Consider the following 57,671-nt stretch of genomic DNA (forward strand, 5'->3'; position numbering starts at 1 on the left):
GAAAGACGACCGCGCGCGCGGCGATCCGGCTCGCGCACCTCGGCCGGCCGGTCAAGCTGATGATCGGCGGCGTGACGGGCTGGCGCGACGAAGGTTTCGCGCTGAGCAACGAAATGCAGCCGGCGGACACCGAAGCCGGCTGATCATCATTAAAACCGCAACAATCAATTGTCTGAGCGCGGCCTGCACGCGAACGGAAAAAGCGCGACAATCGGCTCCATTGCAGTTCGGATGGAGCAGCAACATGCAGAACGCAGTCCTGATTCAAGTGGCCGGTTCGGTGGCCGCGATCGCGATCTATTTTCTGCCGGCGGTCATTGCCGACCGGCGTGGCCGGCACGACAAGCTGACGGTCGCGATGTTCAACGCGCTGTTCGGGTGGACCGGCATCGGCTGGCTGATGACGCTGTACTGGGCCTGCCAGCCGAACCCCCGCACCGATGTCGCGCAGACGATCCTCGCCAAGCGTCGCGGCATCAGCATGCGGACCTTTTCAACCGGTCTCGTCGAACGCGTGCAGCGCCGTGTCGCCGCCCAGGAGCAATGGGCGGAAAAGCAAGGCTGCCGTTAAGTCCCTCTTTCCCGATCACCCTGCCGCGTCGAACTTCGGCATCCTGACGTTGGTCGACGCGCGGTAATGCCACGCCAGCCCGTCGTGCCGCGGCCCGCCGCCCGCACGCAGCCACGCCCCGAACGCCCCCGCTGTCACCGCCCGTGCGATCCGCTCGCCCGGGCAGCCGTGCGGCCCCGTGCCGAAGCCGAAATTCGGCCCGGCCGCGCGGCCGGGCATCAACCGGTGCGGATCGCGATGCACGGCCGGGTCGCGATTCGCCGCGGCGAGCACGACGAGGATCGCGTCGCCGGCTTCGACGGTCACGCCTTCGATCGTCGTGCGCGATGCGACGAAGCGGCGCGTGTTCTGCACCGGTGAATCGAAGCGCCCGACTTCGGCAACGAACGCGTCGAGCGCGGCATCGTCCGGCACGACGCACGCGGCGCTCGCGCCCGCTTCTAAGCCCGCTTCCAAGCCCGCTTCCAAGCCCGATTCCGCGCCCCCGTTCCACGCCACCAGCGCATTGCCGAGCCAGGCGGCGGTCGCCTCGCACGTCTGCGACAGCAGCCCGACGAGGTTCGCGACCAGCGCGCCGCTTGCCTGCCAGCCCGCCGCACGGGCCGCCTGCTGCACGGCGGCGACGAGCGTGCCGTCGTGCGCATGCGTCTGCGCGACGCGCACCGTCATCCGGTCGAGCAACTGTCGCGCGGCGTCGCTCGCGCAGGCCAGCGCCTCGGCATCGGACAGCGGCGACAACGCCGCGACGAAGTCGACCACCTGCGCCGCGATCGCGTCGAGCTGCGTCTCGTCGAAGCCCAGCAGATCCGCGACCGCGCAGACAGGCACCGTCATGCACCACGTGTTCAGCGCGCCGGCATCGCCCGGCGGCGGCAGGCGCCGCGCGGCGAGCTGCATGGCACGGTCGCGCAACGCAGCCGTGTCGATCGGCGCGAACGCCGCGCGCAGCGCCTGCTTCGGCACGTCGTGCCGCAACGCGCCGTCGTTCATGCGCACCAGCTCGCCGAACAGCGCGCCGGCCGTCGTGCCGCGCAACGCGGGCGGCACGGGCGCGTCCAGCGGGCGTACGCGGCAGGCCGGATGGCCGAGCACGGCCGTCACGGCGGCCGCGCGGCTCGCGACCCACATGCCGAGCGTGGCGTCGAACGCGAGCGGCGGCCCGTCGACGAGCGCCGCGTAATAGGGATAGGGATCGCGGTGCGTAACCGCTGCGATGGGATCGGTCGGGTTCATGCAGACAGTATCGACGCAGTGCACCGCCGCATGTTTCGGGCCGGCGTGAAATGTCGCGGCGCGGGCGCCGCGTGCGGCCGCCTCGCGATGTCAGGTGAATGTCAGGCAGCCGAGCGGTAGCGATGCGACTGCATGCGCATGCGGACACGCCCGGCCGAAATCGCGCGCGGCTCCGGCACCACGGTGTCGTGAGGGAACATTTCCTGCCGGAATTCGCCGTGTTCGTCGAACCACTGGCAGATCAGCCAGTCACCGTCGTCGAATACGACCGGCCCGGCATAGGTCACGGTCATGCGCGGCCCGCCCGTCTTCAGCGTCACGACATCGCCGACGCGAAACCTTACGCGTTGATTTTCTCGGATCGTCATCGCTCTCTCAGCATTTTTATATATCGACATTCCCGGCAGCCCACCAACTGCTCATTCGAACGTGCCGCAGATTATCAATCAAAAAACCGGCCGGCAACTCCCCTTTTCAAAAATGTCATGATCGGGAAAATGCAACAATGCGCGCCATCGACGCGCCCGGCGGATGCCCGGCCGCCCGATCCGGCGCGGCTTGCGCGCCGGACCCGGTCGAACGGGCGAAATGCGGAGAATAGACGATGTATTTTTCGTCGTCACCGACGTTTAATTCTGACGTGAAATCGATTGATTATTATCAATCAACTTTTCGATTGGTAACGATCCCACGATTTATTTACACTCATTCACCGAACAAAACCGGTGAATTATCCGGCGACGCAAACCAGCGGTTGATATCGCGCCCGGGAACGGCCGCTTGCGTGAACGTAAACGTGCCGTCCTGCGCCATCTCCTTCGCGGCGCGCAGGAACGCGCCGAGCGCGGCCCGCGCCAGTGCGCCGCCGACACTCACGCGCTTCACGCCGAGCGCCGCCAGTGCGTCGACGCTCAGCAATCCGCCCTGCAGCCCCATCACGACGTTCACGGGTGCGCCGACCGCCCGCGTCACCGCCGCGATGTCGTCCGCATCGGTGATGCCCGGCGCATACAGCACGTCGGCGCCCGCGTCGCGATAGGCGACGAGCCGCGCGATCGTGTCGGCGAGGTCGTGGCGGCCGTGCAGGTAGTTTTCGCAGCGCGCGGTCAGCGTGAACGGAAACGGCAGCGCACGCGCCGCGTCGACGGCCGCCGCGATGCGCTCGACCGCCGCTTCGTGCGCATAGATCGGCGCGTCGGCGCGGCCCGTCGCATCCTCGATCGACCCGCCGACCGCGCCGGCCTCGGCCGCGAGCCGGATCGTCTCGGCCACCGTGGCGGGCGCATCGCCGAAGCCGTTCTCGAGGTCGGCGCTCACGGGCAGGCCGCCCGCGGCGGCGATCTCGGCGATGTGATCGAGCATCTCGTCGCGGTCGATCGCATAGTCGGGCCGGCCTTTCGAAAAGGCGTAGCCGGCGCTCGTGGTCGCGAGCGCCTCGAAGCCGGCCATCGCGAGCAGGCGCGCGGTACCGGCGTCCCACGGGTTCGGGATGATGAAGGCGCCGGCACGTGCATGCAGGGCGCGGAAGGCTTCGGCTTGGCGGGCTTGAAGATCGGAACGGGTCATCGCGGGCTCCAGGAGAAAGTTGACGGCCGAGCTTACGCCGATCGTGCACGCGACGTTTCAGCGTTCACCGAAATGTCGTCGCGCGACAGGAAAAACCGATGCGCCGACTGCGCGCCGGAAGCCCGAAGCCCGAAGCCGGAAGCCGGAAGCCGGGAGCCGGGAGCCGGCAACCAACAACCGACAACGAGCGGGCCGACACCGCCGCCCGTCCGTTGCCAGCAGATAGCTGCTTACCGTGCCGCCGGTGGCCCGCCGTCGATGCCGAGCAACACGTCGGTGACGGCTTCGGAGAAACGCATCGCGCGACCGTCGATCAGTACGCCGTCCGGATTCGACGGGTCCCGCGCGGCTTGCGGCACACCGTGCGCGAGCAGCACCCGCGCGCAAGCCTCCCAGTCGGCGGCGCCGACATGCTCCGGTTCGTTGACGGATGCCCAGGACAATGTGCCGAGCGCGTCGCTGCCGAACCCGTGCATGTCACGCCAGCTCGCGCCGTGCTCGAGGAGGAACGCCAGCAAGCCCGCATCGCCGCGAAACACCGCATGATTCAGCGCGCTCGCGTCCCAGTCGCCGCCCCGCGCCGCGATCGGCCAGCCCAGTTCGACCATGACCTTCACCGCGTCGCCCGATCCCCACGCGGCGGCATCCGGCAGCAGCCGCAGCCGCTCGCCGGGCAGCGCGCCCGGCAGTTCGGGATGCCTTGCCTGGATGCGTCGCGCATCGTCGGCGTCGGCGCGCGCGCAGGCCGCCACGAACGCATCCTCCGCATCGAGCGTCTCTTCCGCGCCCGCCGCACGCAACAACGCGGCGACCTCGGACAGCCCGGTCTGCATCGCCAGCCGGTACGCACTGACGCCGGCCGGGGTCCGCGCGCGGGGATCGGCGCCGGCCGCCAGCAGTGCGGCGACGTGGCGCGCCGAGCAGCGCACGCCGATCGCCCGCAACAACGGTGCGCCCCAGGTCTGCGCCAGCCCCTCGCCGGGCGGCTCGTTCGGGTCGCCGCCATGCGCGAGCAGCAGTTCGAGCGCGTCCGCATCGCGCATGTCGAATGCGCGACGCAACGCATTGGTCCCGCCCACCCGCGCGCCGTGTTCGAGCAGCAGGCGCGTACAGGCCGGATTTTCCACCGAGTGATAGAGCGATTCGCCGTCGTTCGGGTCGGCGCCGGCTTCCAGCAGCATCGCGGTCAGAACCGGATCGCGATTGACGCCCGAGGCACCGTACAGCGCCGACAGCGGCCCCGCTTCGTCGGGCGCCGCGAGCGACGCCGGCGGAAACCGGTTGCCGATCCGCTGGTTCGGATCGGCGCCGGCATCGAGCAGATGACGCGCGCAGGCGCGCAGCCGGACGGCGAACCCGGGAATCTGCCCGAGCCGCGAATGCGTGACGGCAACCAGCGGCGGCAGCTTCAGCACGCCGCCGGCGCGCGCGATCCATCCGGGATCGGCGGCCAGCGCCGCCTTCACGGCATCGAGGTCGCCGGCCGCGCACGCGACGGTCGGATCGCTTGCAACGAGATCGGGCCGGTCGAGCAGCAGTTGCGCGGCGACGCGCGGCCGGGCCGCGTCGAAACCGCCCGTCACGTCGGCACCGTACGCCAGGTCGAGCCAGCGCCGGATCAACGCCGACCGCTGCTGCCCGGCGAGCGCATGCGTTTCGACGAACGCGCCGAGATCGGCCCATGACGCGAAACCGTACTCGCGCGCAATGCACGACTGCGCATCGTGCAGCCGGAGCCCGAGCGCGAGCGCTTCGTCGTGCGTGCGGTTGGCGGCGGCCGGGAGAAAGCGGACAAAGCGCGCGACGGCGTCGGCGTCACCCTGCCGGTACAGGCGCAACAATGCCTTGGCCTGCTTTTTCAGATGATCGGGATTGGCCCCGGGAGGCAGCTTTTTCATGCGAATCCTCGTGCAGTCATGGCCGAAGGTCCGCAATACCGCCAGCACAAAGGACAGGAGGAAGACTGGATTTGCTGCGACAGGTGGGTTCAACCCTTTCCGCGGACCCGGAAGCGACCTGCATCGCTGGCCGCTATCCTAGGCGACGGCCGGCGACCGCGTCAACCGGGCCGCTCCATGCGGCGACACTCAGCCCGCGAGCTGCTTCGTCAGGAAAATGCGCGTGTGCCCGGCCGGATAATCCGGCAGTTCGCCGAAGCGGACATAGCCGCGTTTCTCGTAGAACGGCCGCGCCTGGAAGTCGAACGTGTCGAGCCACGCGCCGTGGCATCCGCGCGCGACGGCTTCCGCCTCGGCCAGATCCATGATGCGCGTGCCCGCACCCCGGCCGCGCGCGGCCTCGGGCACCACGAGCAGGTCGACATGCAGCCAGCCGTACGCCGTGCTGCCCCACAAGCCGCCGACCACCGTGCCTTCGGCGTCGGTCACGACCACGGCCAGCGCACGGAAGTCGTTCGGGCCCGCCTGGCTTTCGTTGAATCGGACGAGCGGCGCGACGATCTGCTTGCGAACGTTCACGTCGCCCGCGTCGGTCACCTCGTATGTGAACGTCATCGGTCGAGTCCGGTTGAATCGGAAATGAAGAAGGTTGAACCCGCACGCACCGCGTCAGACGACGTAAGCGCCCTTCGCATGCAGCTCCGCTTCCGTGCGCTCGAGCGCGGCGATCGCATCGCTGCCTTCGAGCGCCAGCAACTGTGCGACCAGCGCTTCGGCCATCGCGTGCGCGGCCACCAGCGACGGGAAGAACGACGGGCTGTCGTGCGTGAAGATCAGTTGTGCGTCCGCGTGCAGTGCGATCGGCGACACCGCGCTGTCGGTGATCGCGACGATCCGGCTGCCCTGCGCCTTCGCGGCCTGCGCGACGCGCGTCGCTTCCGCCGAATACGGCGCGAAGCTGACGACGACGGTCACGCTCTGCTTCGCGATCGTCCGCAGCTCCATTTCGAGCGACCCGGCGACGCCGTTGAGCAGCGACACGGTCGGGCGGAACAGCCGGTAGCCGTACACGAAGCCGAATGCAACCGGGTAGCACGAGCGAAACCCCGCGACATGCACGTGCGACGCCTTGCGGATCAGTTTCGCGGCATCGGCGAGCGCGTGCTCGTTCTGCGCGGCGGTGGCCGACAGGTTGTGTTGTTGCGCGGCGAGCAGGTCGTGTGCGAGCGACGCCTTCGCATCGGGCCGCACGAGCGAGCGCGCCCGCTGCGTGAGCGGCTCGGGGCGCGTGCGCACGCGCGCGACACACAGGTCGCGCAGCTCGTTCCAGCCGGGGAAGCCGAATTGCTGCGCGAGCCGCACGAGCGACGCGGGCTGCACCTGCGCGCGCTGTGCGACCTTGCGCATCGACGACGTGGCGACTTCGTCGGGATGATCGAGCAGGAAGGCCGCGCCCGCCTGGAATTGCGGGCTCAGCTCGGAAAATTGCGCCCGGATCCGGGACGCGAGTTCGTCGAAATTGGCGGCCATCTTGGTGTGAACGGGAACCGGTCGTCCATGGTATCACCGGCCCCGTATACACCGGTGCACCGGTCAGCGCAGCACTTCGACGTGATCGGCGTCGACCTTCACGCTGCCCGACCATTTGCGCTCGAATTCGCCGGTCACCTTCACTTCGTTCCGGTCGCTGACGGGCTGGCCGGCCGCCCACAGCTTGTGGTCGATCTCGACGCGGATCGTGCCCGTCGCATCGGCGAATTCGTAATCCTCGCCGCCGACATGCTTGACGATGCGCCCCTGCAACTGCACGTGCTGGTCGTCCTTGCCGTTCGCGAGCAGTTCCTTCACGGTCGTCGTGGTCAGCGTGGACGGCCCGGTATATTCCGCATAAACGGCGGCGGGCAGCACGGCGAGCGCAACCGCCAGGATTCTCGTCAGGTGTTTCATGATTTCGGTCCTCTTCTTCGATGTGACGCCGCGCTCCGTTGAACGCGACGGCCTCAGATTACGGACCGTAAGATTAAGCAAACCTGAAGGTCGCGCCGCAGCGGCACGGTGCCGCACCGGGCACGCGCGCAAGCCCACCGCGCGCCGCCCGCGCGCCCGTGTTTAAGCTCCCGCTAAGGCACGCGCGCTTATCATGGGAACCCCGGGCGCCATGGCGCCCCGTTGAAGAGACACGAATCCATGCGCGTACTGCTCGTCGAGGACGATCCGCTGATCGGCAGCGGGCTCGAACAGGGCCTCAAACAGGAAGGCTTCGCGGTCGACTGGGTGAAGGACGGCGACGCCGCGTCGCTAGCGTTGCGCGCGACCGGCTACGGCCTGCTGCTGCTCGATCTCGGGCTGCCGAACCGCGACGGCCTGTCGGTGCTCGCCGCGCTGCGCCGCCGCGACGAAAACCTGCCCGCGATCATCATCACCGCGCGCGACGGCGTGCCCGACCGCATCGCGGGCCTCGACAGCGGCGCGGACGATTATCTCGTCAAGCCGTTCGAACTCGACGAACTGCTCGCCCGCATCCGCGCGGTCAACCGCCGCCACGCGGGCCGCGCGCAGACGACCCTCGCGATCGGCCCGCTGCGGCTCGACCCCGTCAAGCACCTCGTCTGGCTCGGCGACGACGAAGTCACGCTGTCGCCGAAGGAGTTCGTGCTGCTGCACGAGCTGATGCGCGACCCGGGCGCGGTGATTTCGCGCGAGCAGTTCGAGGAGCGGCTGTACAGCTGGGGCGAGGAAATCGAGAGCAACGCCGTGCAGGTGCACATCCACAACCTGCGCAAGAAGCTCGGCCACGACATGATCCGCACGGTGCGCGGCGTCGGCTACCGGATCGGTGACGGCGCATGACGCGCATGCAACACGCGATCGCGCGCTGGCGCAACGCGTCGCTGCGGCGGCGCCTGCTGATGTGGCTGCTTCCGGCCGCGTGCGTGATCGGCCTCGTCGCGAGTGCCGGCACCTACTGGGGCGCGCTGCGCGAGCTCGACGACCTGCTCGACGACCAGATGCGCAGCATGTCGAAGCAGATCGTCGTGGGCCCGAACGGCGAGCTGTCGTTCAGCAACCGCGCCAACGGCAAGCACGGTTTCGAGGCGAGCGATCCCGACGCCGTGCTGCTGCAGGTCTGGCGCAACGGCAAGCTCGTGTATTCGACCGACCGCGATTCGACCCTGCCGCCGCCCGAGCAGAAAGGCATCGCGAGCGTCGACGTCGGCGGCCAGCCGTGGCGCACCTACGTGACCGAACGAGGCGGCACGACGATCCGGCTCGCGCAGGCACGCCATGCGCGCTGGGAAGCGATCGCGGGCATCGCCGTGCACCTGCTGTGGCCCGTGTTCTCGATGCTGCCGCTGCTCGCGATCGGCCTGTGGTTCGGCATCGGCGCGGGGTTGCGGCCGCTGCGCACGATCGCATCCGGCCTCAAACGCAGGAATGCGAACAATCTCGAGCCGGTCGACGTCGGCGCGATGCCGAACGAAGTCCGTCCGCTCGCCGAAGCAATCAACGACCTGCTCGCGCGCCTGGACCGCTCGTTCACGCTGCAACGGCACTTCATCGCCGATGCCGCGCACGAATTGCGCACGCCGATCATGGGGTTGTCGATCCAGTCGCAGCTGCTGCGGCGCGCGTCGACCGCCGAGGAACGCGAGCACATCCTCGCGCAGATCCATGCCGGCACGACGCGGCTCGGCCACCTCGCCGAACAGCTGCTGACGCTCGCGCGCCTCGAACCCGATGCGCAGGCGGCCGCCTCCGCGTCGGCGCCCGTCGATCTCGCCGCGCTGTGCCGGTCGGTGGTGTCGGACCGCACGCGCGTCGCCGACGCGCACCGGATCGATCTCGGCGCGATCGTGTCGACGCCCGTGATGACGTCAGGCAATGCCGACACGCTGCGCGTGCTGCTGAACAACCTCGTCGACAACGCGATCCGCTATGCGGGCGACGGCGCGCGTGTCGACGTGTCCGCGCGGCTCGACGGCACGACGCCCGTGCTCGAAGTCGCCGACGACGGCCCCGGTATCCCGGAAGCCGAACGCACCGACGTGTGGGAGCGTTTCTATCGCGGCGAGGGCGCGCAGGCCGTCACGTCGTCGGGCAGCGGGCTCGGGCTGTCGATCGTCAAGCGGATCGCCGAACAGCATCGCGCGACGGTCGCACTCGGCACGACACGCGGCGGGCGCGGGCTGACCGTCACGGTGCGCTTTCCGCTACCGGCCTGACGCCGCGCCACGTGCGACGTGCAGCTTTTCCACAGATTGTGTTGGCAAGCGTGTGGACAACCTTCCATTAACGACACCAAGCCATTGATCGGAAAGGGTTTGTCGGAGCTGCGCGGCAAATGCGCCATGAGGTCGTGAACAGGCACATCCACGCCGCCACCGTAGCCTCGACCGCGCATCATGCGCCGCCCCTCCTTCGTCTCATTTCTCGACGACGATCCGTTCGACTCGCAGGCCGGTCGAGATTTCGAGGATGCTTGCGCGCTTCGACCCGTAGCAATACAGAGGGGCCCTTCGGATGGGCGTCCGGCTTGGGTCGGGTTCGGCCCTCTTCGTGCACGACGACGGCACCGCCGGATGGATGAGGCGCCGACGTGCTCGCCCATGTAATGGAGCCGGCCGTACTGCGCGATCCGCGAATCGATCGCAGCGTTTCGCGCGGCCTTCACGCATCCCGGGTTCGCCGTCAGGCTGTCGGCCCGTCCGTCGTCCGCCGTCGCGAGCCCGCACCTGTTCCAGAAAGTCGGCGTGGCCGGTATCTGCACTGCGTAAGTGCACGCACGCATCGCGGCAACACGTGGCATTCGCGGGTGTCCCGGGTGTCCCGCGCGCACCCCGACTTCTCCACAGAAAATGTTGGCAAGCTTGTGGATATCCTGCGCACCGCAACGCTAAACCCTTGATCCGATGGACTTTGGCACGCGTGATGCAGACGCAGCCCCGGTGACGGCCGCCGCGTCCACCGCTTCGCCGCACTTCGCATCACGACGCCACGACGATGCACGTCGCGGCCGGCGCACACGTGCCGGCCATGCGCCGCGCCACTTACCCACAGATTTTGTTGGCAAGCTTGTGGATATCCTGCGCACGCGTGCGCTAACCCGTTGATCGGCTTACGGTTCATGCGCCGCGTCACGGTTGCGGCAGCGTATGGCCCGGACATGCGTGAATGCGCACGCCCCGCGCGACCGACGCGCCGCCACCGTGCACCGCCCTCGCCTTGACGCTCGCGCCCGCCACGCGTCAAGATCACGCGAGCCGCACGCGGCCGTGCATCGCCGGCTTCGCGCGACGGTTCGACGGGCCGGCCGTTCCGCCCGACACTTCACTCCGAGGAAGGCCATGGAACACTTCACCGCGTGGCAGCTGGTCGTCTCACTCGTGCTCGTCGCCGTCGTCGTTTATCCGTACGTCCGCATCGTCCGGCGCACCGGGCATTCGGGCTGGTGGATCCTGACGATGTTCGTCCCGATCCTGAACTTCGTCATGTTGTGGGTGTTCGCGTTCGTGCGCTGGCCCACGGTCGACGATCGGCAGCCCTGACCGTCGCCCGCGCGGCTGCCGGGCTTGTCCACAGATTGTGTTGGCAAGCATGTGGATAGCCTGCGCATACCGCGACCAAGCGCTTGATCCGAAAGACTTTGTCCGCGCCGCCTCAAATGCGGCACGCGGCCGGCAAAGTGCCGCTCGCACGTCGTCGCGCCACGTGACGGGCCGCCCTCCGCGCGGGCGAACCAGCTTGTCCACAGATTGTGTTGGCAAGCGTGTGGATAGCCTGCGCATACCGCGACCAAGCGCTTGATCCGAAAGACTTTGTCCGTGCCGCCTCAAATGCGGCACGGTGGCCCGCGCCACGCCGTGCGCGGGCTTGTCCACAATTTTTGTTGGCAAGCATGTGGATATCCTGAGCATGCGTGACCTAAGTCGTTGATCGCACAACGTTTGATCGCGTGGGTCACGGCTGCGGCACGGCCCGCCTGCGCATCGCGTCACGCGCACCGCACCGCCCGCGTCAACCGAAGGCCTGAACCACGATGCGCGCGACCGACGCGATCACGTCGTCCTTCGAGCGCGCATCGGCACGCGCCTGCGTGTAGTACACGGCCACCGCGATCGGCGCACGCGACGGCGGCCATACGACACCCGCGTCGTTGGTTGTCCCGTAGTCGCCGGTGCCCGTCTTGTCACCGACCGTCCACCCGGCCGGCACGCCCGCGCGGAGCCGCTTGTCGCCCACCTTGTTGCCACGCATCCACGCAACGAGCTGCGCACGCTGCGCGGCCGGCAGCGCATCGCCGACCATCAGCACGCGCATGCTCGCGGCCATCGCGGCCGGCGTCGTCGTGTCGCGCAGGTCGCCCGGCAGCGCGGTATTCAGTTCGGTCTCCCATCGATCGAGCCTGAACGTGTCGTCGCCGATCGAGCGCGCGTAGGCCGTCACCGCCGACGGGCCGCCGAGCAGCTTCATCAGCAGGTTCGCGGCCGAGTTGTCGCTGTACTGGATCGCGGCCTCGCACAGCGCGGCGACCGTCATGCCCTCGCCGACATGCTTCTCCGACACCGGCGAATAGTTGACGAGATCGGCGCGGGTATACGTCACGCGCTGTTGCAGCAACGCCGGCCGCTCGACGCTCTGCGCAAGCACCGCCGCACTCAGCATCGCCTTGAACGTGCTGCAGAACGGGAAGCGCTCGTCCGCGCGATGCTCGATGACCCGGCCGCTCGCCGTGTCGATCGCGCACACGCCGAGGCGGCCGCCCACACTGCTTTCGAGCTCGGCCAGCATCTGCCCGGCGGCGGCAGGCGCCACGGCCGCGGTCGCGGCGCTTGCCGCGTCCGGCGCGGCAGCCTGCCGCGACGCGCACGCGGTGGCGGTGAGAACGAGCGGCGCCGTCGCGGCGGCCAGCAACAGGGTTCGACGTTTCGATGAGTAGGTCATGTCGGTGGTCTCGTGATGGAATGGAGGCGAATCGATAGTGAAAACGGCCGGCCGCCGAGACAGCACTATCGTGACTTTACGGTTGCCTGACAAGCAACGATAATTGAGCGCTGACAAAAGAAAATCTTATGACCAAGCTCCGCCCTCATCTTCCGCTCAATGCCTTGCGCGCGTTCGAATCGTCGGCGCGCCACCTGAACTTCACGCGCGCCGGCCTCGAGCTGAGCGTGACCCAGGCCGCGGTCAGCCAGCAGGTGCGTTCGCTCGAGGAGCGGCTCGGCTGCACGCTGTTCACGCGGCTGCCGCGCGGCCTCGGGCTCACCGACGAGGGGCGCGCGCTGCTGCCCGTGCTGAGCGACGCGTTCAGCCGCATCGAGACGGTGCTCAAGCAGTTCGACGGCGGGCGCTTCCACGAGGTGCTGTCGCTCGGCGTCGTCGGCACCTTTGCCATAGGCTGGCTAATGCCACGGTTGAAGCAGTTCGGCGATACGCACCCGTTCGTCGAGCTGCGGCTGCGGACCAACAACAACGTCGTCGATCTCGCCGCCGAGGGCCTCGACTTCGCGATCCGCTTCGGGGAAGGCAGCTGGCCGGCGACGCGCAACGAGCACCTGCTCGACGCGCCGCTCACCGCGCTGTGCGCGCCGGACATCGCGCGACGCCTCGCGCAACCGGCCGATCTCGCGAACGAAACGCTGCTGCGCTCGTACCGCACCGACGAATGGCTCGGCTGGTTCGACGCCGCGCAGCTCGCGCCATGGGCGGTCAACGGGCCGGTGTTCGATTCGTCGCGGCTGATGGTCGAGGCCGCGATGCAGGGCGCGGGCGTCGCGCTCGCGCCGGCATGCATGTTCGTACGCGAACTGCAGCTCGGCCTGCTCGCACGGCCATTCGACGTCGACGTGCGCGCCGGCGGCTACTGGCTCACCTCGCTGAAGTCGAAGCCGCTCACGCCGGCAATGACGCTCTTTCGCGACTGGATCGTGGCCGAAGCAGCCGCCGCGGCGCAGGCCGAATGACACGGCCCCGCTTGTCCACAGAAAGTGTTGGCAAGGATGTGGATATCCTGGGTACCCGGGGCCTAAGCCGTTGATCGCGCACGAATTAGCGTGCGGACGCAGACATCGGGCAGCCCGTGTGCACGGGCTTCGCGAGCGGGCCCCTCGGAGGCCCGATCCTCAACTGTCGCGACGCAATCGATTGCGAGTTATCCACAGAATATGTTGGCAAGCCTGTGGATATCCCGCCGATGCGGCGCGTAACACGCTGATACAAAAGGGGATTCAATACAAGGACCTTGCGCGGTCAACCGTGTGGCACCGCACGCGCTTTCGCACGGCACGCGCCGCACCTCCGGCCCGCGGCCGGACGGTTCTCCACAGATTGTGTTGGCAAGCTTGTGGATATCCTGCGCATCGGCCACCTAACTCATTGAGCGCACGGGATTTTGTGCTTCGTCTGCAGAATCGGGCAGCGCCGGCGCAGCCCTTTCGGCCAACGCCGGCGCCATCCTCGCATCAATGCCGGTCAAGCCCGCCGCGCAGTTCGCTCGCCTTGTCGCGCAGCGCCTCGTAACCCGAGCGTGCATGCTCGGGCAGGTCGGGATCGCCGATCAGCGCGCCGAGCGTTTCGATCAGGCTGAACAGAATGCCTTTCGCCGCGCCGACCGCGATGCTCTGCGATTCGATCGACTTGTGCAGGTGGTCGACCGCCGCTTCCAGATTCTCGAGCTTGTGCTCGCCGTCGTCGGGCCGGTTGTCGGTCGTCATCGTCTACCTCCGCCATCGTTCAAGGGTCATGTCACGATTCTATGCCGCGTCGCGCGAACGTGGCGCGACATCGCGCAACGTTCGCGCGGCACCGCGCTACAGCACCGCGACCACCTTCACGCGGCCCGGCTGCTCCGCCGATGCGACGACCTGGCCGTCGACGCGGCGGAACGTGAGCGACACGGTTTCGTCACCGACGCGCAACGCGTCGATCCGCAGCCAGTCGACGCCTTCCGGCAGCATCGGGCGCTCGACGCGCACCTCGTGACGCGACGCGTCGATGCTCACGCCGAGGCAGGCCTGCAGCATCATGAACGGCGCGCCCGCCGCCCACGCTTGCGGCAGGCAGGCCACCGGATACGCGGTCGGCGGTTCGCCGCGCCGGCGCGGAAACCCGCAGAACAGCTCGGGCAAGCGCATCTCGAAACTCACCGCCGCCTCGAACAGCGCGCGCAGCAGGTTCACCGCGGCCGTCTTGTCGCCGTAGCGCGCGAGGCCGCGCGCGATCAGCGCATTGTCGTGCGGCCACACCGAGCCGTTGTGATACGCCATCGGGTTGAAGCGCGGCTGGCCGGCGGCCAGCGTGCGGATGCCCCAGCCTGTCTGGAACAGCGCCGAGCCGAGCACGCCGGCAACCGCCGCGCCGCGCTCGGCGTCGGGCAGCCCGAACGCGAGCAGGTGGCCCGCGTTCGATGCGAACACGCGGCACAGGTCGCCATGACCGTCGAGCGCGATGCCGTAGAAATCGCCTTCCGGCATCCAGAACAGCGCGTCGACCTGCTCGCGCAGCGCCTTCGCGCGCAACGCATAACGCGTGGCGTCGGCCGCGTGGCCGCGCCGGTACGAGCACATCGACATCGCATCGAGCGCCGCGCACGCATACGCCTGCACTTCGACGAGCGCGATCGGCCCGTCCGGAAAGCGGCCGTCCGCATGGAACACCGAATCGTGGCTGTCCTTCCAGCCCTGGTTCGCGAGGCCGCGCTCCGACGTGCGCTGGTAATCGAGCAGTCCGTAAGGATTGCGGTCGCACTTGTCGATCACCCATTGCGCGGCGCGCTCGAGCGCGGGCCACAGTTCGTCGATCAGCGCATCGTCGCCGGTGCGTTCGACATATGCGCCCGCGAGCACGATGAACAGCGGCGTCGTATCGACACCGCCGTAGTACAGCGCGAACGGCACCTCGCCCGTCGCGGCCATCTCGCTGCGGCGGAACTCGTGCATGATCTTGCCGGGCTCCGCATCGCGGAACGCGGAAGTCTCGCGCGCCTGGTGTTCGGCCAGGAACCGCAGCACGCCGCGCGCGAGCGACGGCTGCAGCCAGAGCATCTGCAACGACGTGATGACCGCGTCGCGGCCGAACGGCGTCGAGAACCACGGAATGCCCGCATACGGGTACGGCCCCGTGTCGAGCTGCGTCGTGAGCAGCCCGAGATCCGCGAGCGAACGGTCGAGCCACGCATCGAACAGCGGATTGCCGGTGTTCACACGCGCCATCGATTCGCGCCGCGCGCGCATTTCGCGGTGCACGCCGACGAGCGCGGTGCGCAGCGCGACGCGGCCGCATCCCGGCCCTTCCTCATGTGCCGGGCCGAGCGTCGCGTCGACGGTCAGGTAGATCGACACGCATGCCTGCGCGGCAATCGTCAGCGTGTAATCGGCACGATCGACCGACAGCGCGTCGGGCGCCGGCGAGAAATGCACGGTCACGTTGCGCTCGACACTGTCGAGGCCGTCGTAGCGCAGGCGCACCGCGCCCGCGTCGACGCGCGGCGCCACCACGGTGCCGCGCTTCGGGCGCTGCGTGCCGCGCACCTCGAACATGTCCTTGAAATCGGCCGCGAACGACAGCGACAGCGGCACCTCGGCCTCGCTCGAGCCGTAGTTCGTCAGCGTCAGCGCTTCGTAAAGCACGTCGCCCGCGAGCACGCGTATCCGCTCGATGTGGATCACGCCCTCGGGCGTTTCGTGGCCGCCGAGCGGCGGCAGCGGGCGGTTCGTCAGGTGGGCGGTGAACGACGCGTTGTCGGCGCTCGTCGCGCCCGACAGCAGCGACGGCGCGCGGCCGCCGAACGTCAAGCGCCACTTCGACAGCACGCGCATGTCGTCGACGAACAGGCCGTCGTCATGACCGCCGATGTCGCCGAGCGCGTCGCTGACCACGAACGCGTTGCCGGATTTCAGCACGTACTGGTTGTTGCGCGCCAGCGCCTGCGGATCGGCTTCGGGTGCGATGAATGCGGGGCCCGACGCGGGGGTCGGGGCAGTTGGCGCAACCTGCGGCGCCTGGGTCGTCGTGGCTTCGGCGTGATTCGGCATCGATGCTCCTGTGTCGAGCGCGACGCGCGTGGAGCGCCGCGTGGTTCGCACAGGATAGGACAGAACGGGGAACGTGCGCAGCGACGCAAAGAGCGCGACGCCATGCGACGTTGCCGTCGCCGCCTGGCGTCGCTTACAGGCACATCAAATGCGGATCAGAATTTCCACAGGATGTTGCCGAGGATCGCGTTGTCGCGCACGCCGCTGCCGTACTGGCCGCTGTACGTGAGGCCGAGCGTCAGGCGCTTCGTGATGTTCGCGTCGATGCCGGCCTCGAGCACGGCACTGTCGCGGGCAATCGGCACGCCCGACACCTGGAACGACGTGCCGCCGTTCGCGAACGTGAACGCCGACGACGGCCGCACGTTGCCGAACGCATGCCGCCAGCCGACCGTCCCGCGCGCGGTGAACGTGCCGCTCCCGATCGAGCCGAGCTGCGACGCCGCGCGCAAGCCGAGCGTCGAGAAGCCGACGTGGGTCGTCTCGCCGCCGGCGCGCAGTGCGGCCGCGCCACCCGTTTCCGTATACCCGTCGGTATGCAGGTTCACATACGCGAGGCCCGCGAACGGTTCGATCGCCACGGGCCCGACCGGCAGCGCGTAGCCGACTTCGCCGAACACCTGCGCCGAATTCGCGTCGTAACCGGCCGAATCGTGATCGGAGAAGCCCGCGAAGCCCGGATTGCGGTCGCTGTTGATCCGGTACCACGTGTACGACGCGCCGCCGCGCACGCCGAGCGCACCGTACTGCGCGCCGCCGTACAGCGACAGGTAGTAGCTGTTCACCGACGCCGACGAACTCTGGGCGTTGTCGAGCGAGCTGTGCGTGACGCCCGCGGCCAGACCCGCACGCCACTTGTCGTTGAGCGCCATGTCGGCACCGGCGATGAAGCCCGTCATGCTGCGGTTGATCGTCGACGCGTTGCCGTCGCCGGTGAGCCGGCTGCGGCCGCCGAACGCCTGCCCCCAGACCACCGGTTGATAAGGCGTGCCGCCGTAGCAGCCCTCGCGCGAGCCGATCCGGCGTTCCGGCGGCAGCGTCGCGTCGACCGCGCCGGCCGTGTTGTCGCCGCACAGCGCGGCGCCGCCCGACGACAGCGCGGCGAGCGGGCCCGATCCGGGCGCGAGGCCCTGGCGGACGCGATCGGTCACCGCGTCGCGCACGTAGCGGCTGTCGAGCAGCAGCATGCTCTTCAGGCTCGCCTGCAGTTCGCCGTCGAGCAGCCCGTATGCGCGGCGTGCGGTCGGCACGTCGGTCGTCAGGACTGCGTCGTACAGCGGATTGCCGGCGCCGAGCCCGCCGAGCGCGGCCGCGACCGCGCGCTGGTTGGGCGTCGTCGCGACGTCGGGCAACGACGTGCCGTTCTGGACCAGTCGCAGGTACACGTGATTCGGGTCGTAGCTGAGCGTCGGCATCAGGAACGCATAGTTCGCATTCACCTGGCTGAACGCGCCCTGCACGCCCGATGCCGCGGTCACGATCGTGTAGGTCGTGCTCGGCTGGTAGCCGCTCTGGTTCGCGAGCACCTGCACGGTGCCGCCGTTCAGCGTCGCCGTGCCGCCTGCCGCGAGGCTGCCGCTTTGCTGCGGCGAAGCCGCGACCTGGAACGTCGAGCCCGGCTGGAACGTGACGTTGCCGCCCACGTTCAGCGCCGCGCCCGGCTGCGACGCGGCCGCCGTCGCGCCGCCCTGCACCACGAGGCCGCCGATCGTGCCGGTGCCCGTGACCGTCGCGCCGTTCTGCACGGTGACGGTCGACTGGCCGAGCGACCCGTTGACGGCGAGCGTGCCCGCGCTGACCGTGGTCGGCCCGCTCAGGGTACTGGTGCCCGTCAACGTCAGTTGCCCGCTGCCGGCCTGCGTCAGCGAGCCCGCACCGGACAGCACGCTCGCAATCGTCACGTTGCCGGATTGATTGACGATCAGCGCGCCGTTGTCGACGACATTGCCGGCGATGCTGCCCGACGTGCCGCCGTTGCCGAGTTGCAGCGTGCCGCCGGCCGCGATCGTGGTGCCGCCCGTGTACGTGTTCGCGCCCGTCAGCGTCTGCACACCGGTGCCGGCGATCGTCACGCCGCCCGCTCCGCCGATCGTCCCGCCGAACGTGCCGTTGCCGCTGCCGTTCAACGTCAGCGCATTGGCGCCAAGATTGATCGTCGCGCCGGTCGCACCGTTCAACGTGCCGATCGTCTGCGCGCCCGTCGCGGCGCTTACGTCGAACGTCGCCCCCGTGCCCGCGAGATTCACCGCGCCCGCCGACGCCAGGCTGCCGCCCGCACCCAGCGCCAGCGTGCTGCCGCCGTTGATCGTCGTGCCGCCGGTGTAGGTGTTCGCGCCCGTCAGCGTCTGCGTGCCGCTACCGGCAACCGTCACGCCGCCCGTGCCGCCGATCGTGCCGCCGAACGTGTTGTTGCCGCTGCCGTTCAGCGTCAGCGCATTCGTGCCGAGGTTCACGTTCGTGCCGCCCGTGCCGGTCAGCGCACCGATCGTCTGTGCGCCCGTCGCGGCGCTTACGTCGAACGTCGCGCCCGTGCCCGCGAGATTCACCGCGCCCGCCGACGCCAGGCTGCCGCCCGCACCCAGCGCCAGCGTGCTGCCGCCGTTGATCGTCGTGCCGCCCGTGTACGTATTCGCGCCGGTCAGCGTCTGCGTGCCGGCGCCCGCAAACGTCACGTTGCCCGTGCCGCCGATCGTCCCGCCGAACGTGTTGTTGCCGCTGCCGTTCAGCGTCAGGCCATTCGCACCGAGGTTCACGTTCGTGCCGGTACCGCCGCTCAACACGCCGAGCGTCTGCGCGCCCGATGCGCCGCCGAGGTTGAGCGTCGCGCCCGTGCCGGCGAGATTCACCGCGCTGCCCGACGCGAGGCTGCCGCCCGCACCCAGCGCGAGTGTGCTGCCGCCGTTGATCGTCGTGCCGCCCGTGTACGTATTCGCACCCGTCAGCGTTTGCGTGCCGACACCCGCGAACGTCACGCTGCCCGTGCCGCCGATCGCCCCGCCGAATGTCCCGCCGCTTCCGTTCAACGTCAGTGCGTTGCCGCCGAGGTTCACGTTCGTGCCGGTCGCGCCGCTCAGCGCACCAAACGTCTGTGCGCCCGATGCGCCGCTCACGTCGAACGTCGCACCCGTGCCGGCGAGATTCACCGCGCTGCCCGAAGCCAGGCTGCCGCCCGCGCCGAGCGCCAGCGTGCTGCCGCCGTTGATCGTCGTGCCGCCCGTGTACGTGTTCACGCCGGTCAGCGTCTGCGTGCCGGCGCCCGCGAACGTCACGCTGCCCGTGCCGCCGATCGCGCCGCCGAACGTGTTGTTGCCGCTGCCGTTCAACGTCAGCGCATTCGCGCCGAGGTTCACGTTCGTGCCGGTACCGCCGGTCAGCACGCCGAGCGTCTGCGCGCCCGATGCGCCGCCGAGGTTGAGCGTCGCGCCCGTGCCGGCGAGGTTCACCGCGCTGCCCGAGGCCAGGCTGCCGTTCGCACCCAGCGCGAGTGTGCTGCCGCCGTTGATCGTCGTGCCACCGGTGTAGGTGTTCGCGCCGGTCAGCGTTTGCGTGCCGGTACCCGCGTACGTCACGCTGCCCGTGCCGCCGATCACGCCGCCGAACGTGCCGCTGGCCGTGCCGCTCAGCGTCAGCCCATTCGCGCCAAGATCCACGTTCGTATTCGCCGCGCCGTTCAATGCACCGATCGTTTGCGAGCCCGATGCGCCGCTCAGGTTGAACGTCGCGCCTGCGCCGGCAAGGTTCACGGCACCGCCCGACGCCAGGCTGCCGTTCGCGCCGAGCGCGAGTGTGCTGCCGGCGTTGATCGTCGTGCCACCGGTGTAGGTGTTCGCGCCGGTCAGCGTCTGCGTGCCGGTGCCTGCATACGTCACGCTGCCCGTGCCGCCGATCACGCCGCCGAACGTGCCGCTGGCCGTCCCGCTCAGCGTCAGCCCGTTCGCGCCAAGATCGACGTTCGTATTCGCCGCGCCGTTCAACGCGCCGATCGTTTGCGAGCCCGATGCGCCGCTCAGGTTGAACGTCGCGCCTGCGCCGGCAAGGTTCACGGCACCGCCCGACGCCAGGCTGCCGTTCGCGCCGAGCGCCAGCGTGCTGCCGCCGTTGATCGTCGTGCCGCCGGTGTAGGTGTTCGCGCCGGTCAGCGTTTGCGTGCCGGTGCCCGCGTACGTCACGCCGCCCGTGCCGCCGATCACGCCGCCGAAGGTGCCACTGGCCGTCCCGCTCAGCGTCAGCCCGTTCGCGCCAAGATCGACGTTCGTATTCGCCGCGCCGTTCAATGCACCGATCGTTTGCGAGCCCGATGCGCCGCTCAGGTTGAACGTCGCGCCTGCGCCGGCAAGGTTCACGGCACCGCCCGACGCCAGGCTGCCGTTCGCGCCGAGCGCGAGTGTGCTGCCGGCGTTGATCGTCGTGCCACCGGTGTAGGTGTTCGCGCCGGTCAGCGTCTGCGTGCCGGTGCCTGCATACGTCACGCTGCCCGTGCCGCCGATCACGCCGCCGAACGTGCCGCTGGCCGTCCCGCTCAGCGTCAGCCCGTTCGCGCCAAGATCGACGTTCGTATTCGCCGCGCCGTTCAACGCGCCGATCGTTTGCGAGCCCGATGCGCCGCTCAGGTTGAACGTCGCGCCTGCGCCGGCAAGGTTCACGGCACCGCCCGACGCCAGGCTGCCGTTCGCGCCGAGCGCCAGCGTGCTGCCGCCGTTGATCGTCGTGCCGCCGGTGTAGGTGTTCGCGCCGGTCAGCGTTTGCGTGCCGGTGCCCGCGTACGTCACGCCGCCCGTGCCGCCGATCACGCCGCCGAAGGTGCCACTGGCCGTCCCGCTCAGCGTCAGCCCGTTCGCGCCAAGATCCACGTTCGTATTCGCCGCGCCGTTCAATGCACCGATCGTTTGCGCACCCGACGCGCCGCTCAGGTTGAACGTCGCGCCCGCACCGGCGAGGTCCACCGTACCGGTCGACGCCAGGCTGCCGTTCGCGCCGAGCGCCAGCGTGCTGCCGGCGTCGATCGTCGTGCCGCCCGTGTAGGTGTTCGTGCCGGACAGCGTTTGCGTGCCCGTGCCGGCCACGGTCAGGCCGCCGGTGCCGCCAATCGTGCCGCCGAAATTGCCGCTGGCGGTCCCGCTCAGCGTCAGGCCGTTCGCGCCGAGGTTCACGGCCGAGCCGGCCACGCCGCTCAGGGCGCCGATCGTCTGCGCGCCCGTCGCGCCGCTCACGTCGAACGTCGCCCCCACGCCGGCCACGTTCACCGCGCCCGTCGCCGCGAGGCTGCCGCCGGCACCGAGCGCCAGCGTGCCGGCGTTGATCGTCGTGCCGCCCGTGTAGGTGTTCGCGGCCGTCAACGTCGTGGTCGCCGCGCCGTCCTTCACGAGACCGCCCGCGCCGGCGATGCCGCCGTTCAGCGTGAGCGCGTTGCTGCCGCCGAGCGTCAGCGTCGAACCGTTGCCAAGATTGACCGCGTTGTTGACCGACAGGCTCGCGGTCGTGTCGAGCGTCGCCGCGCCACCGACGTTCAGCGCGCCGGAACCGAGCGCCCCGCCGTTGCCGAGCACGAGGCCGCCGCTGTTCAGGTTCGTGCCGCCCGTATAGGCGTTCGCGCCCGTCAGCGTCTGCGTGCCGGTACCGGCCAGCGTCAGGCTGCCCGTGCCGCCGATCACGCCGCTGAAGGTGCCGCTGGCCGTCCCGCCCAGCGTCAGCCCGTTGCCGCCCATGTTGACGTTCGTCCCGGCCACCCCCGACAGCGCGCCGATCGTCTGCGCGCTCGTCGCAGCGCTCAGGTCGAGCGCCGCGCCCGCGTTGGCCAGGTTCACCGCGCCGGTCGCCGCCAGGCTGCCGCCCGCGCCCACCGCGAGCGTGCCGGCATTGATTGTCGTGCCGCCCGTGTAGGTGTTCGTCCCCGTCAGCGTCGTGGTCGCCGCGCCGTTCTTCACGAGACCGCCCGCGCCGGCGATGCCGCCGTTCAGCGTGAGCGCGTTGCTGCCGCCGAGCGTCAGCGTCGAACCGTTGCCAAGATCGACCGCGTTGTTGACCGACAGGCTCGTGTTCGTGTCGAGCGTCGCCGCGCCTGCGACGCTCAGCGTGCCCGTGCCGAGCGCCGCATTGTTGCCGAGCACGACACTGCTGCCGCCGTTCAGGTTCGTGCCGCCCGAGTAGGTGCTCGCGCCGTTCAGCGTCTGCGTGCCGGTGCCGGCCAGCGTCAGGCTGCCGGCGCCGCCGATCGCGCCGCTGAAGGTGCTGCTGGCGGTTCCGCCGAGCGTCAGCCCGCCGTTGCCCATCGTGACGTTCGTCCCGGCCACGCCCGACAGCGCGCCGATCGTCTGGGCGCCGGTCGCGCCGCTCAGGTCGAGCGCCGCACCCGCGCCGGCCAGGTTCACCGCGCCGGTCGACGCCAGGCTGCCGCCTCCGCTGATCGCCAGCGTGCCCGCGTTGATCGTCGTGCCGCCCGTGTAGGTGTTCGCGGCCGTCAACGTCGTGGTCGCCGCGCCGTCCTTCACGAGGGCGCCCGCGCCGGAAATGCCGCCGCTCAGCGTGAGCGCATGGCTGCCGCCCAGTGTCAGCGTTGAACTGTTGGCGAGGTTGACGGCGTTGTTGACCGACAGGTTCGCGCTCGTATCGAGCGTCGCCGCGCCGCCGACGGTCAACGCGCCCGTGCCGAGTGCCGAGTTGTTGCCGAGCACCAGGCCGCCCGCATTCAGCGTCGTGCCGCCGGCGTAGTTGTTCGCGCCGGACAGCGTCACGGTCGCCGCGCCGTTCTTCACGAGACCGCCGCCGCCCGAGACCGTGCCGCTCAGGCCGACATCGGCGCTGCCGACGAGCGTGAGCGTCGTGCCGGTGGCGACGTTGACATTGTTCGCGAGCGATACGTTGGCGATCGCATCGAGCGACGACGAGCCGTTGACGTTCACCGCGCCGATGCCGAGCGCCGTATTGCTGCCGACCGCGAGGTTGCCGCCGTTCAGGTTCGTGCCGCCCGTGTACACGTTCGTGCCCGTGAGCGTTTGCGTGCCGCTGCCGGAGAGCGTGATGCCGCCCGCGCCGCCGATCGAGCCGGCGTACGTCGCATTGACGGTGCCGTTCAGCGTCAGCGAATTGCCGCCGAGGTTCACGCTGGTACCGGCCGAGCCCGCCAGCGCGCCGATCGCCTGCGTGCCCGATGCGCCGCCCACGTCGAACGTCGCGCCGGCGCCGGTCAGGTTCACGGTGCCGGTCGAGGCCAGACTGCCGCCCGCGCCCACCGCGAGCGTGCCGCTGTTGATCGTCGTGTCGCCGGTGTAGGTGTTCGCGCCCGTCAGCGTCAGCGTCGCCGCGCCGTTCTTCACGATGCCGCCGTTGCCGTTGATGGTGCCGGCCAGCCCGAGATTGTTGCTGCCGCCGACCGTCAGCGTGGTGCCGTTGGCGAGATTGACGTTGTTGGCGAGCGTCGTGTTCGTACTCGAGTCGAGCGAGGCCGGGCCGTTGACGTTCAGCGCACCGCTGCCGAGCGCCCCGTTGTTGCCGACGACGATGCCGCCGCCGTTCAGGTTCGTGCCGCCCGTGTAGCTGTTCGCACCGGTCAACGTCAGCGTGCCGCCGTCGTTCTTCGTCAGCGCGCCGCCGCCCGTCACCGCGCCCGACAGCGTGAGCCCGGTCGCGCCCTGCACCGTCAGCCCGCCCGCGCCGAGCGTCACGGTGTTGCCGACGTTGAGCCCGGCGGTACCCGCCTGCAGCGCGCCGCCGTTGGCCGTGACGTTACCGGTGCCGAGCGACGCGTTGTTGCCGATGATCGCGACGCCGCCCGACAGCGTCGTGTCCTGCGCGGTCGACGCGCCGTTGATCGTCCAGTTGCCGGCCTGGACGTCGACGTGATTGAAGTTGACGTAGTTGTTGACCGCGATCGTGCCGTTCGCGCTGGTGCCCTGCTTCAGGTTGAGCGTGTTGTCGCCGCCCGCGCCGCCGTCGACCGTGCCCGTCGCCGCCACGTTGATCGTGTTCGGGCCGATCGTGATGTTGAACCCGCCGCCGGTGCCGCCCGCCGTATTGACCGACGAACCCGTCACGGCATTGAACGTGTTGGTGCTGTTCGCGCCCATCGACACGCCGCCGTTGATCGTGCCCGAGTTGGTAAACGTATTGCCCTGGCCGGGCGTGCCGTTCGAGCCGAGCGACACGCGACCGTTGATCGTCCCGCTATTCGTCATGTTGACCGTGGCGCCGCCGTACGCGGCCACCACGGGCGCGTCCGCGCCGACGAGGGTTGCGCCGACCAGCGGGTTCGAGCCGATCGTGCCGGTGTTGTTGATCGTCGACGTACCGCCCGTGCCGTTCTGGACCGACAGCGCCATGCCTGTCACGCCGCTGATCGCCACGCCGGTCGTGCCGTTCATCGTGCCGTTGTTGGTGACGCTGGTGCCGAGGCTCGCCGATGCATTGCCGATCACCGCACCGCTCGACAGCACGCCGAGCCCGGAACCGAGCGCGGACGGGTCGATCGTGCCGTTGTTGGTCAGTATGGTGTTGTTGCCGGTCAGCGACATCGCGGTGCCGCCGACGCCGAGCAGCACGCCGACGCTCGCACCGGGATTGACGGTGGCGTGGATGTTGTTCGCGCTGTTCGCATAGCTCGGCGCAAGCGGGTTGGCGACCCCGGAGCAGGTTACCGTCGTGCCTGCCGTACTGCAGGTCGCCTGGGCGGGCACGATACCGGCGCCGGACAACGCCAGGAAAACGCCCGTCGGCAACAGCAATCTCGGAAACGGTTCGCCGGCTTTTTTCGAACGCGCAAGATTCATGCTTTCCCTCGTTATTGGAATTGGTATTACCGTGAAATCGAACGGCCGCCAGCATAAAATCGCGGACAAAAGCGTCCGCCCCGGCTGTCGCGATGCGACGTCGGTTAATTCATGGACGAATCTTTAATTGGCCCGGGAAGGCAGGCGTGAAACTAGCCGAATGACATGTCGATGGCCCCTGTTTTTCTGCAGCGATTTTCTGGTTGATTTGATCACCGCCCTGCTTTTGTCAGACAAGGCTATATCAAAAAAACAGGCTTTTCCAGTCGATCTTTTCCCCATTTGATCGAGGTCCGGCGGGCGCGCATTTTTTACTTATCGGAGCGCGTCTGACAGGTAAATCCGTATTCCTTTTGTCAACTTCCTGGATATTTATTTACAGCAGCGAAAAATGACGCATCCGTGAAAACACCAATATCCACGCGATTATCGCGGCCAGATTTTTTGCAATGCAATATCTACATGCCCGGAAAGGATCGACGCACGATAATCCACTCGCCGTCATTCATCAGACGAAACGTCCGGCACTTCCAGGGTTACGTCGATGTTCGTCACGCGTCGACCGGAAGACCCGCACCGCGTGACGAAAACAGCCGTATCAGATAAAGCATCGGCCGGAACGAGACGGGCCGCGCATCGGGGTTCACCCACAACCGCACCGCATACACCGCGTAGGCCGGCACTTCGCGCCAGCTCGAATAGATGTCGCGCAACTGGAAACGGGCCGGATATGCGGCGGAAATGTTCGCCCGCGCGATGCCGACACGCTCGAACGCGAGGCGCGCCCGCGCGAGATGATAGGACTGGCTGACGATCAGCACGCGCGACACACGGTGCGCCTGCAGGTAAGCGAGCGTGTGCTGCGCCGTCGCGAGCGTGTTGTCGCCCTGGTCGTCCACCGCGATCCGGCCGGCCGGCACGCCGCGCGCCACCAGATAGTCGCGCATCGCGGTCGCCTCGTTCAGCCCGGGGCCGTCGATCGCGCCGCTGACCAGGAACGCCGGGCACTGCCCCGTGCGGTAGCAGCGCACGCCGACATCGAGCCTGGCGGCGAGTACGGGCTTCGGCGCGCCGGTCGCGTCGAGCGCATTGCCGAAGATCACGGCAACATCGGCCGGCTCGCTCGGCATCCGCAGCCCGTGCGCGACGAGCGCAACGGCTGCGACGATCCACAGGCAGGCAACGATGGCCAGCAGGCGGCCCGTTCGGGCGAAGAAGCCCCGTTTGGTGCGGTTTTTCAAGGTTTTCGGTCTCTCAGGTCGTCGGGCTCGGGCTCGCCGGGCATTTCGGCTTGCCCGGCCCCGCGCGGGCGCGTAACGCTAGCACGGTGCGCGTTCGGGTGTCCACGCGGCGGAACGATGCCGGACGATGGCCGGCCTTCCGGCAAGTCGACCGGAGCAGCGTGCCCGGCGAAGCGGGCAGGCAATTGGAAAGGGAAAACCTGCGGAGATTTACGGAGATGGAAAGAATGTGAATGACCGTGCCGCGATGCACGGCTCGGCCCGAATCAGTCGACCGGGCACATCGCGAGCCGCCCCATCGCCTCGCCGGCGCCGCGCACCGCGCAGGTGGCCGGCTCGTCGGCGATCCGGGCGACGAGGCCCGTCTCGTCGTACAGCAGTCGCTCGAGATCCGCGAGCAGCGCGCCGCCGCCCGTCAGCACCACGCCGCGATTCGCGATATCGGTCACGAGCTCGGCCGGCGCGTTCTCCAGCACCGACTTCACCGCGCCGATCACCTGCTTGAGCGGCGCGACCAGCGCGTCCGCCACGTCATGGTTGGACAGCTCGATCGAGCGCGGCAGGCCGTCGCCGACGCTGCGCCCGACCGCGCGCGTCGACCTGCGCGGCACCGCGCTGGTGGCCGAGCCGATCGACTGCTTCACGTGCTCGGCCGTCTGCTCGCCGAGCAGCACGCCATACAGGTTGCGGACATGATTGACGATCGCCGCGTCGAACTGGTTGCCTCCGACGCGGATCGCCTCGCGGTAGACGATGCCGCCGAGCGCGATCACCGCGACTTCCGTCGTCCCGCCGCCGATGTCGACGACCATCGAGCCGACCGGCTCGGTCACCGGCAGGCCCGCGCCGAGCCCGGCCGCCAGCGATTCCTCGATCAGTTCGACCTCCGATACACCTGCCGCGAACGCGGCCTCGCGAAGCGCGCGGCGCTCGACGGCCGTCGCATCGGACGGCACGCACAGCGTGACCTCGACGCGGCGGCCGAAACGCGACCGCGTGCGCGACATGTCGATGAAGCTGCGGATCATCTGCTCGGCCGCGTGCGCGTCGGCGATCACGCCGTGCCGCATCGGCCGCACGGCTTCGAGATGCCCCGGTTCGCGGCCGAGCAGCGCCTTTGCGAGCTCGCCGACGGCCTCGAGCGTCGGCCGTGCGTCGGTCGCGCCGGCCTTGCGGAAGCAGACGACCGACGGCTGGTTCAGCACCACGCCGCGTTCGTGCGTATAAATCCGCGTACTTGCCGTTCCAGGGTCGATCGCAACGGGTTGCGCAAACAACTTTCCGAACAGCGGTGTCGACATATCAAACCTTTGTAATCGAACGGACGCGGGGCAGCCGCGCCGCATTTCCGTGGCGCGGCCATGCCGCTCCATCACGGACTTAGCGGCAAATCGTTCCGATACTTTAGGCAATTCCGATGATTTTTTCGCGACGCAATTGTCAAATGTGCCGTTCCGGACACATCCGGCTACGCCACAGCCTCTCGCATTGCGTCTGTAAAACACGGTAATCTCTCGGTCTTGCCTGCTCCCGGCAGGCCTCAGACGCCCGATCACGCCAGGTATTTCCACCATGACAGCGACCGTTTCCTTCCGCTGGGCGCGGGTGCGCCCGCTTTGCACGACGCTCGTCGCCTTCTGGTGCTGCACGGTCGCCGCGCAACCGCTGCCGGCCCCCGAATCCGCCGCCGCCCAAGCCACCGCCGCCAGCGCGCCGGCTGCCACGCCCGCCGCATCCGGGCACACCTGCGACGCCGACGGCGGCCCGGCCGGCCGGCCGTCGATCGGCCTCGTGCTGTCCGGCGGCGGCGCGCGCGGCTACGCACATCTCGGGGTCCTGAAGGTGCTGGAGGACAACCGCATCCCGATCGACTGCATCGCGGGCACCAGCATGGGTGCCGTGGTCGGCGGGCTGTATGCGAGCGGCATGGCCGCCGGCGAGATGCAGAAGCGGCTGTCGGAGGTCAACCTCGCTGACATCGCGTTCGACGTGACGGATCGCGCGGACCTGCCGCAAACCAGCCGGGAGGACGAACGCCTGTACATCAACGGGCTGACGCTCGGCTTCGGCAAGAAAGGCGTGAAGGCGCCGGTCGGCCTCGTGCAGGGGAACCGGCTGCAGGCGCTGCTCGCGAACTGGACGGCCGCCGTGCCCACCAACCAGCCGTTCGACCGCCTGCCGATCCCGTACCGCGCGGTTGCGACCGACCTGCAGACGGGCCAGATGGTCGTGCTCGACCACGGCTCGCTGCCGCTCGCGATCCGCGCGAGCATGGCCATGCCGGGCCTGTTCGCGCCGGCCGAGATCAACGGGCGCGCGCTGGTGGACGGCGGCCTCGTCAGCAACCTGCCCGTCGACACCGCGCGGCAGATGGGCGCGAACGTCGTGATCGCGGTCGACATCGGCTCGCAACTGCGCCCGCTCGACGCGCTCGCGTCGCCCGCCGACGTGATGCAGCAGATGGTCGGCATCCTGATCCGCCAGAACGTGACCGCCCAGCGCAAGCAGCTCGACGCGCAGGACGTGCTGCTCACGCCGGATCTCGGCTCGCTCGCGTTCACCGATTTCCAGAACGCGAAGCAGGCGATCGCCGCCGGCGCGGCCGCCGCGACCGCGGCGCTGCCGAAGCTGCAGCGCTTCGCGCTCACGCCGGAACAATATGCGGCGTACCGCTCCGCGCACGCGCAACCGCTGCCGCCGCCGATCCGGATCACGCGCATCGAGATCAAGACCTCCGGCGGCGTGCCGAAGCGGGTCGTCAGCAACGCGCTGCACGTGAAGCCCGGCGACACGTACGATCCGAACACCGTCAGCCAGGATCTGCTCGGCCTCACGACGGGCGGCAACTTCGAGAGCGTCACGCAGCAGATCGTGAGCCACGGTGACGAGAACGTGCTCGAGATCGACGCGCGCGAGAAATACTGGGGGCCGAATTTCCTGTTGTTCGGGCTCGGCATGTCGAGCAGCTCGACCGACGAGGGCGGCTTCCGCCTGCACGTCGGCTACCGGCGCCCGTGGCTCACCGAATCGGGGCTCGAATTCCGCGCGGACACGACGATCGGCAGCGACCTGCAATCGGCGCGCGTCGAGCTCCGCCAGCCGCTGTCGATGGCCTACGGCGTCTATCTGTCGCCCTACGCGGAATACCAGCGCCGCTACGCGAACCTGTACGACGACTCCGGCGACGTGAAGATCACGCAGTACCTGATGCAGACCGCGCGCGCCGGGATCGACCTCGGCCTGCCGATCGCGCGGCTCGGCGATTTCCGGATCGGCATCGGGTACGTGACCGGGCACGGTTCGCCGACCTACAACCTGCCGTCCCCGTTCGACGACGGTAGCGGCCAGACGCTGCTGTGGCCGAGCTTCACGTCGCAGGCGCTGATCGCGCGTGCGCGGCTCGTCATCGACCAACTCGACGATCCGCTGTTCCCGCGCAAGGGCTATTTCACCGAGTTCCGCATCGAGCGCTCGCTGGTGTCGCGCAACGGGGGCTCGGCGAGCGAATTCGACGACAGCATCAACAGCGCGCCCTACACCGAGATCTACGGCAAGGCGATGGTGGCGCAGCAGTTCGGCAGCCACAGCGTCAGCGCGACGATCGAAGGCGGCAAGAGCATCGGCGGCACCAACCTGAACAACGCGTTCAACTTCACGCTCGGCGGCTTCCAGCATCTGTCCGCGTATGCGGCCGACCAGCTGAACGGCAACGAGCTCGCGTATGCGCAGGTGACCTACATGAACCAGCTGATGACGTTCAACGCATCGCCGATCAAGGCGCTGTCGGTGGGCGCCAGCGCGGAAGTCGGCAACGTCTGGTCGAGCGGGCAGCAGATCGGCGGCGGCTCGCTCAAGCAGAGTTATACGTTCTTCACGAGCCTGTCGACCGCGTTCGGGCCGGTCTACCTCGGCGTGGCGCTCGGGCCCGGCGGCCGCCGCAACTTCTACCTGCAGCTCGGCCGCACGTACTGAGCGTGCGCGGGTGCCGCTTCGGCGGCATCCGCCACGCCTTCGCGCGACACGCCCGGATCAGAACGCCGCGGCCATCGCGACCGCCCGGGCCTGCGCCCGTTCGATGCTGTCGCTCGCCAGCGCCCCCCACGTGTGTTCGACGGTCAGGCTCCTGACCTCGCTCACGCCGATGAACCTCAACCAGAATTCGATGTAGTCGGCCTGATGCCGGAACCCGGGATTGTCGGCGCCCGCGCCCGTCTCCCGGCTCTGTCCGCGAACATGGATGACCAGCGCCCGCGGAATCTCCAGCAGCGGAGCGTAGGCCTTGCCGTCGAACGTGAACAGCATGTTCCGCTGGCTGACGAGATCGATCAGTTGCTTGAGCTTGTACGGATAGCCGAAATTCCACATCGGCACGCCCACGACGATCCGGTCCGCTTCCTGAAAGCGCTTCACGAGCGCCTGGATGCGCCGCCAGACCGACTGTTCCGCATCGTCCATCGGCGCGTTGGCGACGCCTTTGTACTTCGCGCCGATCGCGTCGCTGCCGAAGTCCGGCAAGTCTTCTTCCCAGACATTCAGCGTATCGACGTCAATCGATGCGCCCGTTTCCCGGAACGCATCGACAAAGGCATTGGCGACCGCGATCGACGCCGACCTCGCGCCGCGGGGAGATGACACGATATTCAAAAGCCGCATGACGTATGACCCTGACAGGAATGCATGAACAACGGAGCGGCCATCGTGGCTGCCCCGGCTTCACGGCTGCGTCGCGGGCCGCCCGCCTCCACTGACACGAATCGGCCCGCCCACACAGTTGCAATTGCAATCGTAATGCAAAGCGCGCACGTGCGCCAAACGAATCGTCATGGGGTGGCGGTGCGGGCGGACATCGGTACGCGGTACGCGGTACGGGTAAGGGACGGCGGGACGAGCCGGCGACGCGCTCGAATCCGGCGCGCGCGGCTGTCGTGGGGTCGTGGGTCGTGCGGGGTTGCTGTCGAGGCCCGGAGGCCCGGGACTCGTGTTGCGGATCGTCAGACCGGCCAGCTGATCTCGAAGCGTGCGCCGCCGAGTTCCACCGGGTCGACGACAGCGATCCGGCCGTTGTGCGCGTGGAGCACCTGCCGCGTGATCGACAGGCCGAGGCCATAACCGCCGGTGCGGCGGTCGAGGCGCACGAACGCGTCGAAGATCCGCTCGCGCTCGCTCTCCGGCACGCCGGGGCCGTCGTCCTCGACGAAGATCCCGATGTTGCCGTGCACGAGCGAGATCCCGACGACGATCCGCGATTTCGCGTACTTGCTCGCGTTGCGCAGCAGGTTGCGCATCGCGTACGACATCAGCCGCCGGTCCATCTTCACCCGCAGGTCCGACGCGATCGCGATGCGCGACTCGATCGCGCGTTCCGGATACAGCAGCTGCGCATCGTTGACCTGGTGTTCGAACCACGCGACGGGAGCCGTCATCTCGAGGTTCGACTGCAGCGAACTGTATTCGAGCCGCGCGAACGTCAGGCTCATGTCGATCAGTTCCTCGAGCTCGGTCACGTCCTGCGCGATGCTCTCGAGCGCGCTCTGGTATTCGGCCGCGGAACTTGGCTCGCGCAGCATTTCGAGCGCGAAACGCACGCGTGCGAGCGGCGTGCGCAGCTCGTGCGAGATGCCGTTCGTGAGGTCGCGCTGCGCGGCGATCAGGCGTTCCATCCGCATCGCGAGCGCATTCAGCGTCCGCGCGAGCGGGCCGATGATCACGCTGTGCGATTCGCGCGCGCGCGTGTTGAAGCGCCCGCCCGTGAAGTCGATCGCGCGCTCGCGCACCATCACGAGATCCGACCACACCGGCCGCATCCACCGGTACGCCGCGAGCGCGGGTGCGGCGAACACGAACGCGAGCACGATCCAGATGTCGCCGGGCAGCGAATCGAACGCATGCCACACGACCTGCGGCGACAATTCGACACACAGCGCGAGCGCCGGCACGAGCGCGGTCAGCAGCACGAGGCCGAGCAGATGCAGGTAGGTGCGCACGTAAAGGCGCGACCAGCTCGGAATGCGGTCGGCGCGCGTATCGGTCCACGCGCGGCGGAAATGCAGCCAGCGCCATTTGACGTAGCGCAGCGTCGGCAGCGGCGGAGCATCGGGGTGCGAACGGGTTCGTCGGATCATCTCGGCTCCCGGCCGGCAGGGGGAATGCCCGCGCGGAACGTGACGGCGTCGCCCGAAGGCCGCGTCATTCCCACGCGTGCTTGCTGAATTGATAACCCTTGCTGCGGATCGTCTTGATCCGCTGCGGGTTGCTCGCGTCGTCGCGCAGCTTGCGGCGCAGCTTCGAGATGCGCCCGTCGATCGTGCGGTCGAGGCCGTCGAACTCGACGCCGCGCAACTGCAGCATCAGGTCGTCGCGGCTGACGACTTCGCCCGCATGGCACACGAGCGCCCACAGCAGGTCGAATTCGGCCGACGTCAGGTCGGGCGTGCTGCCGTCGGGCAGCACGACGGAGCGGTCGGTGCGGTCGATCGAGAACTTGCCGAACGCGTAGCGCTCGGGCTGCGGCGCGCTGCTCTCGGGCGCGCGCGCGGGCGCACGGCGCAGCTGGGCCTTGATCCGCGCGAGCAGGATGCGCGGCTCGACCGGCTTGTGCACGTAGTCGTCCGCGCCGAATTCCAGGCCGAGCAGCTCGTCGAACGGCTCGTCGCGGGCCGTCACCATGATGATCACGCCGTCGTACTGCTTGCGCGCCTCCCGGCAGATTTCGAAGCCGTCCTTGCCCGGCAGGTTCACGTCGAGAATGACGAGATCGGGACGAATGGACAGGATCGCCGGCACCGCGGCGTCACCATGCAGCACAGTATCGACTTCATAGTCGTTCTTGCGCAGGTAGCCGGCGATCAGCGTGGACAGGCGGGTGTCGTCTTCGACGAGCAGGATGCGAAAAGACATGGGCAGCGGTCGGTTCATCGGGAAAGCCGCGGCGGCGCCGGCCGGTGCCGGACGCCGGCCATTGGCCGAAACGTACCGCATGATACTGCGCCAGCCGATTGCCTGTTTAGCGGTCTTGAAAATAAGGGAGCGATATCGGCCGAGCTTGACGAATCGGCGCCGGGACGGTTCCATACGGGCTCGCCTGAATCCGGGCCATGCCCTGCCCGCCTGACTTGATGAATTATCAAACGATCCTCGAACGCATCCACACCGAACTCGCCCCCTGGATTGGCCAGGGACGGGTCGCCGATTACATTCCCGAGCTCGCGAAAGTGCCCGCCGACAAGTTCGGGATGGCCGTCGTCACACTCGACGGAAACGTTTGCACGGTCGGCGACGCGCACGAGCGCTTCTCGATCCAGAGCATCTCGAAGCTGTTTGCGTGCACGCTCGCGTTCCAGCTGCTGGGCGACGACCTGTGGGAACGGGTCGGCCGCGAGCCGTCCGGCAACGCGTTCAACTCGCTGGTCCAGCTCGAGAGCGAGCGCGGCAAGCCGCGCAACCCGTTCATCAATGCGGGGGCGCTGGTCGTCACCGACGTGCTGTGCCGCCGCTTCGTGAAGGCCGAGACGGCGCTCGTCGAATTCGTGCGGCGGCTGATCGGCGCGAACGACATCGACTACGATTCGCGCGTCGCGCAGTCGGAACTGCAGCACGCGGAGCGCAACCGCGCGATGGCGCACTTCATGGCGAGCTTCGGCAACATGCAGATGCCGCCCGACACGGTGATCGACGCGTATTGCCGACAGTGCGCGATCACGATGAACTGTGTCGAGCTGGCAAGCGCCGCGCTGTTTCTCGCGAATGGCGGGGTCGCGCCGGTGACCGGCGAGCGGATCGTGGATTCGAGTTCCGCCAAGCGGCTGTCGGCGTTGATGCTGACCTGTGGCACTTACGATGCGGCGGGGGATTTTGTGTATCGCGTCGGGTTGCCGGCGAAGAGTGGTGTCGGTGGCGGGATCGTTGCGGTGCTGCCTGGGGAGATGGCGGTTTGTGTGTGGGCGCCAGGGCTCGATGCTAATGGGAACTCGTTGGCCGGCACGCTGGCGTTGGAGTGGTTGACGACTTATTCGGGAAGGTCGATTTTTTGAGGGAGCGGAATTAGGCGTGTCTCGCCTGGCGCTACAGTGACCGATTCATATCGGCGTACGCAATGGCAAATTGGGCCGTTGGCTGCAATCGCCCCGAACTACCGCAACCGACCGTTGGTCGCTAAAGCGCACGCCAGTATATTAGCGGCTGCGCACAAACGTGGCGCCGGTGTGACGGAAACCACCGCGAGGCGCAACAAAATGCCCCTACGAAAATCGCATCGGCAACCACCCCGATTTTCCGGTACAAATCGGGGACGCTGAAATTCCCCGCGAGCTATCGGAGACCCTCGTTCATGACTCGGCAAAACGCACCGGAAATCGCCACAACGGCAACCCGCACGAACCCCGGCGACGCCCCATCCGCCCCGATTCCCGCCATCGTGCCGTCAAGCACCGCGCTGCTCGTCATGCATTACCAGACCGACATCCTCGGCCTCTTCCCGTCGGTCGCGCCCGATTTGCTCGCCAATACGCGCCGGCTCTGCGATGCGGCGCGGGCAAGCGGCATCGGCGTCTGGTTCGCGAACCTCCGGTTCAGCCCCGGCTATCCGGAAGTCAGCCCGCGCAACAAGAACGGCCAGGGCATCAAGCAGCTCGGCCGCTTCATCGACGACGGCCCATGCCCGGAGTTGGGTCGGCAGGCCGACGAGCCGCTGATCGTCGCGCACCGCGCCAGCGTGTTCTTCGGTACCGATCTGCAAGCGCGCCTGGTCGAGCAAGGCGTCGATTCGCTGATCATGGTCGGCATCGCGTCGACGGGCGTGATGCTGTCGTCGATCGCCCACGCGAGCGACGCGGACTTCCGCCTCTATACGGTCAAGGATTGCTGCTACGACCCGGACCCGGTGGTTCACGAACACCTGTTCGCCACCGCCTTCGAATCGCGCACGACGGTGCTGTCGCTCGAGGACGCGTTGCGGCTGCTCGCATAAGCGCACGCACACGCGCGAGCGTGACGGGCCAACGTCATCACCCGAGTCGACCTGCACGGGTGACGGCTACCAGGCCCGGCTGCCGTGGTCGAGCGTCCCGCCGAACCCGTAACGGGCGACGGCGTGCGCGATGCCGCGCGCGCCGCCCCCCCCTTCGTCGTTACTTCGCGATATACACACCCGACGTCGGGCACGTGCCCTGCGTATTGCCGTCGGTCACGAGCGACGCGGCGCTCGGGAACTGCGCGGTCGCATTGGTCTTCACCGCGATCCACGCTTCGGTGAAATAGCTGACGCCATTCGTCTTCGTGCACTTCAGCGACACCGCGCTGCGCGTGTTGCTGCCGAACGCGCCTTCGAATGCGGACAGCAACTGGTTGCGCGTGACCGTCTTGCCCGCGTTCGCCTGCAGGAACGCGTTGAACGACGTATTGCCGAGCCGGCTGATCATGCCGGACGCCTGGTTCCAGTACGCATCGGGCGTCGCCGAGTTCGAGCAGGTGCCGTGCTTGAACCATTCGTGCTTGTCGAGGCACGACGCGACGCCCGGCATGTAGGTCGACAGCGTGTTGCGGGTCGCGCTGCTGATCGGGTAGGCGTCCATGCTGCACCACTGGTGCGCGTTGTCGAGGTCGATGTCGTTCTGCGGCACGCCGCAATAGAACGGCTGGTTGCCGTCATAGCGGTTCGGCCACAGGCCATGCAGCGACAGGCTCGTCGCCGCATACGAGCCGGCGAGGTTCGTGCATTCCGGCGTGTCGTGCGACGCGCAGAAGCCGGGCTCCCACGATGCGGCGAGCAACAGGTAGTCGTAGCTGGTCTGCGCGGCGGCGTGCAACGACACGGAAGCAACGGCGAGTGCGGCAGCGGCGCGGGCGAGCGTCTTGAGCATGGCGTGTTTCCTCGGAAAAGGCATGCGGTCGCGGGATGCGCCGCACGGTTGTCGAATGTCCGACCGCGATTGTCGCCGTCGCAACATGGCACGAATGTGAAGGTGGACGAAAGAATGCGCGGGTCGCCGCCGAGCCGGTTACAACCGGTACCGGTACCAGTGGTTGCCTTCCGCCCCAAGCGACGCCGGCGTACCGTGTCGCCACCCTCATCCTGCAACGGAGCATCGCCATGGTGACCGCGACACGGCTCGGCAAGCCATATTGCGTCGAGATCGGCAACGGGCGCAGCGTCGTGCGCTCGGACACGCGCAAGGACGGCCAGGGCGGCGACGCCGGCATGCGGCCGCACGAACTGCTCGAAAGCGCGCTCGCGGCCTGCGTCTGCATGTCGATCGACCTGGCCGCACGACAGGCGGGCGTGACGCTGCCCGCATGCACGGCGGACGTCACCGTCGATCGCCTCGACCACGAAACGGGCTTCGACATCGCACTGCGCTTCGTCGCGCCGCTGTCGCACGCGCAGCAGACACTCGTGCGCGACGCGGTGCGGGCTTCTCCGGTCGCCCGGACGCTCGGCAAGCCGATACGGGTCAGGCCGGCCACGATCGCGAGCGGCTGACCGTCACGGCGCGCCGGACACGGCACGATCGACACCCGCACGTCGACGGCCGCGCGACAAGCATCGGTGGCGAACAGGCACTCACGACCCGGTGCCGAGCTGTGTGCACGCGCGGGCGGACGCTTCGGGGCCTTCGAGCGCGAGGATCTGCCACACGCCGATGCTGACGCGCTGGCGCGCCGCCGTCGACGCATCGGCCAGCAACGCCTCGACGCGCGGTGCCGCATCCGGCGCCTGCTGCTTCAAGGCCGCGTGATGCCGCGCACGCGATGCCGGTTCGGATTCGTACACGTCGCACAGGCGCACCATGCCGGCGAGACCGGCGACATCGTCGTCCTTGTCGATCGCGCGCGGCTCGACAGGCGCGAGCCCCTTGCGCTCCGCCGCCGGCAGCTTGTTGCGCGCGCCTTCGTCGATCGACGCGGCGGATGCCGGCGGCAGGCCGCCGATCGCCGCGACGATCCGGCTGCCCGCGGCGATCATGTCGCCCTGGCACACGATCCTCTCCGCGGCCGCGACGTTCGAGCAGAACGACACCGAGGTGCGGTACACGTCGTCGCTCATGCGTGGCACTTCGTTCACGCTCGCCTGCGCGAAGCCGGCGCTCGTCAGCGCCAGCGCGGCGGGAATCAGGATGCGGAATGCGCTCGTCTTGTTCATTGTTGTTCGTATCTGTGGGTTCTTGTGGCGGGCAACATCGCCGGGTCGCGCGGTGGCGGCCTCAGTGCCGCCGGGCACTCGTCCGGCGGCAGGCGGTCACTTCAACGACGCGGCCTCCGATCCGCCCGGCGACAGCGCCGCGTTGTCCTGCTCGCGCCACGTGCGGCGCGACGCCATGATCGCCTTCACGGCCGAGCGCGCGACCTTCCACCACGCGAACGGCCGCGGGTCGGCAAGCATGCTGAGCGCGCGCGCATAGTCGAGCGTGAGCCCGGGCGTCCACGCCATCGTCACCGCGCGCTTGCGGATCTGCGCGGCAACCCACAGCTCGGGCGTGAGCAGCAACCGCACGAACGCGCCCCATCCGGCGCGCGCGCCCTTCAGCCGCCACACCGCGCCGTCGAGCGCGGCTTCGAGTGCGTTCGACACGGTGCTCGAGCAGTTGCGGTGCGTGAGGTTGTACGTCACGTTCTGCCGGTACGACGACCAGAACGCGTCCAGCTTCGCCGGATCGTAGTTGCGGATCCGCACGCGCACGGTCGACGGGCACCATGCCTTCGACTCGGTCGCGTAGTCGGGCTGGAACAAGCCCGGCACGTCGTTTTCGCGGGTTGCACGCAGGATGCGCGTGAATTCGTCCGGAGAACGATCGATTTCGACGCCCGGATACAGGCTGATATAGATACCCTCCGGCGATTCCAGCGCCGCGTGCCCGGTCGAGATCACGCCGTTGACGTCGACCGCCGCGATATAGCGGTCGATCACCGGGTAGCGTTGCGCTTCGGCTTTCGACGTGCCGGTCGGCGTCCACACGTGCACGGTGAGCGCATGCTCGCCGTCGGCCGGCGGGCCGTCCCATTCGGATTGGGAAAAATGCGGCAGGTCGCGCGCATCGTCGAGGTCCGGCGCGAGTGCCGGCGCCGGCGAGGTCGCGAACGCCGGATTGCGCGTCAGTCGCCGCACGCGTGCGGCGAGGCTCAGCATGTGCATCCCGCCGAATATCAGCAGCAGGCCGAGGCAGTACGGCACGGTGCCCACATAGTGGGTCGGGTACGGCTGGTAGAAGAAGATCGCCAGCAGGATCTCGACGACGCCCCACGCGAAGGCGACGTTCCAGCGGCGATAGCGCACCATCAACGCGGCGGTGCACTGCAGCAGCCCGTCGACGAGGAACAGCGTGCCGAAGATCATCGACAGCAGGAAATGGCCGTGGTGATGCCCCGCGAACACGAGCCCGGCGGCCACCACGACCGCGATCCCCTTCACGTAGCGCAGGACGCGCTGCCCGCCGACGCCGCTGCCGGCCACCGCGAGCGTCGCGAGCCCCTCGATCAGGAACAGCCACGCGAAGATCTGGATCGGAAAATGCAGCGCGCCGTCGAGCGCGTCGACGAAGATCACGACACCCGCGACGACCCACACCCAGCCGAGCGCGGTCAGCCCGCGCCAGCGGGTGCGCAAGTATTCGATACCCAGCAGCAGTAAGACCAGTCGTACCATCGCGCCCTCTCGTGATTTTTTTGGGACACGCGCTGGCCACGCGGGTCCTGTCGTTTCGACCGCGCATCGAGCGACGCACAGGCCGAAAAGCGGTCATTCATGCCGGCGCGTCATGCCTCGACATGACCGTTGGCGGCCGGTACGCCTCCGCACTGGCCGAATAATAAGATATGGCGGAGGCGGTTGAAAGCGCGACGAAAACGTTGGCGGCGGGTTCGGAGAGCGCAGCATGCCGCTGGACAGGGCCGGATTGCGAGCGCTGCCCAGGCAGATTTCCCGTTCGACAACGCGCGGCGGATACGCCAGAATCCGGCTACGAGGGCGTCAAAAGGCCGAACCGCGCAAGACGGGACAAGACAATGACCATATCGATCGCACGCCGACGGTGGCTCGCCGCCGCATTCGCCGCGGGCTGCGTCGCGCTGCCGGGCTGTCACAAGCCGCAGACGCAAGCCGAGCGGCCGCCATCCGAAGATCAGCTGTTCAAGTCGGGGCTGGTGCGGGACGAGCCGTACGACGAAGCGGTATCGGGCTTCATGACCACCGCAGACCATACGAAGCTGGTCGTGCTGGGCCGCCCCGTGCACTTCGTCCTCGATCTGCCGGACACGCTGCGGTCGGCCTTGTCGTCCCGCTACCGGACATCGCTGCGTTGGTCGTTCACCGGATTCCAGGCGATCGGCGGCCATGTCAAAGGCCATTACCGTGTCGTGCTGCCGGATGGCGCTTCGACAATCGATCGGCTGGCAGCGGTCGCGCACGGGTACGTCGCCGTGCGGGACGGTTTCGCGCTCGAAGGCAATATCGCCGGAATGCGTTATTCCACCCAGGGTTTCGACATACCGCCGAAGGTCGCCGCCCAGTTGCTCGACCGGCCGTACACGATCCCTGCCCGGCATGTGACAACGGCACTGGCGGGCCTGAATCTCACGATGCAACCCACGCCGATCACGGCCACTGCCGATGGCGATCTCGTCGTTGGCGGCGCAACGCTGGTGCCGGTCGAACTCGTCGTGCTTCAGGCACCACGGGAATGACGATTCCATCCATCGCAGCCGCGACGCGACGCACATACCGAACGGAGTACCGCCATGTCTGCCTCACCGCTACACGCACCACCGCTCGGCCCGCAACTCAAGCGCTGGCGAGCGCTGCACCGCGTGAAGCAGAGCCACGCGGCGGAACTGTTCGGCGTGGCGCAATCGACGATCTCGCGCTGGGAAGCCGGCCTGCAACAGATGTCGCCCGACGAACGCGCGACGGCCGAACGGCTGCTCGCCGCGCGCCTCGATTCCGCGGGCGATCACGCGCTTGCGCGGCTCGTCGCGGGCAGCGCGGGCCGCATGCATCTCGTGTGCGACCTCACGCACCGGCTGCTTGCCTGTTCGCCTGCGCGAGCAGCCGAATTCTCGCAACCGCTGTCGATGCTGCTCGGCACGTCGCTGTGGCGCTATGCGACGCCGGAAATCGTCCGCATGGAAGCCGCGCTCGATACGCTCGGCTGGCATGATCGCGCGGGGCCGCCGAGCGTCGAATTCGACACCGGCGCGAATGCGTCGCGCGTCGTGCCGATCCGCGGCAGCCTGTGCCGGTGGACACGGATGACGCTGTCGGACGGGTCGGCTGCGCGGCTCGTGGAAACGCTGTAATACGACCCCGCGCATATTTCATGCGTGGACGAACCGTGCGTGGCCGCCTTACGCTTGACGGCTCATCGCACGGACACCGACCATGAACCCCGATACGATCCACGCGCGGCTCGCGTTCCTGCGCGAAGCCGAACGCCTGAAGGATGTGCTGCGCAGCGGCCACACGTCGGCCGGGCGCGCGGAAAGCACCGCCGAGCATAGCTGGCGGCTGTGCCTGATGGCGCTCGTATTCGCCGATGCGCTGCCCGGCATCGACACGCTGAAGCTGCTGAAGCTGTGCGTCGTCCACGATCTCGGCGAGGCGCTGCACGGCGACATCCCCGCGATCGAGCAGGCCGCGCACCCCGACAAGAGCGCGCACGAACGCGACGACCTGCTGACGTTGACCGCGCCGCTCGATCCGGTGCAGCGCGACGAGATCGTCGCACTGTGGGATGAATATGAAGCGGCCGCGTCGCCGGAAGCGCGCGCGGCGAAAGCGTTCGACAAGCTGGAGACGATCCTGCAGCACACCCAGGGCAGCAACCCGCCCGATTTCGACTACGCGTTCAATCTCGGCTACGGCCGCCGCTATACCGACGCCGCACCGCTGTTCAGCGCGATCCGCGACATCGTCGACGCCGACACGCAGCGCCGGATCGACGCGGGCGGGCAGCACGCGTAAGCTCGCGGAACCCGGCGCGCGGCACCGCGCACCCTGCCCGCACGAGGCCCTACGCATGACGCAGAACATCTACGACGACCCGGCCTTCTTCGAAGGCTACAGCCGCCTGAACCGCTCGATCCACGGACTCGACGGCGCCCCCGAATGGCCCGCGCTGCGCGCGCTGCTGCCCGACCTGCCCGGTCGCCGCGTGCTCGACCTCGGCTGCGGCTACGGCTGGTTCAGCCGCTGGGCCGCCGGCCAGGGCGCGGCAAGCGTGCTCGGCATCGACGTGTCCGAACGCATGCTCGAACGTGCGGCATCGCGCGCCGCGCATCCGGCGATCGCGTACCGTCGCGCCGACCTCGAAACGCTCGCGCTGCCGGATGCCGCGTTCGATCTCGCGTACAGCTCGCTCGCGTTCCATTACATCGCAGACCTTGATACCTTGTTCCGCACGCTCCATCGCACGCTCGTGCCGGGCGGGCGGCTCGTGTTCTCGATCGAGCATCCGGTCTATACGGCGCCGCGCCGGCCCGGATTCGTCGTCGACGCGCAGGGCAACCGCTCGTGGCCGCTCGACGGCTATCAGCGCGAAGGCGAACGCGTGACCGACTGGCTCGCGCCGGGCGTCGTCAAGCAGCACCGCACGCTCGGCACGCTCGTGAACCTGCTGATCGGCAGCGGCTTCACGCTCGCGCACCTGGACGAATGGGGGCCGACGCAGGAACAGGTCGATGCCCTGCCCGCGCTCGACGAGGAACGCGACCGGCCGATGATGGCCCTCGTCGCCGCACGGCGATAACGCACGCCGCAACACGCGCACGAGCTTTCGCCCGCCGCGCTGACAGATTGCAACAATGTCGCCGCCCGGCCTCCGTTCCTGCACGGCGCCCGCACAATTCAGCACAATTTCCACACGATTTGTCGTGAATTCCTCGCTTACCATGAGCGGCTGATTCGACCCGGCACGGCCGCGCGAGGTGTACGCGGAAGCCCGCGGGCAACCCGCCCGCCAGGCGACGCCGGCCGGATCGTCCCGCCCGGCCGCACGCAACGCCGGCACCGCTTCATCCTCGCCGCACGCTCATGACTCAGAAGACCCATCGCCGCCGGCGCATCGTGCTGGCCACCGTTGCCATCGTCGCGATCGCCACCGGTGTCACGCTGAAGGCGTGCGCACCCGACAAGCATCCGCAATACCTGTCCGCGCCCGTCTCGCGCGGCGACCTCGAAAACGCGGTGCTGGCCACCGGTGCGCTGCAGGCATTCAGGCAGGTCGACGTCGGCGCGCAAGTCTCGGGGCAGTTGAAGTCGCTGAAGGTCAAGCTCGGCGACAAGGTCACGAAGGGCCAGTGGCTCGCCGAGATCGACCCCGTGCTCTCGGAAAACGCGCTGCGGCAGGCACGCGCCAGCGAAGAAAGCCTGCGCGCGCAGCAGCAATCGACCGCCGCGCAACTCACGCAGGCGGAACTCGCGTTCCGGCGCCAGCAGGCCATGCTGCCCGACGACGCGACGTCGCGCGAGTCGTTCGAAGCCGCGCGCGCGACGCTCGACGTACAGCGCGCGACGCTCGCGTCGCTCGCCGCGCAGATCCGCTCGGCCCGCATCCAGATCGAGACCGCGCAGGCCAATCTCGGCTACACGCGCATCGTCGCGCCGATCGACGGCCGGGTCGTCGCGATCGTCACGCAGGAAGGCCAGACGGTGATCGCGCAACAGCAGGCGCCGGTGATCCTGAAGCTCGCGGATCTCGACACGATGACCGTGAAGGCGCAGGTGTCGGAAGCCGACGTGATTCGCGTGAACGCCGGCCAGACCGCGTATTTCACGATCCTGGGCGAACCGGACAGGCGCCACTACGGCAAGCTGCGCGCGATCGAGCCGGCGCCGCAGAACTACGCCGAGACGCAAAGCGCGCTCGGCGGCGGCGCGGGCGGCGGCGCGAAACCGAATTCGGCGGTGTTCTACAACGCGTTGTTCGAGGTGCCGAATCCCGAGCACCGGCTGCGCATCTCGATGACCGCGCAGGTCAACATCGTGCTCGGCAACGCACGCAACGCGCTCAGCATTCCGGCCGCCGCGCTCGGCGAGAAGCGCAAGGACGGCACCTACGCGGTGCGCGTGCTGCGCGCCGACGGCAGCACGGAAACGCGCAACGTCCGCATCGGCATCAACAACAACGTGCGCGTCGAAGTGCTGGCTGGCCTGAAGGACGGCGAACGCGTCGTGATCGGCGAGGCGTCCGCGGACGATCACGCGCCGCTGGCGGACGTGGTGTGACGATGAGCCAGCCCCTGCTGAAACTCTCCGCCGTCACACGACGCTTTCCGGCCGGCGACAAGGACGTCGTCGTGCTGAACAACGTCAACCTGTCGATCCACGCGGGCGAGATCGTCGCGATCGTCGGCGCGTCGGGCTCCGGGAAGTCGACGCTGATGAACATCCTCGGCTGCCTCGACCACCCGAGCGAAGGCACCTACACGGTCGGCGGTCGCGACACGCACATGCTCGACAGCGACGAGCTCGCCCAACTGCGCCGCGAGCACTTCGGCTTCGTGTTCCAGCGCTATCACCTGCTGCCGCACGTCGATGCCGCCGCGAACCTCGAAATGCCCGCGATCTATGCCGGCACGCCGCGCGCGGAGCGGCACGCGCGCGCACGCGAGCTGCTCGCGCGCCTCGGGCTCGCGGATCGCGCGCACCATCGCCCCGGGCAACTGTCCGGCGGCCAGCAGCAGCGCGTGAGCATCGCGCGCGCGCTGATGAACGGCGGCCAGGTGATCCTCGCCGACGAACCGACCGGCGCGCTCGACACGAAAAGCGGCCAGGACGTGATCCGCATCCTGCACGAGCTGAACGCGCTCGGCCATACGATCGTCATCGTCACGCACGACAAGGCCGTCGCGCGCCATGCGCGGCGCATCATCGAGATCAGCGACGGCGCGATCGTCGCCGACCGGCCGAACCGCCACCATGCGGAAGCCCTCGCGGAAGCAGCCGCGGGCGCGGATGCGGCGGAAGTGAGCGACGCAGAAACCGGCGCGCCGTCCGCCCGCGATCGTCACGACACGCCGTCGCCGCCCGCGGCAGTCGCCCCCGATCCGCAGGCCGATGCCGCCCCGCGCGCACGCCGCTTCGCGGCCGGCTCCGGGCGCTTCGCCGAGGCCTGCCGGATGGCGTGGATCGCACTCGTGTCGCACCGGCTGCGCACGCTGCTGACGATGCTCGGCATCATCATCGGCATCACGTCGGTCGTGTCGATCGTCGCGATCGGCGAAGGCGCGAAGCGCTACATGCTCGACGAGATCGGCAGCATCGGCACGAACACGATCAACATCTACCCGGGCACCGACTGGGGCGACAGCCGCGCCGATGCGATCCAGACGCTCGTGCCCGCCGATGTCGCCGCGCTCGCCGAGCAGCCGTATGTCGACAGCGCGACGCCCGAAACGTCGCGCACGCTACTGCTGCGCTACCGCAACGTCGACGTGAACGCGCTCGTGAGCGGCGTCGGCGACCGCTTCTTCCAGGCGCGCGGGATGCGCTTCGCGCTCGGTGTCGCATTCGACGAGGACGCGGTGCGCCGCCAGGTGCAGGTGGCCGTGATCGACCAGAACACGCGCCGCAAGCTGTTCGGCGCGACACGCAACCCGATCGGCGAAGTGATCCTGGTCGACAACGTGCCGTGCGTCGTGATCGGCGTGACGGCGGACAAGAAAAGCGCGTTCGGCAGCGTGAAGAGCCTGAACGTGTGGGTGCCGTACACGACCGCGAGCGGGCGTCTCTTCGGGCAGCGTTATCTCGACAGCATCACCGTGCGCGTACGCGACGGGCAGCCGAGCGCCGCCGCCGAAAAGAGCCTCGAAACGCTGATGAAGCAGCGCCACGGCCGCAAGGACTTCTTCACGTACAACATGGACAGCGTCGTGAAGACCGTCGAGAAGACCGGCCAGTCGCTGACGCTGCTGCTGTCGCTGATCGCCGTGATCTCGCTCGTCGTCGGCGGAATCGGCGTGATGAACATCATGCTGGTGTCGGTGACCGAGCGCACGCGCGAAATCGGCATCCGGATGGCGGTCGGCGCGCGCCAGTCCGACATCCTGCAGCAGTTTCTCGTCGAGGCCGTGCTGGTCTGCCTGCTCGGCGGCACGATCGGCATCGCACTGTCGTTCGGGCTCGGCGCGCTGTTCTCGATGTTCGTCGCGCAGTGGAAGATGGTGTTCTCGGCCGGCGCGATCGTGACCGCGTTCGTCTGCTCGACGCTCACCGGCGTGATATTCGGCTTCATGCCCGCGCGCAACGCATCGCGGCTCGATCCGATCGATGCGCTCGCGCGCGACTGACGCAAGGCCCGCCATGACGCATTCCTCACCGCTTCAGCGCCTCGGCGCATTCGCATGCGCGGCCGCGCTGCTCGCCGGCTGCGCGGGCGCGCGCCATGATCCGCTGCCCGCCGTCGCGATGCCCGCGAACTGGTCGGCGCCGGTTTCCGCCGACGCACCGGCCACGACGCGCGACTGGTGGCGCAGCTTCGGCGATCCGCAACTCGACGCGCTGATCGACGACGCGCTGCGCGCCAACAACGACCTCGCGATCGCGGCGATCCGCGTGTACCGCGCGCAACTGCAGGCCGGGCTCGCGAATACGAACCTGACGCCCAACATGACGCTCGGCGCGAATGGTGCCGTGTCGCGCACGCTCGATTCGCACCAGATGCGCCGGTCGAGCAACGCGAACGTTTCGCTCAGCTATGAAATCGACCTGTGGGGCCGGCTGGCCGCGCTGCGCGACGCCGCGCGCTGGGAAGCCGACGCGACGGCCGCCGATCTCGAAGCCGCGCGGCTGTCGCTGATCGGCACGACCGCGTCGCTGTACTGGCGGATCGGCTTTCTGAACCGGCAGATCGCGCTCGGCGACGCGAACATCGCGTACGCGGTCCGCACGCTCGCGGTCGTCCGGTCACGGCACACGGCCGGCGCCGTGTCGGGGCTCGACCTTGCGCAGGCCGAACAAAGCCTTGCCACGCAACGCGCCGCGCAGACACGCCTGATCCAGCAGCGTACCGAGAACCGTCACGCCCTCGCGATCCTGTTCGACCGGCCACCGCAGCAACGTGCGGCCGAACCGCCCGCGCTGCCGGACGCGCCGCCGCCGGAAGTGGCGGCCGGCCTGCCGGCCAGCCTGCTCGGCCGGCGCCCCGACTTGCGCGCGGCGGAATTCAGGCTGCGCGAATCGCTCGCGCAGGTCGACGCGACACGTACCAGTTTCTACCCGACCTTCACGCTGACCGGCGCGGCCGGCACGTCGAGCACGAGCCTCGAGCGCGTGCTCGCGAATCCGGTCGGCACGCTCGGGCTCGGCCTGGCCCTGCCGTTCATCCAGTGGAACACGATGCAGCTGCAGATCAAGGTGTCGAAGACGCAGTACGAGGAGGCCGTCGTCGGGTTCCGGCAGAAGCTCTATACGGCACTCGCGGAAGTCGAGAACGCGCTGTCGGCGCGCGTCCAGCTCGAACGCGAGGCCGAACAGCGCGCGCTGTCGCTGGCGCAGGCGCAGCGCGCCGAGCGGCTTGCCGCCGCGCAATTCGCGGCCGGCGCGACCGCCGTGCAACCGTGGCTCGACCAGCAGCAGCGGCTGCGCGATGCGCAAAGCGCCGACGAACAGACGCGGCTGGACCGGCTCAACAACCAGATGACGCTGTACCGCGCGCTCGGCGGCGGGATGTCCTGACCGGCCCGCGCACCGGGCCGGTCGCCCCCGCCCCGCCGGCCATGCGCGGCGTCATTCGCACACGGCCGCCCCGCGCCGCGCCGGCGCGAACGCCACCGCGCTCGCCGTCGCGAGCACGGCCACGCCGGCCGCGCCGTACACCATCACCCAGCCGAACCCGTGCACGAGCGCCGCATGCAACACCGCGCCGGTCGGGTCGGCCTGCGCGAGCGCCGGTGCGATCTCGTGCAGCCCGTCGGTTCGCCCGGAAGCAATCTCCTGCGCGAGCCGGCGCAGCGCCCCGTCGCCGATCGTGCCCGCGACACCGCCCTTCAGGCTCGCGACGATCCCCGCGACCAGCACGAAGCCCATGGCCGCGATATTCAGTGCGAGCGAGATCATCCGCGCGCTCATGTCGATGCCCGACGCCATCCCCGCCCGCGCGCTCGGCACCGCACCCGTCGTCGTGTTGGTCACCGGCGTGTTCGTGAGCCCGAGCCCGATGCCGGCGATCACGCAGCCGGGCAGCATCGTCACCCAGCTTGCGTGGTCGGCCGCGCTGCCGATCCGCATCAGCGCAAAACCGGCGGCAATCGTAAACAAGCCGCCCGGGATCACGACGCCCGGCCCGTAGCGCAGCGCGAGCCGTTCGCCGAACGGCGGCGCGACCAGCGTCGGCAGCGTGTACGCGAGCAACGCGAGGCCGGCCGTCACGCTGTCGTAGCCGAGCGCGACCTGGAACCAGATCGGCAGGTAGATCATGAACGGCCAGAAGCTGAAGTTCATCCCCATCGAGCCGAAGATCGCGCCGGTGAACGCGCGGATCCGGAACACCGAGAAGTCGAACATCGGCCGCGCGCTCGCGCGTTCCGCGAGGAAGAAGCCGGCCACCGCCAGCACGGTCGCGCCGAGCACGCCGAGGCCGGCGGCGCTCGTCAGCCCGAGTTCCGCGCTTTGGGTGATGTAGAAGGCCAGGCCGAGCACCGCGAGCGACAGCGTGACGATGCCCGCCACGTCGAGGCTGCCCGCGTGCGGATCGCGCGACTCCTGCACCGCGCCGCCGATCAGCGCGAGCGCGACGGCCGCGAGCGGCGCATGAACGAGGAACACCGACGGCCAGCTCGCCAGCGCGACGATCGCGCCGCCGACGATCGGCCCGAAACCGAGCCCGATGCCGAACACGATTCCCCAGATCCCGAACGCGCGGCCGCGCTCGCGGCCCTCGCGGAACTGGTGCGACAGCACCGCAATCTGGCAGATCAGCATCGCGCCGCCGCTGGCGCCTTGCAGCAGCCGGCCCGCGACGAGCACCGGCACGTTCGGCGCGAGCCCGCACAGCAGCGACGTCGCGCCGAACAGCACGGTGCCGGTCACGTACACGCGCTTGCGGCCGAAGCGGTCGGCGAGCGTGCCGGCCGCCATCAGCACGGTCGTACACGCGATCGTGTACGCGTTCATGATCCACTGCATGCCGTTGAAATCGCCATGCAGCACGTGTTCGAGCGTCGGCAGGATCACCGGCACGCTCGAGATTTCGAGGCCGAACATCAGCGACGTGAGACAGACGGCCGCGAGCGCGACCGCATTCCTGCGGGAGTCGGATAGCGTCATGCGTATTGCGCGGCGGCCCGGCAACGGGCCGCGCGCCTCCAGATGAGAAGGATGGGTCGCGCGCGGCCGGCAACGCACGCTGAACCGGAATCGGTACTATAGTGAGAATTCCGATCCCCATTGACGCAGGCATTTCTCCAGACTGGGGAACCACAGGACTCAATCCCCCCTCCCTCCGATGACCGACAGACTCGACGGCGTGACGACCTTCGTCCAGGTAGTGGAATCGGGCAGCTTCGCGCTCGCGGCGGAGCGGCTCGACATGACGCGTTCGGCCGTCGGCAAGGCGGTCGCGCGGCTCGAGAAGCGGCTCGGTGCGCGGCTGCTGCAGCGCACGACGCGCAGCCAGAGCCTGACCGACGACGGCCAGGCGTACTACGACCGCTGCGTGCGCGCGCTGGCGGAACTGGAAGCGGCGGAGGCCGACCTCGACTGCGGCCGCAACGAGCCGCGCGGCAAGCTCCGCCTGAGCGTGCCGCTCGCGTTCGGGCACCACTGCGTGACGCCCGTCGTGCTCGATCTCGCACGCACCTACCCGGATCTGCGGATCGACGTGTCGATCACCGACCGCTTCGTCGATCTCGTCGAGGAAGGCATCGACCTCGCGGTGCGGATCGGCACGCTCGCGGACAGCACGAGCCTCGCGGTGCGGCGGCTCGGCACGCAATACGGGAGCCTCGGCGCGGCGCCGTCGTATCTCGCCCGCCACGGGATGCCGAAGACGCTCGACGACCTGAAGCATCACCGGACGATCGCGTATTCACGCTCGGGCGTGGTTCAACCGTGGGACTTGCGCGCGCCGGACGGCTCGACGGTACGTATCGACATGCCGCACCAGCTCAGTTTCGACGACGTGCAGGCGATCGCGGCGGCCGGCGCATCGGGGTTCGGGATCGCCTGGCTGCCGAGCTGGCTGCTCGATCACTACGTGAAGCGCGGCGAGATGACGGTCGTGCTCGATCGCTGCTTCGTCTGCGAAGGCGACATCCACGCGATCTGGCCGAAGACGCGCTACCTGCCGCGCAAGACGCGCTGCGTGATCGACGCGTTCGCGCAGGCGATTCCGCCGATGATCGAGCGGTGAAATGACACGCGCGCCGCGCGGCAGCCTGTGCCCGCACGGCGCGCCGGCTACGCGCTCACGCCGCGCCGAGATCGGCGAGCGGATGCGCGAACAGCTTCCACGGCGACGTGAGGAAATGCCGCACACGTTCGGCGCGCAGCTCGACGAGCGACGCCGGCGCCCAGCGCGGCTTGCGATCCTTGTCGACGAGATGCGCGCGTACGCCTTCGCAGAAGTCACCTTCCTCGATCGCGCGCGCGACGATGCCGAGCTCCATCCGGAACGATTCGGCGAGCGTCATCTGGCGGCCGCGCAGCAGCGCCTCGCGCGTCACGTACAGCATCGTCGGCGAATGGCCCGTGAGCGCATCGAGCGTCGCCTGCAGCCATTGACGGTGCTCGCGCGACAGTTCCTCGCGCGCGAGATCCTGCGTCAGCGTCGCAACGATCCGCTCGACGGTCGAGCGCTTGTCGAAGTGACGCACGATCCACGGCATCTGCCCGTCGAGCGCCGCATGCGGCACGACGTTGCAGGGCGGCTCGAACACCTTGCGCAGCAGCGGCAGCGCATCGCCTTCCCACTTGACGCTTTCGATGCGCGTCTCGAACGTGTCGAGCCACGCGGACGGCACGCACAGATCCGCGAGCTTCGCGGTCAGCGCGTCGGCACCGGACAGCATCGCGCCGGTCAGCCCGACGTACAGCTCGAGTTCCGCCGGCATGCGCGACAGGAAATGCGTCGCGCCGACATCGGGCACGAGGCCGATGCGCGTTTCCGGCATCGCGATCTTGCTGCGCTCGGTCGCGACGCGCAACGCGGCGCCCTGCGCAAGGCCCATCCCGCCGCCCATCGTCACGCCGTCCATCAGCGCGACCACCGGCTTCGGGAACGTATGGATCGCGTAGTCGAGCCGATACTCGTCGACGAAGAACGGCAGCCAGGTTTCGCGCTGCGCGACCATCCTGTATAGCGCGCGCACGTCGCCGCCCGCGCAGAAGCCCTTCTCGCCCGCCCCGCGCAGCACGACCGCGACGATCTGGTCGTCGTGGCGGCAGCGTTCGAGCAGCGCGGCCAGCTCGCCGATCATCGCGTACGACAACGCGTTGAGCGCGGCCGGCCGGTTCAGCGTGATCAGCGCCACGCGATTCACCACGCGGAACAGCACCTCGGGGGCATGCTCCGCGAACGCGTCATGATTCGTGACCGGCGTGCTCATCGTTGCCCCTCCCCGTCGGTGTGCCACTGCGGCGCGCGCTTGCCGAGGAACGCGGCCACGCCTTCGCGCGGATCGCTGGTATCGAACAGGTCGACGAAGCGTTCGCGCTCGACCGCGAGCGCCGCGCCGCGCGGCACGCCGCGGCGCGCGAGGCCGATCAGCTCCTTGCTGTACGCGACCGCATGCGGGCTCTGCCGCGCGACGTTGCGCGCCAGCGCCAGCGCCGCATCGCGCGAGGCGCCCGACTCCACGACGTCCTCGACGAGGCCGATGCGCAGCGCGGTGGCAGCGTCGACACGCGCGCCGGTCAGGATGATCTTCTTCGCCCAGCCTTCTCCGACGAGCCAGGGCAGCGTCTGCGTGCCGAGCCCGCACGGCAGCAGGCCGACCGACGGCTCGGGCAGCGCCATCTGCGCATGGGTCTCGGCAATCCGCAGGTCGCACGCGAGCGCGCATTCGAGCCCGCCGCCCATCGCGTAGCCGTTGATCGCCGCGATCGTCACGACACGCGCGTCGTGCAGCGCCTCGAACGCCGCGCCGAAACGCGACGCCATCGCGCGCGCGACCGCGCGGTCGCCTTCGGCGAAGGTGTTGAGGTCGGCGCCCGCGCTGAAGAACTTCGGGCCGTCGCCCGTGATCACCAGCGCGCGCACACGCGGGTTCGCATTCAGTTCGGCGACGGTGTCCTGCAGTTGCCGCAGCCCGTCGGCGGTAAAGGCGTTCGCGGGCGGACGCTTGAGCGTCGCGCACGCGATCGCGCCGTCGTCGACGTAGTCCAGTTCGATCATGACGCGTCCTTCTTGCTGGCCGGTTGGTACAGGCGGATCACCGCCGAGAAGTCGAGCTGGCCGTCGCCACGGCTGCTCATCGTCTGGTACAGCTGCTGCGCGAGCGCGCCGAGATAGACGGGCTGGCGTGCCTGCTTCGCGGCGTCGTTCGCGAGGCCGAGATCCTTCAGCATCAGGTCGGTGCCGAAGCCGCCCGAGTAACCGCGCGACGACGGCGCGGTCTCGATCACGCCCGGATACGGGTTGTAGGTGTCCGAACTCCAGCAGCGGCCCGTCGACGTGTTGACGATGCCGGCCAGCACCTTCGGGTCGATGCCGAGCGCGACGCCGAGCGACATCGCCTCCGACACCGCCGCCATCGAGATGCCGAGCACGAGGTTGTTGCAGACCTTCGCGACCTGCCCCATGCCCGTCGCACCGCAGTGAACGATGTTCTTGCCCATGCCCGCGAGCACGGGCTTCACGCGCTCGAAATCCGCGTCGCTGCCGCCGACCATGAAGGTCAGCGTGCCCGCCGCCGCGCCGCCGGTGCCGCCCGACACGGGCGCATCGACGAACGCGCCGCCGTGCTCGCGCACGAGCGCGCCGAACGCCTGTGCGCTCGCCGGGTCGATCGTGCTCGAATCGATCACGGTCGCGCCCGCGCCGAGTCCGGCGAGCACGCCGTTCTCGCCGGACAGCACCGAGCGCACGTGCGGCGCGGCCGGCAGCATCGTGATGACGAACGTCGCGCCCGATGCGGCATCGCGCGGCGACGCGGCCACCTGTGCGCCGGCATCCTGCAGTGCGCGCAAGGCGTCGGCGCTCAGGTCGAACGCGTGCACTTCGTGGCCGGCTTTCAGCAGGTTCAGCGCCATCGGCGCGCCCATGTGGCCGAGGCCGATAAATCCGATTTTCATGTTGTCCTCCACGGCTCAGTGCAGCCGGATCGTCGTATTCACCGGGCCGGCCGTCGTGTCGTCGTCGAACCAGCGCGCGGTGACCGTCTTGGTCTGCGTGTAGAACTGCACGACCTGCTTGCCGTACGGGCCGAGATCGCCGAGCTTCGAGCCGCGCGAGCCCGTGAAGCTGAAGAACGGCACGGGCACCGGGATCGGGATGTTGATGCCGACCTGGCCGATGTCGATCTCGCTCTGGAACTTGCGCGCCGCCGCGCCGCTCTGCGTGAACAGGCCCACGCCGTTGCCGAACGGGTTCGCGTTGACGAGCGCGATCGCGTCGTCGAGCGAGTCGGCTTCGAGCACGACGAGCACCGGGCCGAAGATTTCGTGCGTGTAGATCGACATGTCGGTCTTCACGCCCGAGAAGATCGTCGGGCCGATGAAGTTGCCGCTTTCGTAGCCGGCCACCTTCACGTCGCGGCCGTCCAGCTCGAGCTTCGCGCCTTCGTTCACGCCCGCTTCGATCAGCGACAGGATGCGCGCCTTCGCGGCCTTCGACACGACCGGGCCGACGTCGGTGCCGGCTTCCGCGCCCGCATTCACCTTCAACAGCTTCGCCTTCGCGACGAGATCGGGCAGCCAGTCGCGCGCTTCGCCAACCAGCACCGCGACCGACGTCGCCATGCAGCGCTGCCCCGCCGCGCCGAAGCCGGCGCCGACGAGCGCATTGATCGTCTGCTCGCGGTTCGCATCGGGCAGCACGACCGCATGGTTCTTCGCGCCCATCATCGACTGCACGCGCTTGCCGTGCGCGCTGCCGAGGTTGTACACGTGCGTGCCGACGGTGGTCGAGCCGACGAACGAGATCGCCTTCACGAGCGGATGCGTGCAGATCGCGTCGACGACTTCCTTGCCGCCGTGCACGACGTTCAGCACCCCTTTCGGTACGCCGGCCTCGATGGCGAGCTCGACGAGCTCCATCGTCGACATCGGGTCCTGCTCGGACGGCTTCAGCACGAACGTGTTGCCGCAGACGATCGCCATCGGGAACATCCACAGCGGAATCATCGCGGGGAAGTTGAACGGCGTGATGCCCGCGCACACGCCGAGCGGCTGGCGCAGCGTATAGGTATCGACGCCGCCCGCGACGTTCTCCGCGAATTCGCCGAGCTGCAGCGAACCGATCGAGCACGCGTGCTCGACCACTTCGAGGCCGCGGAAGATGTCGCCTTCGGCATCGGGGATCGTCTTGCCCTGCTCGGCCGTCAGCGTCTTCGCGATGCGCTGCTGGTTCGTGCGCACCAGATCCTGGAACTTCAGCATGATGCGCATGCGCGCGGCGATCGGCGTGTTCTTCCACGTCGCATACGCGGCGTGCGCGGCCTGCACGGCCGCGTCGACTTCCGCGACGGTCGCGAACGGCACGCGCGCGAGCACCTGCTGCGTCGCCGGATTGACGATGTCGCGCCACTCTTTCGTGGCGGACTCGACGAAAGCGCCGTCGATCAGCAGCTTGACCGTCGGCACGTCTTGCCCCGTTTGGGGCGTCGGATTCGCGTTCATCGATCCCTTCTCCTTGCAGAGGGCCGCGAAGCGCGATATCGCCGCGCGGCCGGTTCAATTCGGCTGCGGGCGGCGGCCGCGACAGGCGGCGCGCGGCCCGCGGTCACGTCATTTCAGTTCGGCAGCAAAATCTTCTTCCCAGTATTCGCCGGGCATGCGCGCGCTCGCGTCGTCGCCGCGCTCGATCTCGCGGCGGCGCAGCTCGACGCGGCGGATCTTCCCCGAGATCGTCTTCGGCAGATCGGCGAACTGCAGGCGGCGGATGCGCTTGTACGGCGCGAGCTTCTCGCGCGAGAAACGGAAGATCTCCAGCGCGAGCGCGGGGCTTTCCTCGTAGCCCTGCCGCAGCGTGATGAAGGTCTTCGGCACCGACAGCCGCACGGGGTCGGGGCTCGGCACGACGGCCGCTTCCGCGATCGCCGGATGCTCGATCAGCACGCTTTCCAGTTCGAACGGGCTCAGCCGGTAGTCGGACGACTTGAACACGTCGTCCGCGCGGCCGATGTAGACGTAATAACCGTCGTCGCCGCGCATCGCGATGTCCGACGTGCGGTAGTGGCCGTCGCGCATCGCGCAGGCGGTTGCATCGGGGTTGTTCGCATAGCCTTTCATCAGGCCCACCGGGCGCGTGACGTCGGCGCCGATCGGCAGCGCGACCTCGCCTTCGGTCACGGGCGCGCCGTCCGGGTCGAGCAGCGTAATGCGGTAGCCGGGCAGCGGCCGGCCCATCGAGCCCGCGACCACCGGCTGGCCCGGCGAGTTGCCGATCAGGCAGGTCGTCTCGGTCTGGCCGTAGCCGTCGCGAATCGCGATGCCCCACGCCTTCTTCACGCGCTCGATGATCTCGGGATTCAGCGGCTCGCCCGCGCCGACGATCTCGCGCAGCTTCACGTCGAACGACGCGAGCGGCTGCTGCACGAGCATGCGCCACACGGTCGGCGGCGCGCACAGCGTCGTCACCTGGTATTTGACGAGCGCATCGAGCACCACCTTCGGCTCGAAGCGCGCGTAGTTGAATGCGAACACGCAGGCCTGCGCGTTCCACGGCGCGAAGAAGCAGCTCCACGCGTGCTTCGCCCAGCCCGGCGAGCTGATGTTCCAGTGGATGTCGCCCGGCTGCAGGCCGACCCAGTACATCGTCGACAGGTGCCCGACCGGATAGGTGCGGTGCGTATGCTCGACGAGTTTCGGCTTCGACGTCGTGCCCGACGTGAAGTACAGCAGCATCGGATCGTTCGCGTGCGTGACGGCATCCGGCTCGAATTCGGCGCTCGCCGCGTAGCCGTCGTTCATCGCGAGCCAGCCCGCGCGCGGTGCGCCGGCGACGATCTTCTGCGCGAGGCTGAGGTCGGGCTGGTCGAATTTCGCGGTTTCGTTCTCGTCGACGATCGCGTATTTCGCGCCGCCGATCTGCACGCGGTCGCGCACGTCGTCGGGCGACAGTTGCGTGGTGGCAGGCAGGACGATCGCGCCCAGCTTCATCGCGGCGAGCATCGCGTCCCACAGCTCGACACGGTTCGGCAGCATCAGCAGGATGCGGTCGCCGCGCACGACGCCGATCGAGCGCAGCCAGTTCGCGATCCGCGACGAACGCTCGGACATCTGCGCGAACGAATACGGATCGCCCGTGCCGGTGGCCGCGTCGACGATCCACAGCGCGGGCTGGTCGTTGCCGCGCGCCATCGGGTCGAAGTAGTCGAGCGCCCAGTTGAACGCGTCGAGCACCGGCCATTCGAAATCGCGGTACGCGGTTTCGTAGTCGGTGCGATGGCGCAGCAGAAAGTCGCGTGCGTTCAGGAATGCCTGTACCGTCATCGTTTTGTCTCCTGTCGACGAGAGTTAGCGCTTTAGCGCTTACTCTCGTCCCATGCCTTGCGCGGTCGACGAGAGTTAGCGCTTTAGCGCTTGCTCTCGTCCCATGCCTTGTGCGGTCGACGAGAGTTGGCGCTTTGGCGCTTGCTCTCGTCCCATGCCTTGCGCGGTCGACGAGAGTTGGCGCTTCAACACTTACCCTCGTCCCATGCCTCGCGGTAAACCGGCAACATGGCTGCAGCGCATGCCCGGTCTCCTCTGTCGCGGTGCACGGTCACGTCGTTGCGTGCCGCGTTCACCGCACTGCCCTCGTGCCCTGCGCGATGCTTCCTTTCGACGCGGATGTCGCGGCTCAAAGCTGCCGCGCGATCACCATCCGCTGCACTTCGCTGGTGCCTTCGTAAATCTGCGTGATGCGCGCGTCACGATAGTGGCGCTCGACTTCGTAATCGGCCAGGTAGCCGTAGCCGCCGTGGATCTGGATCGCGTCCGAACACACGCGCTCGGCCATCTCCGACGCGAACAGCTTCGCCTGCGACGCTTCCGACAGGCACGGCAAGCCGGCCGTGCGCAGCTTCGCCGCGTGATGCACGAGCAGGCGCGCGGCGTTGATCTGCACGGCCATGTCGGCGAGCTTCTGCTGGATCGCCTGATGCTCGGCGATCGGCTTGCCGAACTGCACGCGCTCGCCCGCATAACGACGCGCCTTGTCGAACGCGGCGCGCGCGATGCCGAGCGCCTGCGCGGCGATGCCGATGCGGCCGCCCTCGAGATTCGACAAAGCGATCTTCAACCCTTCGCCGCGATTGCCGAGCAGGTTTTCTTCCGGAATCGCGCAGTTCTCGAACGTGATCGGGCACGTATCCGATGCACGGATGCCCATCTTCTTCTCGGGCTTGCCGACGATGAAGCCCGGCGTGTCGGTCGGCACCAGGAACGCGGAGATGCCGCGCTTGCCGGCTTCCGGGTCCGTCATGGCAAAAACGATCGCCACCCCGGCGCGCTGGCCGTTGGTCACGAACTGCTTCGCGCCGTTCAGCACCCATTTGCCGTCGCGCAGTTCCGCGCGCGTGCGCAGGTTGTTCGCCTCGGAGCCGGCCTGCGGCTCGGTCAGGCAGAATGCGCCGATCACGCGGCCCGCCGCCATCTCGGCCAGCCAGCGATCCTTCTGCGCGGGCGTGCCGAAACCGAGGATCGGCCCGCAGCCGACCGAGTTGTGCACGCTCATCATCGTCGCGCACGCGGCGTCGCCGGCGGCGACTTCCTCCATCGCCAGCGCGTAGGCCACGTAGTCCGTATACGAGCCGCCCAGCTCCTGCGGCACGATCATCCCGAGCAGGCCGAGTTCGCCGAGCTGCGCGACGATGGCGTCGGGCAGGTGCGCATCGTGGTCCCACTGCGCCGCGTTCGGCGCCAGCATCTCGGTGGCAAAGGCGCGTGCGGCGTCGCGGATCATCCGCTGGTCTTCGGTGTAAAGCTCGTCCATGGTGCTGCTGTCTCCCGCGGCCGCCGGGCGCGACCGTCCTTGCGTTTCGATGCAACAAGTGTAGGCAAGCACGCGCGACTGTTCGATGCTCGCGCCGCTCATTTACACTGAGCGTTTTTGCCACACCGGCGGCACGGATGAAGCAGGAAGACAAGGGAACCGTCGCGATCAGCCTCGTCGCTTACAGCGTCGCGCTCGCGGCCCGGCGCGGCGTCGCGGCCGAACCGCTGCTCGCGCAGGCCGGCATCGCCCCGGCGCTGCTCGGGCAGCCGCGCGCACGCGTGTCCGCGCAGCAATACGGCGCGCTGT

44 protein-coding genes and 2 pseudogenes (1 of these 46 running past the window's edge) are annotated in these 57,671 nt (G+C 68.6%); 20 read left to right on the top strand and 26 right to left on the bottom strand.

Annotated elements, in window-relative coordinates; translation table 11 throughout:
• Together ACTJLD_RS12850 and ACTJLD_RS12855 are read left to right on the top strand one after the other, a co-directional pair.
• A pseudogene (locus ACTJLD_RS12850) lies at positions 1 to 143 on the top strand (rhodanese-like domain-containing protein); the annotation flags it as partial.
• A gap of 101 nt (positions 144 to 244) precedes the next feature.
• Complete coding sequence (locus ACTJLD_RS12855; RefSeq protein WP_011354384.1) at positions 245 to 571, top strand: superinfection immunity protein; 327 nt, start codon at positions 245 to 247, stop codon at positions 569 to 571.
• 15 nt (positions 572 to 586) lie between these two features.
• Here the strand turns inward: ACTJLD_RS12855 and ACTJLD_RS12860 are convergent, their stop codons facing one another.
• The 7 genes from ACTJLD_RS12860 to ACTJLD_RS12890 form a co-directional block, all read right to left on the bottom strand.
• The gene (locus ACTJLD_RS12860) at positions 587 to 1,804 is read right to left on the bottom strand and encodes a cytochrome P450 (RefSeq protein WP_440658931.1); all 1,218 of its coding nucleotides are present in this window, start codon (positions 1,802 to 1,804) and stop codon (positions 587 to 589) included.
• A gap of 101 nt (positions 1,805 to 1,905) precedes the next feature.
• The gene (locus ACTJLD_RS12865; protein WP_027789582.1) at positions 1,906 to 2,172 is read right to left on the bottom strand and encodes a YodC family protein; all 267 of its coding nucleotides are present in this window, start codon (positions 2,170 to 2,172) and stop codon (positions 1,906 to 1,908) included.
• A 337-nt stretch (positions 2,173 to 2,509) separates the two neighbouring features.
• On the bottom strand, positions 2,510 to 3,370 hold the full coding sequence (locus ACTJLD_RS12870; protein WP_060086238.1) for an isocitrate lyase/PEP mutase family protein: 861 nt from the start codon (positions 3,368 to 3,370) through the stop codon (positions 2,510 to 2,512).
• 230 nt (positions 3,371 to 3,600) lie between these two features.
• Positions 3,601 to 5,268 carry an ankyrin repeat domain-containing protein gene (locus ACTJLD_RS12875; protein WP_440658933.1) on the bottom strand — a complete coding sequence of 556 codons (1,668 nt, stop codon included), beginning with the start codon at positions 5,266 to 5,268 and terminating at the stop codon, positions 3,601 to 3,603.
• A gap of 189 nt (positions 5,269 to 5,457) precedes the next feature.
• A complete protein-coding gene (locus ACTJLD_RS12880; protein WP_440658934.1) occupies positions 5,458 to 5,883 on the bottom strand; it encodes a GNAT family N-acetyltransferase in 426 nt (141 codons plus the stop codon).
• Positions 5,884 to 5,937: 54 nt separating this feature from the next.
• Entirely contained in the window at positions 5,938 to 6,798 is an 861-nt protein-coding gene (locus ACTJLD_RS12885; protein WP_011354378.1) for a MurR/RpiR family transcriptional regulator, read from the bottom strand.
• A gap of 63 nt (positions 6,799 to 6,861) precedes the next feature.
• Complete coding sequence (locus tag ACTJLD_RS12890) at positions 6,862 to 7,215, bottom strand: YgiW/YdeI family stress tolerance OB fold protein (protein ID WP_021159886.1); 354 nt, start codon at positions 7,213 to 7,215, stop codon at positions 6,862 to 6,864.
• 240 nt (positions 7,216 to 7,455) lie between these two features.
• Here ACTJLD_RS12890 and ACTJLD_RS12895 point away from each other — a divergent pair, with 240 nt between their 5' ends.
• The 4 genes and pseudogenes from ACTJLD_RS12895 (at position 7,456) to ACTJLD_RS12910 (ending at position 10,814) form a co-directional block, all read left to right on the top strand.
• Positions 7,456 to 8,118: a response regulator gene (locus tag ACTJLD_RS12895; RefSeq protein WP_021159887.1), complete on the top strand. Its 663-nt coding sequence runs from the start codon at positions 7,456 to 7,458 to the stop codon at positions 8,116 to 8,118.
• On the top strand, positions 8,115 to 9,491 hold the full coding sequence (locus ACTJLD_RS12900; protein WP_059698246.1) for an ATP-binding protein: 1,377 nt from the start codon (positions 8,115 to 8,117) through the stop codon (positions 9,489 to 9,491). Before ACTJLD_RS12895 ends, ACTJLD_RS12900 begins: the two co-directional genes overlap by 4 nt.
• A 408-nt stretch (positions 9,492 to 9,899) precedes the next feature.
• Positions 9,900 to 10,043 (top strand): annotated as a pseudogene (locus ACTJLD_RS12905) (antibiotic biosynthesis monooxygenase); the annotation flags it as partial.
• Positions 10,044 to 10,613: 570 nt separating this feature from the next.
• Positions 10,614 to 10,814: a membrane protein gene (locus ACTJLD_RS12910; RefSeq protein WP_027789587.1), complete on the top strand. Its 201-nt coding sequence runs from the start codon at positions 10,614 to 10,616 to the stop codon at positions 10,812 to 10,814.
• Between the two features lie 469 nt (positions 10,815 to 11,283).
• Here the strand turns inward: ACTJLD_RS12910 and blaPEN-bcc are convergent, their stop codons facing one another.
• Positions 11,284 to 12,210, bottom strand: coding sequence for a PEN family class A beta-lactamase, Bcc-type (gene blaPEN-bcc / locus ACTJLD_RS12915; protein ID WP_440658936.1), 927 nt, complete (start codon positions 12,208 to 12,210; stop codon positions 11,284 to 11,286).
• Positions 12,211 to 12,338: 128 nt separating this feature from the next.
• Between blaPEN-bcc and penR the strand changes: the two genes are divergently transcribed.
• Positions 12,339 to 13,229, top strand: coding sequence for a beta-lactamase transcriptional regulator PenR (penR, locus tag ACTJLD_RS12920; protein ID WP_021158802.1), 891 nt, complete (start codon positions 12,339 to 12,341; stop codon positions 13,227 to 13,229).
• Positions 13,230 to 13,727: 498 nt separating this feature from the next.
• Here penR and ACTJLD_RS12925 read toward each other — a convergent pair whose 3' ends face one another.
• The 5 genes from ACTJLD_RS12925 to ACTJLD_RS12945 form a co-directional block, all read right to left on the bottom strand.
• Positions 13,728 to 13,979: a hypothetical protein gene (locus ACTJLD_RS12925; protein WP_006482135.1), complete on the bottom strand. Its 252-nt coding sequence runs from the start codon at positions 13,977 to 13,979 to the stop codon at positions 13,728 to 13,730.
• A gap of 96 nt (positions 13,980 to 14,075) precedes the next feature.
• Positions 14,076 to 16,298, bottom strand: a complete 2,223-nt coding sequence (locus ACTJLD_RS12930; protein WP_027789590.1) for an amylo-alpha-1,6-glucosidase — start codon at positions 16,296 to 16,298, stop codon at positions 14,076 to 14,078.
• A 155-nt stretch (positions 16,299 to 16,453) separates the two neighbouring features.
• Complete coding sequence (locus ACTJLD_RS12935; RefSeq protein ID WP_440658938.1) at positions 16,454 to 25,060, bottom strand: autotransporter-associated beta strand repeat-containing protein; 8,607 nt, start codon at positions 25,058 to 25,060, stop codon at positions 16,454 to 16,456.
• Between the two features lie 551 nt (positions 25,061 to 25,611).
• On the bottom strand, positions 25,612 to 26,301 hold the full coding sequence (locus tag ACTJLD_RS12940) for a YdcF family protein (RefSeq protein ID WP_440658939.1): 690 nt from the start codon (positions 26,299 to 26,301) through the stop codon (positions 25,612 to 25,614).
• A gap of 266 nt (positions 26,302 to 26,567) precedes the next feature.
• Positions 26,568 to 27,602 (bottom strand): rod shape-determining protein, encoded by a 1,035-nt coding sequence (locus tag ACTJLD_RS12945; protein WP_027789592.1) that lies wholly within the window; start codon positions 27,600 to 27,602, stop codon positions 26,568 to 26,570.
• 271 nt (positions 27,603 to 27,873) lie between these two features.
• On the opposite strand from ACTJLD_RS12945, the gene ACTJLD_RS12950 reads away from it, so the two are divergent.
• Positions 27,874 to 30,273 (top strand): patatin-like phospholipase family protein, encoded by a 2,400-nt coding sequence (locus ACTJLD_RS12950; protein WP_059698257.1) that lies wholly within the window; start codon positions 27,874 to 27,876, stop codon positions 30,271 to 30,273.
• A gap of 57 nt (positions 30,274 to 30,330) precedes the next feature.
• Here the strand turns inward: ACTJLD_RS12950 and ACTJLD_RS12955 are convergent, their stop codons facing one another.
• The 3 genes from ACTJLD_RS12955 to ACTJLD_RS12965 all read right to left on the bottom strand — a co-directional run bounded on the left by ACTJLD_RS12955 (position 30,331) and on the right by ACTJLD_RS12965 (position 33,198).
• The gene (locus ACTJLD_RS12955; protein ID WP_440658941.1) at positions 30,331 to 30,954 is read right to left on the bottom strand and encodes an FMN-dependent NADH-azoreductase; all 624 of its coding nucleotides are present in this window, start codon (positions 30,952 to 30,954) and stop codon (positions 30,331 to 30,333) included.
• Positions 30,955 to 31,292: 338 nt separating this feature from the next.
• Complete coding sequence (locus ACTJLD_RS12960; protein ID WP_091918933.1) at positions 31,293 to 32,423, bottom strand: ATP-binding protein; 1,131 nt, start codon at positions 32,421 to 32,423, stop codon at positions 31,293 to 31,295.
• A 64-nt stretch (positions 32,424 to 32,487) separates the two neighbouring features.
• The gene (locus tag ACTJLD_RS12965; RefSeq protein WP_027789596.1) at positions 32,488 to 33,198 is read right to left on the bottom strand and encodes a response regulator; all 711 of its coding nucleotides are present in this window, start codon (positions 33,196 to 33,198) and stop codon (positions 32,488 to 32,490) included.
• Positions 33,199 to 33,416: 218 nt separating this feature from the next.
• Between ACTJLD_RS12965 and ACTJLD_RS12970 the strand changes: the two genes are divergently transcribed.
• Both ACTJLD_RS12970 and ACTJLD_RS12975 read left to right on the top strand, forming a co-directional pair.
• Positions 33,417 to 34,331 carry a glutaminase gene (locus tag ACTJLD_RS12970; protein WP_027789597.1) on the top strand — a complete coding sequence of 305 codons (915 nt, stop codon included), beginning with the start codon at positions 33,417 to 33,419 and terminating at the stop codon, positions 34,329 to 34,331.
• 296 nt (positions 34,332 to 34,627) lie between these two features.
• Positions 34,628 to 35,266, top strand: coding sequence for an isochorismatase family cysteine hydrolase (locus tag ACTJLD_RS12975; RefSeq protein WP_440658943.1), 639 nt, complete (start codon positions 34,628 to 34,630; stop codon positions 35,264 to 35,266).
• A gap of 160 nt (positions 35,267 to 35,426) precedes the next feature.
• Here the strand turns inward: ACTJLD_RS12975 and ACTJLD_RS12980 are convergent, their stop codons facing one another.
• A complete protein-coding gene (locus tag ACTJLD_RS12980) occupies positions 35,427 to 36,158 on the bottom strand; it encodes a ribonuclease T2 (protein WP_027789599.1) in 732 nt (243 codons plus the stop codon).
• A 230-nt stretch (positions 36,159 to 36,388) separates the two neighbouring features.
• On the opposite strand from ACTJLD_RS12980, the gene ACTJLD_RS12985 reads away from it, so the two are divergent.
• The gene (locus ACTJLD_RS12985) at positions 36,389 to 36,778 is read left to right on the top strand and encodes an OsmC family protein (protein WP_134256140.1); all 390 of its coding nucleotides are present in this window, start codon (positions 36,389 to 36,391) and stop codon (positions 36,776 to 36,778) included.
• A gap of 81 nt (positions 36,779 to 36,859) precedes the next feature.
• Here ACTJLD_RS12985 and ACTJLD_RS12990 read toward each other — a convergent pair whose 3' ends face one another.
• Positions 36,860 to 37,438, bottom strand: a complete 579-nt coding sequence (locus ACTJLD_RS12990) for a hypothetical protein (RefSeq protein WP_334034040.1) — start codon at positions 37,436 to 37,438, stop codon at positions 36,860 to 36,862.
• A 96-nt stretch (positions 37,439 to 37,534) separates the two neighbouring features.
• Entirely contained in the window at positions 37,535 to 38,938 is a 1,404-nt protein-coding gene (locus ACTJLD_RS12995) for an HdeD family acid-resistance protein (protein WP_440658945.1), read from the bottom strand.
• Positions 38,939 to 39,297: 359 nt separating this feature from the next.
• Here ACTJLD_RS12995 and ACTJLD_RS13000 point away from each other — a divergent pair, with 359 nt between their 5' ends.
• The 7 genes from ACTJLD_RS13000 (at position 39,298) to ACTJLD_RS13030 (ending at position 46,963) form a co-directional block, all read left to right on the top strand.
• On the top strand, positions 39,298 to 39,975 hold the full coding sequence (locus tag ACTJLD_RS13000) for a hypothetical protein (protein WP_027789603.1): 678 nt from the start codon (positions 39,298 to 39,300) through the stop codon (positions 39,973 to 39,975).
• 54 nt (positions 39,976 to 40,029) lie between these two features.
• On the top strand, positions 40,030 to 40,587 hold the full coding sequence (locus ACTJLD_RS13005) for a helix-turn-helix domain-containing protein (protein WP_060198022.1): 558 nt from the start codon (positions 40,030 to 40,032) through the stop codon (positions 40,585 to 40,587).
• An 82-nt stretch (positions 40,588 to 40,669) separates the two neighbouring features.
• A complete protein-coding gene (locus ACTJLD_RS13010) occupies positions 40,670 to 41,251 on the top strand; it encodes an HD domain-containing protein (protein WP_440658946.1) in 582 nt (193 codons plus the stop codon).
• A gap of 55 nt (positions 41,252 to 41,306) precedes the next feature.
• Positions 41,307 to 42,035, top strand: a complete 729-nt coding sequence (locus ACTJLD_RS13015) for a class I SAM-dependent methyltransferase (protein WP_440658947.1) — start codon at positions 41,307 to 41,309, stop codon at positions 42,033 to 42,035.
• Between the two features lie 284 nt (positions 42,036 to 42,319).
• Complete coding sequence (gene macA / locus ACTJLD_RS13020; protein WP_440658949.1) at positions 42,320 to 43,513, top strand: macrolide transporter subunit MacA; 1,194 nt, start codon at positions 42,320 to 42,322, stop codon at positions 43,511 to 43,513.
• Between the two features lie 2 nt (positions 43,514 to 43,515).
• Positions 43,516 to 45,576 (top strand): MacB family efflux pump subunit, encoded by a 2,061-nt coding sequence (locus tag ACTJLD_RS13025; protein WP_440658950.1) that lies wholly within the window; start codon positions 43,516 to 43,518, stop codon positions 45,574 to 45,576.
• 13 nt (positions 45,577 to 45,589) lie between these two features.
• On the top strand, positions 45,590 to 46,963 hold the full coding sequence (locus ACTJLD_RS13030; RefSeq protein ID WP_440658951.1) for an efflux transporter outer membrane subunit: 1,374 nt from the start codon (positions 45,590 to 45,592) through the stop codon (positions 46,961 to 46,963).
• Between the two features lie 51 nt (positions 46,964 to 47,014).
• Here ACTJLD_RS13030 and ACTJLD_RS13035 read toward each other — a convergent pair whose 3' ends face one another.
• Complete coding sequence (locus ACTJLD_RS13035; RefSeq protein ID WP_440658953.1) at positions 47,015 to 48,553, bottom strand: MFS transporter; 1,539 nt, start codon at positions 48,551 to 48,553, stop codon at positions 47,015 to 47,017.
• Positions 48,554 to 48,731: 178 nt separating this feature from the next.
• Between ACTJLD_RS13035 and ACTJLD_RS13040 the strand changes: the two genes are divergently transcribed.
• A complete protein-coding gene (locus tag ACTJLD_RS13040) occupies positions 48,732 to 49,637 on the top strand; it encodes a LysR family transcriptional regulator (RefSeq protein ID WP_027789611.1) in 906 nt (301 codons plus the stop codon).
• A 55-nt stretch (positions 49,638 to 49,692) separates the two neighbouring features.
• On the opposite strand, the gene ACTJLD_RS13045 is transcribed toward ACTJLD_RS13040, so the two are convergent.
• From ACTJLD_RS13045 to ACTJLD_RS13070, 6 genes are all read right to left on the bottom strand, one after another.
• Entirely contained in the window at positions 49,693 to 50,832 is a 1,140-nt protein-coding gene (locus ACTJLD_RS13045; protein WP_042976715.1) for an enoyl-CoA hydratase/isomerase family protein, read from the bottom strand.
• Positions 50,829 to 51,620: an enoyl-CoA hydratase gene (locus tag ACTJLD_RS13050; protein ID WP_059485175.1), complete on the bottom strand. Its 792-nt coding sequence runs from the start codon at positions 51,618 to 51,620 to the stop codon at positions 50,829 to 50,831. Before ACTJLD_RS13050 ends, ACTJLD_RS13045 begins: the two co-directional genes overlap by 4 nt.
• Positions 51,617 to 52,519: a 3-hydroxyisobutyrate dehydrogenase gene (mmsB, locus tag ACTJLD_RS13055; protein WP_027789614.1), complete on the bottom strand. Its 903-nt coding sequence runs from the start codon at positions 52,517 to 52,519 to the stop codon at positions 51,617 to 51,619. Before mmsB ends, ACTJLD_RS13050 begins: the two co-directional genes overlap by 4 nt.
• 15 nt (positions 52,520 to 52,534) lie before the next feature.
• A complete protein-coding gene (locus ACTJLD_RS13060) occupies positions 52,535 to 54,064 on the bottom strand; it encodes a CoA-acylating methylmalonate-semialdehyde dehydrogenase (protein ID WP_027789615.1) in 1,530 nt (509 codons plus the stop codon).
• A 108-nt stretch (positions 54,065 to 54,172) separates the two neighbouring features.
• Positions 54,173 to 55,879 carry an AMP-binding protein gene (locus tag ACTJLD_RS13065; protein WP_440658954.1) on the bottom strand — a complete coding sequence of 569 codons (1,707 nt, stop codon included), beginning with the start codon at positions 55,877 to 55,879 and terminating at the stop codon, positions 54,173 to 54,175.
• A gap of 349 nt (positions 55,880 to 56,228) precedes the next feature.
• Complete coding sequence (locus ACTJLD_RS13070) at positions 56,229 to 57,362, bottom strand: acyl-CoA dehydrogenase family protein (RefSeq protein WP_440658956.1); 1,134 nt, start codon at positions 57,360 to 57,362, stop codon at positions 56,229 to 56,231.
• Between the two features lie 137 nt (positions 57,363 to 57,499).
• Between ACTJLD_RS13070 and ACTJLD_RS13075 the strand changes: the two genes are divergently transcribed.
• Positions 57,500 to 57,671, top strand: partial view of an AraC family transcriptional regulator gene (locus ACTJLD_RS13075; RefSeq protein WP_440658957.1) — the 5' end (the start) only. The gene runs 863 nt beyond the window's last position; only the first 172 of its 1,035 coding nucleotides appear in the window; the start codon lies at positions 57,500 to 57,502; the stop codon falls past the right edge of the window.

Origin of the sequence: Burkholderia sp. 22088, from assembly GCF_052045915.1 — a bacterium.
GTDB classification, from domain to species: Bacteria; Pseudomonadota; Gammaproteobacteria; order Burkholderiales; family Burkholderiaceae; genus Burkholderia; species Burkholderia cepacia.

Coding starts and splice junctions, on each gene's coding strand:
- ACTJLD_RS12995 (WP_440658945.1), bottom strand. CDS start 38,938: ATGGTACGACTGGTCTTACTGCTGCTGGGTATCGAATACTTGCGCACC.
- macA (WP_440658949.1), top strand. CDS start 42,320: ATGACTCAGAAGACCCATCGCCGCCGGCGCATCGTGCTGGCCACCGTT.
- ACTJLD_RS12865 (WP_027789582.1), bottom strand. CDS start 2,172: ATGACGATCCGAGAAAATCAACGCGTAAGGTTTCGCGTCGGCGATGTC.
- ACTJLD_RS13030 (WP_440658951.1), top strand. CDS start 45,590: ATGACGCATTCCTCACCGCTTCAGCGCCTCGGCGCATTCGCATGCGCG.
- ACTJLD_RS13045 (WP_042976715.1), bottom strand. CDS start 50,832: ATGAGCACGCCGGTCACGAATCATGACGCGTTCGCGGAGCATGCCCCC.
- ACTJLD_RS13050 (WP_059485175.1), bottom strand. CDS start 51,620: ATGATCGAACTGGACTACGTCGACGACGGCGCGATCGCGTGCGCGACG.
- ACTJLD_RS13015 (WP_440658947.1), top strand. CDS start 41,307: ATGACGCAGAACATCTACGACGACCCGGCCTTCTTCGAAGGCTACAGC.
- mmsB (WP_027789614.1), bottom strand. CDS start 52,519: ATGAAAATCGGATTTATCGGCCTCGGCCACATGGGCGCGCCGATGGCG.
- blaPEN-bcc (WP_440658936.1), bottom strand. CDS start 12,210: ATGACCTACTCATCGAAACGTCGAACCCTGTTGCTGGCCGCCGCGACG.
- ACTJLD_RS12945 (WP_027789592.1), bottom strand. CDS start 27,602: ATGTCGACACCGCTGTTCGGAAAGTTGTTTGCGCAACCCGTTGCGATC.
- ACTJLD_RS12875 (WP_440658933.1), bottom strand. CDS start 5,268: ATGAAAAAGCTGCCTCCCGGGGCCAATCCCGATCATCTGAAAAAGCAG.
- ACTJLD_RS12990 (WP_334034040.1), bottom strand. CDS start 37,438: ATGAACAAGACGAGCGCATTCCGCATCCTGATTCCCGCCGCGCTGGCG.
- ACTJLD_RS12870 (WP_060086238.1), bottom strand. CDS start 3,370: ATGACCCGTTCCGATCTTCAAGCCCGCCAAGCCGAAGCCTTCCGCGCC.
- ACTJLD_RS13000 (WP_027789603.1), top strand. CDS start 39,298: ATGACCATATCGATCGCACGCCGACGGTGGCTCGCCGCCGCATTCGCC.
- ACTJLD_RS12890 (WP_021159886.1), bottom strand. CDS start 7,215: ATGAAACACCTGACGAGAATCCTGGCGGTTGCGCTCGCCGTGCTGCCC.
- ACTJLD_RS13060 (WP_027789615.1), bottom strand. CDS start 54,064: ATGAACGCGAATCCGACGCCCCAAACGGGGCAAGACGTGCCGACGGTC.
- ACTJLD_RS13065 (WP_440658954.1), bottom strand. CDS start 55,879: ATGACGGTACAGGCATTCCTGAACGCACGCGACTTTCTGCTGCGCCAT.
- ACTJLD_RS12930 (WP_027789590.1), bottom strand. CDS start 16,298: ATGCCGAATCACGCCGAAGCCACGACGACCCAGGCGCCGCAGGTTGCG.
- ACTJLD_RS12860 (WP_440658931.1), bottom strand. CDS start 1,804: ATGAACCCGACCGATCCCATCGCAGCGGTTACGCACCGCGATCCCTAT.
- ACTJLD_RS12955 (WP_440658941.1), bottom strand. CDS start 30,954: ATGCGGCTTTTGAATATCGTGTCATCTCCCCGCGGCGCGAGGTCGGCG.
- ACTJLD_RS13010 (WP_440658946.1), top strand. CDS start 40,670: ATGAACCCCGATACGATCCACGCGCGGCTCGCGTTCCTGCGCGAAGCC.
- ACTJLD_RS13070 (WP_440658956.1), bottom strand. CDS start 57,362: ATGGACGAGCTTTACACCGAAGACCAGCGGATGATCCGCGACGCCGCA.
- ACTJLD_RS12985 (WP_134256140.1), top strand. CDS start 36,389: ATGGTGACCGCGACACGGCTCGGCAAGCCATATTGCGTCGAGATCGGC.
- ACTJLD_RS12935 (WP_440658938.1), bottom strand. CDS start 25,060: ATGAATCTTGCGCGTTCGAAAAAAGCCGGCGAACCGTTTCCGAGATTG.
- ACTJLD_RS13035 (WP_440658953.1), bottom strand. CDS start 48,553: ATGACGCTATCCGACTCCCGCAGGAATGCGGTCGCGCTCGCGGCCGTC.
- ACTJLD_RS12910 (WP_027789587.1), top strand. CDS start 10,614: ATGGAACACTTCACCGCGTGGCAGCTGGTCGTCTCACTCGTGCTCGTC.
- ACTJLD_RS12900 (WP_059698246.1), top strand. CDS start 8,115: ATGACGCGCATGCAACACGCGATCGCGCGCTGGCGCAACGCGTCGCTG.
- ACTJLD_RS12880 (WP_440658934.1), bottom strand. CDS start 5,883: ATGACGTTCACATACGAGGTGACCGACGCGGGCGACGTGAACGTTCGC.
- ACTJLD_RS13040 (WP_027789611.1), top strand. CDS start 48,732: ATGACCGACAGACTCGACGGCGTGACGACCTTCGTCCAGGTAGTGGAA.
- ACTJLD_RS12970 (WP_027789597.1), top strand. CDS start 33,417: ATGAATTATCAAACGATCCTCGAACGCATCCACACCGAACTCGCCCCC.
- ACTJLD_RS12855 (WP_011354384.1), top strand. CDS start 245: ATGCAGAACGCAGTCCTGATTCAAGTGGCCGGTTCGGTGGCCGCGATC.
- ACTJLD_RS12925 (WP_006482135.1), bottom strand. CDS start 13,979: ATGACGACCGACAACCGGCCCGACGACGGCGAGCACAAGCTCGAGAAT.
- ACTJLD_RS12965 (WP_027789596.1), bottom strand. CDS start 33,198: ATGTCTTTTCGCATCCTGCTCGTCGAAGACGACACCCGCCTGTCCACG.
- ACTJLD_RS13005 (WP_060198022.1), top strand. CDS start 40,030: ATGTCTGCCTCACCGCTACACGCACCACCGCTCGGCCCGCAACTCAAG.
- ACTJLD_RS12950 (WP_059698257.1), top strand. CDS start 27,874: ATGACAGCGACCGTTTCCTTCCGCTGGGCGCGGGTGCGCCCGCTTTGC.
- penR (WP_021158802.1), top strand. CDS start 12,339: ATGACCAAGCTCCGCCCTCATCTTCCGCTCAATGCCTTGCGCGCGTTC.
- ACTJLD_RS12980 (WP_027789599.1), bottom strand. CDS start 36,158: ATGCTCAAGACGCTCGCCCGCGCCGCTGCCGCACTCGCCGTTGCTTCC.
- ACTJLD_RS12895 (WP_021159887.1), top strand. CDS start 7,456: ATGCGCGTACTGCTCGTCGAGGACGATCCGCTGATCGGCAGCGGGCTC.
- ACTJLD_RS12975 (WP_440658943.1), top strand. CDS start 34,628: ATGACTCGGCAAAACGCACCGGAAATCGCCACAACGGCAACCCGCACG.
- ACTJLD_RS13025 (WP_440658950.1), top strand. CDS start 43,516: ATGAGCCAGCCCCTGCTGAAACTCTCCGCCGTCACACGACGCTTTCCG.
- ACTJLD_RS12885 (WP_011354378.1), bottom strand. CDS start 6,798: ATGGCCGCCAATTTCGACGAACTCGCGTCCCGGATCCGGGCGCAATTT.
- ACTJLD_RS12960 (WP_091918933.1), bottom strand. CDS start 32,423: ATGATCCGACGAACCCGTTCGCACCCCGATGCTCCGCCGCTGCCGACG.